A 57,671-nucleotide genomic window follows, 5' to 3' on the forward strand; every position below is an offset into this window, starting at 1 on the left:
GACGTATTTTTGCAGCTCAAGGTCAATATTTAACACGATATCTTTACCAGCTACTGGCGGCACGTACTCAATGGTTCGGACTATTCGCCCACGGCTGTTTACTTCGACTTCTTGATAACCTTTGGTGCCGTGCAGAATATCTTCGTAATAACGTTCAACACCCAGTTTTCCTATGATTGTTGTAGCTTGATAATTCGCTTCTATCCCTTGTTCTTCAAGCTTTCTGAGATCGCTATCATTGATGTGCGCCACGTAACCAAGAACATGGGTAAGCACCTCACCATTCGGGTAAAAACGCTTTAAGCTGGTATCGATAGATAAGCCGGGGAACTGGTACTGGTGCACGGAGAACTTGGCGATCTCTTCCTCCGTTAAGTTCTCTAGAATAGTCACAGATTTAAAACGGCGGGTGTTGTGATAGCGTTTTTTGAAACGAGCGATCTGCTCTGCATCACGGGGGACATATTTGTCTAGCTTGGTGAGCATTGCATCGACATCATCGGTTTGCTCAGGAATCATGGTTAGATCAAAGACAAGCTTGTTCTCTGCAAGCAACACGCCGTTACGGTCGTAAATAAGTCCACGAGTAGGGGCGATAGGTAATACTTTGATTCTGTTGCCATCGGCACGAGTTTGATAGCTTTTAAAATTTTCAACTTGAAGTCGGTATAGATTGCCGACTAAGACAAGAGTGAACATCAAGATCCCACAAAACGCGACGATTACGCGGTTTTTGAATAGGTTCACTTCGATTTTATGGTCACGCATCTTAACGCGTTTATGATTCATTGAAGCCTCAAGGGTCTGTTACATTTGGTTACACTTGTCGAATCGGGACTTTATCTGAATATCACTAGGGTTTTGTAAAAGCTGTGTCATGTTTTGAGGGATCGACAGCATTAGATGGCGGTAAACAGTGCCTTTAATTTTCTCATTACAAAAGATGATAAGTAATTGATGTAAAGATTGGTTTTATGAATTTATAAAGTTCAAGAGTTTTGACGACACTAGAGGTTAGGTCAAAAGAGGTTAGATAAATTTACGGCCCTCAGAATGAGAGCCGTAGAAGGTTAATTTGCTTATTTAGTGGCTTAGAAGCTTTAGTAAATTAGAAGATTAAAACTTCAAAAACCTAGAAGCACAATAAATCCGATATTTAACGAAATCAGTTCGAAGGCTTGAACTGAGATTTACGCATACGGTTCAGAGCAGCCATCACATCTAACGTTCTTGGTTTCGCTAGGTCACCGTAGTTAGGCATGTTAGCGTGCCATTCGTTTTCTAAAATAGCGTTAAACTCTTTAGCAGGGTTGTTTGACCAACCTGGAGTTTGTGCGAATTGGAACCAAGCCCAACCGATCGCATTCACTTCAGACGGTGATTCTAATTGCTCAAGCGCAGAAAGGTCTGCAAACTCTTTACCAAAACGCAGTGACTCTTTGCCTTTAGCATTAACACGGAATTTACCGTCAGTCAGAATGTTCATCAGTGAAGCACGGTTCAATGAACGCGGTACAAACGTTTCTAAAGCAGTTTCACATTCGTTAGTACGCTGAGTAGGGTGCTGAGCAATCACGTCTTTTGCTTTTTCAGTCACATCTACCGCTTGGTAGTCGTGCATTTGAATCACAGTGTTCGCGACATCGAGGTAATCACCAGAGCCACCCATTACAACAATGGTAGAGATATCCATCTCTTCACGAAGCTGACCAATGCGGTCGACAAGTGGTGTGATTGGCTCATCGCCTTTTGACACTAGCGCTTGCATACGCTCGTCACGAATCATGAAGTTAGTCGCTGACGTATCTTCATCGATAAGTAGAGTTTGAACGCCGGCTTCAATCGATTCTTGTAACCAAGCCGCTTGAGACGTAGAACCTGACGCATCTTGTGTGCTGAAGTCAGATGTGTCTTTCTGCATTGGTAAATGGTTGATGTAGTTTGACAGGTTCAAGCTGTGCACACATCGACCATCTTCAGCGCGGATCTTCATCGTATCAATCGCAGTTACAATGCCTTCGCGACCGTCACCAGGAATATGGTTGTAGATAGAACGTTCAACGGCGTTCAACAGTGTCGATTTACCATGGAAACCACCACCAACGATCAGCGTAATGCCTTTTGGAATGCCTAGGCCGGTCACGTCACCTTGGTTTGGAGTATTTAACGTAACACTCAATGATTCTGGAGCCGCGAAAGGTACCGCGTCTTTCATTGGAAGGTCGCAGTTACCCGCGATACGAGGTAACACACTGCCGTTTGCAACGAAAGCGGCTAGGTTGTTTTCATCCAATTGAGCACGCAGCGCTTCTTGGTCTTCAACGGCTTCACAATGTTTGATCATTGCATCGATGTTTAACTCACGCTCAAGCGTCGCGCGACGAATAAACTTCGGTAAGTAGAAAGTGATGATGTTGTTCGCTTTCTTAGCAAGAATGCTACGACCATCAGCTGGTAAATTAATACGGAAACGAATTTCGATGCCGTGGTCTGTAAATACAACAGCTGTGTTGTCTAATACGGTTTGACCCGTCAGCGCGATAGAAACGGTCGACTCTTGTTTCGCGAACTCAGAGAAGCTACGTGCGATAAAGTCACGAGCGGCTACTTGGTATTCGTAAGATTTTTCTTTCAGCCAATCTAACCCGGTCAAAGACCACGCGCGCGTTGCACGAAAACGAGAAGCTGACGCGTATGGGTCACCTTGGATGTGGTCGATGTGTAATTCAAAATCAGCAAAGTCGTATTGACCTTTAATTTGTTGATATGCACGGTAGTTTTGTTTTTCGAGCTTTTTAAGCTTTGCAGTCAACTGATCCATAACGAGGAATGCCTATATAAGGGGAAAGATAAAAACAGAAAGGCGGCGATTATAAAAATCACCACCTTTAGAGTAAAGAGAAAGTAGGCCTAAATCCAAAACTAACTGCTCTTTTTCGCTTTAAGCGTAACGAGTTGTCCCCAAATAGTTTTGATTGATTAAGCTGTGTTCGAATTCTTGGCTCGGCATTGGTCTTCCGTAAAGGTAACCTTGGCCCACATCGCAGCCTTCATTAATAATAAATTGCTCCTGAACCTCCGTTTCTATGCCTTCAATCGTCACTTTTAAGTCGAGCTTTTTGGCAATTTGGACAATAGAACGAACAATTTCCGAGTCTTCGTGTGAGTTGAGCATTTGGTCGATAAAGCTCTTATCAATCTTAATGGTGTCGAATGGGAACTTCTTCAGATAACTGAAGGAGGCGTAGCCCGTACCGAAGTCATCTAGTGACAATGTAACGCCAATATCGTGCAAAGATCCCAAGGTATTCTTGGCAACCACTTCATCTGCTATCAGTCCACTCTCCGTAACTTCAAGTTCTAAGAAACGAGGCTCTAAATGATAGGTTTCGAGTAGGTGAACCACTTGTTCCGCAAAGTGTACGTTCTTGAGTTGAATTGCAGACACATTCACAGCCATCTTGAAATCTTCAACGTATTCGGACCACTCTTTGGCTTTTTCAATCGCATTGCGTAAAACAAAGCTGCCCACTTCGAAAATCAAACCGTTTTGTTCAGCCATGTGGATCAGGGTTTCGTTAGAGATATCACCCAAAACAGGATGTCGCCAACGAAGCAAAGCTTCAGCACCGACCCAGCGATGCGTCAACGGGCTAACTTTGGGTTGAAAGTAGAGCATAAGGTCATCATTACGAACGGCTTGAAGCAAATAGCCTTCGATCTTATTAATGTGAGTTTGTTCTTCGGTATGGGATTGAGAGTAGTAAGCGAACTTTTGTCCTGAATCTTTGCAGGCTAACATCGCTTCAGAAGATTTCTGCAGAATGCTTTCCGCGTCATCTTCGTCGTTCGTAATTGCAATCCCAATAAACGCGTGCAAATGCACTTTGTCACTTTCGATGTCGAATTCTGAATGACCAACTTTAACGAGCGTCTGGCAAAGTTCTTCAAGGCGATGGTGTAAATCTTTAACGCTAAACGCCAATACGAGGTCAACCGAAGTAGGGCGTGCAGTTAATACATCGATATCAGAAATACAGTCGATGCGTTTTCGGTATTCAACAAGCACTTGGTCTAACGCGTTATAGCCGTAGCGTGCTTGTATGCGTCTACCGTTGGTAAAACCAATATGAACGACTGCAAATGAGCTGTCTGTCAGCCTTCTCTGTGACAGTAGCTTGTGGTTTAAGCGAGATTCAAATGCGTTTCGGTTTAAAAAGCCGGTGCCGAGGTCGTGATTCTTTTGGAAGTTAATCTTCTGTTCAGCCGCTTTTCGTTTATCAATTTCTTGATTCAACGAGTAATTAAGGCTCGCGAGATCTTTAGTGCGATTGTAAACGCGGTTTTTTAGGTCGCGATTCATTTGGGCAAGCTTGGCGTGTTGGAATAGGGTTTTAAGCTGAGATTCAATCGAAGTCCGAAAGCTCTCTAACAGTTTGATATAGGTAGGTGTGTAGTGATTCTCTTTCGAGTCCAAGATACAAATGGTGCCAAACAGTTCACCGTTAGGCCAAAGTAATGGAATACCACAATAGGAGACTAAGCCGAGTTTGATGTCTGGGTTGTTGTCCCACTTAGGATCGGCAAGCGCGTTAGGCACAAGAAGCTGTCGTTGAGTTTCCATCACTGTTTCGCAGTACAGCCCATTCCCCAGCGTTTCAGAATCACCTTTGTTGTATGGGTTGTTCTCGCTACGACTGGTTGAAAAAACTTCAATGTAATTGGCGTGAACACGCATGATTAGTGCTGCGGGCACTTGAGTAATTTGAGCTAAGAGGTCGACAATATTCTGCCAACCGTGCTCCATATCGTCTGGGATATCTAAATCGAGAGTTTTTATTTTCTTCATATGACTCCGAGTCAATTATGCTAAATGCATCAACACATCCTGTGTTAATTATGATGAACCAAAGAAAACTGTGAATCTTACGTTAACTAAGTATAAGAAATGTTGCACGAAAAAACCTCCGCAATTATGCAGAGGTTTTCAAATGTGAATCCGGGTCTCAGTAATGAGATAATTTTAGATTAAGGCTTTAACTTTATAAAATCTTCTGTATTAAGTTTCTGGCTATAATCTACCGATGGTTGAGCAAACCCATTTAATTGTAGAAATTCTTCTTTAAACCCTTGGTAATCCCCTAAGGTTTGGAAGTTATTTTCGTCCATCTTTTCTAGCAGTTCAGTTACGTGCGCTTGGGTTTCTGGGTCTAATTCCCAATCATCCATACGGATCAATCGCTCACCATCAAGTGGTACTTTGGATTGACCATAAAGTTTACTGCCAAACAGACGCTGCATTTGTTGGATACAACCTTCGTGGGTCTCTTTCTCTTTCATCACCTTATACAAAGCAAGTAAGTAAGGGCTTAATCCAGGGATGAAAACGCTCGCTTTAGTGACTAGGGCTTTACATACCGCCGCGTAAGCGTTGCCGTCGAAGTTAGCTAGTTCGAGGTTTAATGCATGACTGGTTTGGTGAAGGTCGATCTTAGCGCGTCCCAATGTACCGTCTAAATAGATAGGATGTGTGACTTCTGGACCCACATAAGAAAACGCGATTGTCTTACAACCCGGAGCAATAGATTCTGCGTTGATGAGCTCATCTATCCATTGTTCCCAATCTTCGCCTCCCATCACTTTGAGTGTGCTTTCGGCTTCTTCTTCCGTCGCGGCTTCAAGCGTGTTGGTGACCCAGTTGTCGTGTTCCAGAGAAATGGTTGCGCCAGTTACGCTTTCACCAATAGGTTTGATGGCAGAGCGCCAAAACTCATCGGAATCTGGTTTAGGACGAACGCCTGCAGCTAAGCTATAGATAATCAGATCCACTTCACCTTCGAAGTAGGTTTCAATGGCTTCGACAACTTGTGAGCGTGTTTCTTGCGAAAATGCGTCGCCAACGATGTTGATAGCAGTGCGTTGCTCTCGTTCGGCTTCTTTTTTGAAGTAGATGTTGTTGTACCAACCAGCACTACCTAGGGATTTTTCGTTTGGACCGCGCTCGAATGAGACGCCGATAGTGTCAGCTTTTGCGCCGCCAAAGGTAAGGGCAATACGAGCGGCAAGGCCAAAGCCTGAGGAAGCGCCGATAATCAGTACTCGTTTAGGGCCATCTTTGATTTGCGGCGCACTCTTAACAAACTTGATTTGTTGCTTTACGGCTTCTTGACAGCCAAGAGGGTGAGCGCTTTTGGCTACCACACCCTTGATAACAGGTTCGATCAGCATAAATAACCTTACAGTTAACGGTGATATGCACTCAGGCTAACGTAAAGCTGTGTAAAATTTATTGAGCTAGACCATTAAAACTTAAAGATACTGATATAATTCTTCGGCGACGAATTCAGCAATCCAAGGTTGAGCTTCTGGTTTTGGATGCAGTCCATCGTTCATCATCCACTCAGGTTTGAGGATGATATGCTCTAGGAAAAACGGCAAAAGTGGCACGTTTTGTTGATCAGCAAGCGCTGCAAAAACGTATTCAAACTGCTGGTTGTAACGCTTTCCGTAATTTGGTGGGATTTTAATCTGCATCATTATAGGTTTGGCGCCCGCAGCTTTTATCTGCTCAATGATCTGCTCAAGATTTGCAGACATCAGCTTAGGTGGGAAACCACGAAGTCCATCATTCGCACCAAGTTCGATAAGAACGGTGTCTGGAGCATGTTCTTCAAGCAATTGTGGTAGGCGGGCTAAACCATTGCCCGTTGTATCACCAGAAATACTCCCGTTAACCACGGTAACCGCTTTATCATGTTTTGCTAGCGCGTCTGGCAACAAACTTGGCCAACTCTGTTTGATATCCATGTTGTAACCAGCACTCAAACTATCGCCAAGTACCAATAACTTTGAATCTTGAGCTGACGCAGAGCCTTGAGCTAAAGAAGCGGTTGAAAATAAAATAAAAAATAAAAAGGAAATTAGTCGAGTCATGCATACATCCATCATTAAAGCAGAAGCTGTTTCCAAGACAGTGTCTACTAATCAAGAACATTTAACAATCCTAGAGCACGTTGATATCGATATTCGTGAAGGCGAAACGGTCGCGATCGTAGGCACGTCTGGTGCGGGTAAATCGACCCTAATGACGCTGTTAGCTGGTCTTGATGTACCAACGAAAGGCGAAATCAGTTTATTAGGACAGCCACTTTCACAGCTTGATGATGAGGCAAGGGCTAAGATTCGCAGTGAATCGGTTGGGTTTGTATTTCAAAGCTTCTTATTAATTCCAAGCCTTTCTGCGCTGCAAAATGTCACGTTACCTTGTTTGTTGAAGGGAGCAGACGAAGACATCGAACGCGCGACTGCTCTGCTTGAATCAGTAGGCTTGAAAGACAGGCTTGATCATTTGCCGTCGCAGCTATCGGGTGGTGAACAACAAAGGGTCGCGTTGGCGCGCGCATTTATGATTAAGCCAAAAATTCTTTTTGCCGATGAACCCACAGGCAACCTAGACCAACAAACTGCTGCCAAAATTGTCGAGTTGTTGTTTGAATTGAACTCATCCCACGGCACAACGTTAGTGTTGGTGACACACGATCCTAAGCTTGCACAACGTTGCCAAAGAACACTCAAGATGCATGTCGGTCAGATAGAGGAAGTCTAAATTGAATTCATCAAACGGACTGAATAAACGCCTGTTTTCATGGAGTATCGAAGAGATTCGACACGGTCAGCTTTGGCCAGTTTCAATCGCTTTAACGCTTATTATTGCTTGTGTATTTGCATTGTCGGCGTTGGCCGAACGTATGGAGCAGGTAATTGTTAAGCAGGGCAAAGATGCGCTTACTGCCGATATCGTGTTTATCTCAGCAAACCCAGTTCCACAATCCTTATTAGACCTCACTCAAGTTGAACAGTTAGAAAGCTCTCAGTTGACTCGTTTTTCAACCATGGCATTCAGTGACAACTCGATGCAGTTAGTGACGGTGAAAGCGGTTGAAAGTAATTATCCATTACGCGGTGAAATGATCTTAGTGGGTGCTGATAAAGCATCAAGTAACCATGTTGAGCCAGGGGAACTTTGGTTAGACGAGCGTATATTTGCACAGTTAGAGGTTGAGATTGGTGACGTTGTCACTATTGGCGATGCCGATTTAGCGATAACTGGACGAATCACTCAAGAACCAGGCTTAAGCTTTAACCCATTCCAACAGATGCCAGCCGTTCTGATTCATACAAGCGATATTGATGCCACGGGAGCGATTCAACCGGGCAGTCGTGTTAGTTTTAGGCTGTTTCTCAACGGTGATGATACAAAACTGCAAGCCGCGCAAGACAGCGTAGAATTAACACCAAGCGATCGCTGGCGTACTCAAGATTCTGCGAGCCGTACTAACGACATGTTCGAAAGCACGACTCAATATCTTTCGTTAACCGTTGCTATTGTTGTGATCATGGCTGCGACCACTTTGGTACTCACTTGCCAACATTATGTTGCGAGTCGCCGTAAAACCATCGCGATGCTTAAGAGTTTGGGTGCAAGCAAGCAGTGGATCGTTAAATGGTTGTCTGTACAGGTATCTTTATTAGTGGTTATCGGTGCAGTACTGGGAATAACTATCGGTATCGGATTAGAGTTTTTGCTTCGTATACCTCTGGGTGACTTATTACCAACGCCACTTCCTAGCTATGGTATTGAACCTGCAATCTTGGCGATTTTATCAAGCATCTTAATTGGTGTTCCTGCTCTTGGTATCCCGTTAATTGGCTTGGTCAATACCTCGGCAATCAGCGTTATCCAATCAAGTCACCAGTCCAATGAAAGCTACAAGAAATATTTGTTGTTACTGGTACCGATTATTCCAATGATGCTGATGTATGGCGACAATCTATTGGTATGGATAGTTCTAGCGGGTATCGCTTGCCTGTTCTTAGTACTTGCGGTCGTTAGTACGCTTGTTCTGCGTTTGGTTGGCAAGTTACCGACATCTACGTCTATGCGTTTAGCATTGAGCAGAATTAATCGCACACCTTTAGCAACGGGGATTCAATTTGGCTCTTTAGCGCTTTCACTGATGTTGCTGTCTATCATCTGGTTGGTAAGAAGTGATTTACTGTCAGATTGGCAGCAAACCTTACCCGAGAACGCACCAAATGCGTTTGCACTTAACATTGCAAGCTATGAAAAAGACAGTTATCTCGAGACGATTGATGCAAACGAAGTAGAGCGTACTCAAGCGTTTCCAATTATCCGAGGACGACTGACGACGATAAACGGTGTTGAAGCGTCGGAATACAGCGATACCTCAGGCGAAACAGACGCACTAAGTCGAGAGATCAACTTCACTTGGGGAGATAGCTTACCCGAGTACAATGAAGTGTTAGAAGGTAACTGGACGCAAGAGCATGGCGTATCTGTGGAATCGGATGTCGCGGAGCAACTGGATCTAAAGATTGGCGATGAGCTGTCATTCACAATCAACAGCCAGAATGTTTCTGCCAAGGTGAATAGCATCCGCAAAGTCGAGTGGCGAGAAATGAAGCCGAACTTCTACTTCATTTTTACTCCAGATGTCTTGAGTTCAATCCCTTCTACTTGGCTAGTGAGCTTCAGATTAGAAGAACAACACAATCAGATGCTCAACGAACTCTCTCGAAATCATCCAACCGTGAGTTTGATGGATATTCGTAAGATGGGTAGCAAGATCCAAGAGTTGCTTAAGCAGATTGTTTGGTCGATTACCGTACTTGCGGCGTTAGGTGTGGTGGCGGGGCTGTTGCTTATCTTCACTCTATTGCGATTGAGCTTATCTCAAAGACAACAAGAGATACGCTTGTATCGAACATTAGGCGCGAGTAAGAAGCGAATTCTCAATACTATTTGGTGTGAGTACGGTTTAATGGCTTTAGTCGCAGGCTCAATTGCAGCCCTTGGTTCTGAGCTCAGCGTGGCAGGAGTGATGAACTTTGGTTTTGAGTTACAACCTTCACTTCACCCGATGTTGTGGATAGCGCTACCGGTGCTAACGTTCATCACATTAGCCGCGGTAGTGAATAGCTTAATCAAACGTTTGTTGGCACCAGTAAACAAGGATTTTGGCTAGTCGTTAGCGAGATCTAGCCAAGCGCTTAAAACGGTCTAAAAGTGAGATTATTTGTACTTAGTCATGCACTATTTATAATACGTCGCTTTAGACCGTTTTTTATTTAACCAACCGGTAGCATAAGTAAAAAATATCGCACCTTAGATTCCACTGTTTTTAGCATTTTTTAAAACTAATTACCCAATAATGCCGATTTAATGAACAGCGGTTAGTCCCTGTAAACAAAGGGTTTGCGCAACTTAGCAAGAACGTTATCAACAGTTATCCACAAAAACGGTGGATAACTTTAGGGATAAGTTAACCGCTATGTTTTAAGAGTACTGAGGCAGCCTTTATGTGGCGTCACTTAGGACAAATTTGACTGTTAGAATAACCTTTAAAACCCTATCTGGAGTTATTGAGTCAAGAGATTATTTATGTTTTTTACATAGATATTAAATCCCGCCTATCTAAGACCTTGATAAAAATGTGTTTTAATTCATCGCAGAACAAAAGTAGAATAGAGGCAGTTAATCTTATTCTACAGAACACGATGAACCACAACAAAACGGATACAAATCAACCTTCTATTGCCATTGTTGGTGGTGGTATTGCCGGAACAACGAGCGCGATTCACTTTGGTGAGTTGGGTTTTAAGGTCACTATCTTAGAAAAAGGGCCGAGTTTGGTTAATGGTCCACCAATTTGCCACCTGCACGCTGGCGGCAATTTGTATCGAGATATTTCTGTAGAGCAGTGTCTTCAATTGCTCACACAGTCAATTGATACCGTCCGCTTATTCCCTCATACGATCAATATTCGTCCGACAATCATCGCCGTTCCGCACAGTGATGGTGGAGAGCCGTTGGATCTGCTTCCTCGTCTCAAGATAATCAAAAGCGCTTATGCCGATCTTGTTAAACAAGATAAAAGCAACCAAGTGCTCGGTGATCCGGAAGAGTATTATAAGCTGTACAGCAAAGAAGATTTATTAGCACTTTCTGCGAAAACACAGCCTCTGAAACCAACATCGCTTGATGATTGGTGTATTCCTTTCGCCAAGCATACGGATTTAGAGACCCTAAAGTATCCTGTTGCGATGGTCCAAGAGTATGGCTGGAGCGTATTCCGACTTTCTGCGACCGCTCAACTCTCTTTGGGGCAACAAGCTAACTGTACTGTGTTAACCAACAGCCGATTACAATCTGTTGAGTCGACAGGTCAAGGTTGGTCTTTGACTTATACCGATGCCGAAAACCAAAGCTGCCAACTAACGACCGATTACTTGATTAATGCGAGTGGGTTTGAAACGGGTATCGTAGATGACTTTGTTGGCTCTAAGCAGCAAAGACTTGTTGAGTTTAAAGCTGCATACGTTACAGAGTGGCCATATTCGCAAGAATGTAAGGAAGAGTGGCCAGAAGTTATCTTCCATGGCCCGAGAGGCACACCGCAAGGCATGGCGCAATTAACGCCGTATGCTGATGGTGTGTTCCAACTTCACGGCATGACAGAAGGGATTACTCTGTTTGAGGGTGGGCTTGTTTCATCGTCAACAGACTCGTCACAGCCACAGTTGCCTTCGAAGCTGCTTAAGAAAATCGTATCGGGTTGGAGTGAAGATCAGCTTGAATTAAGAACTCGCGCGGCAATAACGCATATGTCTCAGTTCATCCCAAGTTTCAGTTCTGCATTGGTCGGTGGTAAACCTTTGTTTGGTGCACAACAGATTCCGGGAACCGATCCAAGCTTAAGAGCTTCAGACGTTTCATTCTGTGGGGATCGCTATGCTCGACTTGAAGTAGTAAAAGCTTCTTCAACATTAGAAGCGGCACAAAAGGTCGCTGAGCAATGGTTTGATGTATCAGAGGCGGCATCTATTGAAGACACACACTCAGTGACAATGTCACTTAATCTAAATGATATTGAAAACAGAGCGATAGATTTGACACAAGAACGTGGATACCCAGAAGCGCTTGCCAAGGTGTCAGGTCAAGATCACGCTTAATAGCCTATAATTAGTCTATCATCATCGACTGCGTTTAATTTCTTCAATTCGGCTTACTGTAATAGGTAAGCCGAATCTTCATTTCAACATCTGCTTAGATACCGAACCTCATCTAAATGACATCTTCCTAGTTGATTATTCTCAGCTACATAGCATTTAGCACATAACACATCGCAAAAACTAATAGCCGAAAAACTGAGCCCATTGGCACCAAACATCTTGTAAGCCCAAGCGATCGCCCTTGCTGAACGATATCGCATGTCCAGGTTTTGCTTGCGCCAAGCGTGGTAAATCAATTCTGGCGACACATCCTATCTTCGGATAACCACCTATGGTCTGTCTATCATTAAGCAGCACGATAGGCTGTCCATCTTGTGGAATTTGAATCGCACCTAGGGCAATGCCTTCTGACAATAGCGAAATGTCAGGCGAGTCTACGGGCTCGCCACTGAGTCGATAACCCATCCGATTAGAGTTTTGGTCAACGTGATACTGCGCGTTATACAAAATCTCTCTTGCTGACTCGGAGAATAGCTCGCTTTGATAGCCTTCAATCACTCGTAGGTTCACGGGTAGATTGTAATCAGGCGTGTATCGGAAGGTAACACTCAACGCTTTAAATGGATGAGAGAGTTGGTGTTGGGTAAAAGCGATTTGTTGCCCTTGCTGGCATGGCTCGCCATCTTGCGTTAATCCACCAATCTTTTCACGAGTGACTGTAGAGCAGCTATCAAGAGTTGATGGAACATCGAAACCGCCCTTAATGGCTAAATACGCCCTTAGACCATTTTTAGGCAAACCAAATGAGAGAACTTGCCCCTTAAAAGCTTGAAAAGTGCTCCAGTTAGCCTGTGGTTTACCATCGAGTTTCGCTTGTAAATCACCCCCGCATAGTGCCATCTCGCAATCAAAATCGATTCTCAACGCACATTGCCCAAGCGTGATTTCCAACGCCGCTTGGTTGACTGGGTTGCCCAATAGATGGTTAGCCCAGCTATAAGAGTAGTCATCAACCGGTCCACCTTGCGTTAATCCAAGATGAGCAACACCAAATCGCCCAAAGTCTTGAATCAAACTCAACGGGCCGGGCTTAATCACTGTCAGTGTTGGTTTAGTTTTTGTCTTAGCCATTTACGATGCCTCCACCCAACTCTACAAATTCTTTTTTTGAAATCGCTATGAAACGGACGGTATCACCAACATTAAGCAGAGACAGTGGTCTTTGCGTGATATCGGCGTTCTTCAACTGGCTATGATCGAACAACGGAAGTGGGCAATTGCCAATAATATTCCAACCGCCCGGTGAATCCGAAGGGTACACAGCTGTTTTCGTATCCGCGATGGCGATACTGCCTTTGGGCACAATTAAGCGGGGTGTGGAGTGACGGGGCAAGGCAAGCTCATTAACCACATCCGACATAAAGGCAAAGCCAGGCGTAAACCCAATCGCACTGACGCTGTATGTCTGTGAGGTGTGATGTTGAATTATCTGGTCGAGCGACAGGCCTTTGTTTTGATATCGGTCTAAATCGAGCGCCGTTTCTGGTGAGTAATAGGCAGGAAGCTCAATCGTATCGCGAGTTTTACTAACACTAAAAAAGGACGACAGAGCATGACTCAACAAATTATTGAGCTGTTCAATGAGTTGCTGTTCTGATATTCGATAAGGGAGGTAATCGACCAATATTGTTTGGTAAGCCGGTGTCACATTCATCAACACCGATGCTAAGTTTTGGCGAATGGCATCGGAAAAGTGAGCTATGTATTGCGCATATTCGGCGCTAGATTGATTATTTGAAGGCGATAGCGTCAAGGTCACCAAAACGCTGCATTCCGCGACTGGCGCTATATTGAATTCAATCTGATTCGTCGTCATTTCGTTTCCATACGTTTGTTATCTTGCCTTTTTTAGCTTACTTGGCGTGTCTCACTTCCGTGTCCAAGCCAATACAAATCAATTAGATCTCACGAGCGATTAGACCATGCGTCATACCAATCACACGCTTCATACTAATTAAAAGCGTTGAGGTCTTGTCTGATTTTTCTAATTAATGCGATGGATTGAGGGTTATCACCATGAACACAGATAGTATCAGCTTCAATAGGCAGTCTTTCGCCCTCTAAAGTCGTAACCGAGCCATAGTTAATGATTTGCATAACTTGGTTATAGATATCGTCTTGATTGACGTAAACCGAGCCTTTTTGAGTACGTGGCGCTAATTGTCCGTTATTTAAATAAGCACGGTCGGCAAACGCTTCAAACAAGAGAGGCAAGTCATGGTCGTCAGCAATATCCAAATACTGTTGATTGTCTGATGAAGAGAGAATCATCAACGGGATGTTAAACTCAGCGACGGCTTGGGCTACCGCATTGAACACATCAATGTTTGCCATCATATCGTTATAAAGAGCGCCATGAGGTTTCACATAGCCAACAGTGGTATGGTGATAGCGGCAAAGGGCTTGTAATGCACCGACTTGATAACAAACCAGCTCACTGATTTCGTCCATGGTGTGTGGAATAGAACGGCGACCAAAACCAACGAGATCTTGATAACCGGGATGAGCACCAATTTGGGTGTGATAGTGCTGCGCCAGTTTTATCGTCTTGGACATAACGTGCGGATCAGACGCGTGGAAGCCACAAGCGATGTTTGCCATATCGACCCATTCCATGACCGACTCGTCATCGCCCATCTTCCAATTGCCGAAACTTTCTCCCATGTCGCAATTAAACAAAATCTTCGTTGTCACGTGGTGCTAATCCTTTACGTTGAGGTAAGTAATGACGGTCTTATAAATACCATAAATAAACAGTGACCTAACTCAAACTTTCGACACCGTAGATTTACCAGTATGGCATTTCATATATAGTTGAACTATTGATTAAAGGATTAATATCTATCTGTATATTAGGTGAGCACATGATATCCCGCCAGGTTTGCTTAGGACTAGCATTAACGATACCTGTTTTTGTCTCTGCTCAAGAAAACTCTCTAGACCAGCTCATGTCGATGAGCCTTGAAGAGTTGTCTATGTTAGATGTCGAAATGGAAACGGCTTCGAAAGTGACACAAAAACTTACCGAGATTTGTGTCAACCAAGAGTCTGTATATGTGAGGGTCTCTCATGAATTCTAAGTGGCTCAAGCACCGTATTAAGCTTGGTTTTACTAAACTCAGCCTTGCCACGTTAGCTATGTTTATTATGCCTTTGAATACATCGGCGGCTAGTTTCAAGCCTTATGAAGTGAAAGCGGTGTACCTTTTTAGAATTGCGAATTTTATACGTTGGAATGATGAAAGCTCAATGAACGCTGTGAACTTTTGTGTGATTGGCGATGAAAAGGTAAGCCAAGTGCTAACGTCAATTACCGAGGGGAAATCTATTCGTTCGCTCGCTATCCGAGTTCAACAGTCGATTACTTCTAAGTGTGATATTACGTATTTGTCTGACCGTAAAAATGACCAATTTCTTAGTCAAGAGCACTCGCCACATACTGTGACAATCAGTGATATCCCTAACTTTACGGACTTAGGTGGAATCATTGAACTCACGCACATCGATAATAAGCTCAAACCTAAGATCAATCTAGAGAACGCAAGGCGCGGTGACTACGTCATTGGCTCGAACCTGTTACGAATCGCTATAGTGGAGGGCCAATAATGTTGTCTTTCATTAATAACATATCGATTAAAAACAAGCTGATATTACCCATTATCATCTTCATCGCAGTCACTTTTGTCACGATTCAATCAGTAAATTACACTGTCACTTTTGAGAGAGAGAAAGAGAGTCTTATTCAGCGTGTTAAAGTGCTAGCACAAGGTGTTGCTTATAACTTGCAAGCCGCGATTTTATTTGAAGACAAGTCATCGGCTCAGGAAATATTGTCAGCTTTCGTCGCAGATAAAGATATTGTTAGAGTGAAGCTCTATGACATCAACGAACAGCTTTTTGCCAGCTATCAGGTGAGCAACACTCTGGTTCCAAGGCCAAACGCAGAAGAATTAGACGATATCGCCGATCATCAATTTGCCATCTCTGAGCATTTCATCTTCTTGCTCGTTCCAGTGACACTGGATGGCGCAGTGATCGCGAACTTGAGAGTAACAATATCGAAAGAGACGTTTAATTCGATCTTAACGAATATTTTCAAGGTTGCGGTCGTCTACCTGTTGTTTCTGGTGATGTTAGGCGGAGTAGTGGTCAAATTGGTGCAACGCTTGATTATCGAACCGATGTTTGACCTCAATGAGGCGATGCAAGCCTTTGTTGAGCGTCGTTCGAAGCAGCCTAAATTAGTCGTAACGAACCGCGATGAAATCGGCGATCTGGTTCGAGCTTTCAATACCATGTTAGAAAGGCTTCAACATCGCGATAACCAAATCAATTTTACGTTAGACAAGTTACAAGAAGAAAAATCATTCGCAAATGAGGTCATTGAAACCGTTCAGCACTCTTTGTTGGTGGTGGATGAAAAAGGGCTCATTCTTCATGCGAACGCAGCTACTCGGGATATTTTTAAATGCTCGGAAGCCTTTCTTGAGAATTTGTTGATCCAAGAGTTGATCGCGACCAAGCAAACGGGTTACTTACAAGATGTTATTGATGCCAATATTGAACTTAATGACGAATTGCTGGAAACCACCGATCTCTTTCAATCAAAACGTTGGCTTCGTGTGAGCAGTCGTTCTTTGACAAAACATGGTCGTATTCTTTATGCAATCCAAGATGTCACCGACATAGAAACGGCCATGAGTCGCCAACGTATTGCTGCGGGTGTTTTCGAAAACAGTAAAGACGGCTTGATCGTGCTCAACTCATCCAATGTGATAACCATGGTTAACCCGGCGATCACACAACTTCTCGGTTATCACTCTGATCTGCTGGTGGGCAAAACACCATTTGAAGTATTTTCGTGGCAGCAATTTTCATCATTGATGCCGACAATTCGCAGTTCGTTAGACAACTATGGTCAATGGCAAGGCGAAGTGTGGGAGAAAAGCGCGTCCGGCACGTTAGTTCCAATGTTTGTCAAAGTGAATCGAATTGCCTCAGACAACGAGAAAGACGAGTTTGATATGGTATTAACGCTGTCTGATTTATCCAACGTTAAAGAGATGGAAAGACTCGAACACTTGGCTCATCACGATGCATTAACCGGGTTAGCGAATAGAGCGCAGCTGTATAAGGTTATGGATGATGTTGTCACGTCGAGCCACTATTCAAATCAGCATTTTGCGGTTATTTACTTGGATTTGGATGGCTTCAAAGAAGTGAATGACAACTATGGTCACGATGCGGGTGACGAAATCCTTAAAGAAGTGTCAAACCGGTTATTATCTCAGGTAAGAGCGGGGGATTTGGTTGCACGTTTGTCGGGTGATGAATTTGTTCTTATTATTAAACAGACAAACAAAGTCTTATTAGCGAAGTTAGCCGAGCGATTGTTGGATCTGATCGGGCAAGAAGTGAATTATAAACAGCGTTCACTTCATGTTGGGGCGAGCTTAGGTATCAATTTAGTTGATGGCTCAGAGCGTGATATTGACGTGATTCTAAAGGTTGCTGATGAGGCTATGTACCAAGCGAAACGCAAAGGAAAAGGTCAGTTTGTGTTCGCTCGTGAGGGTAAATAGGCACCGGTGTTTGTGAGCTCACCCTAAGTTGTTGTATCATAAGTGATAGGTTGAATATTTTTAATTAAAAGGTCTGCTAAGCATGAATGTTTTAGTTACAGGTGGCATGGGTTACATTGGTAGCCATACAAGTATCCAGATGATCAACGCAGGTATGACACCTGTACTTTTTGATAGCTTGTACAACAGCAAACCAAGCGTTCTAGAGCGCATCGAAAAAGTCTCGGGCGTTCGTCCCAACTTCATTGAAGGTGACGTTCGTGATAAAGCGCTTTTGACTGAAACTATGAAGCAACACAACATCGAAGCGGTTATCCATTTTGCTGGTCTGAAAGCCGTCGGAGAGTCTGTGGAAAAGCCTCTTGAATACTACGACAACAACGTAAACGGCACTTTAGTTCTTGTTGATGCAATGCGTGATGCGGGTGTAAAAACCTTGGTATTTAGCTCTTCAGCAACGGTATACGGTGATCCTGCAAGTGTGCCAATTACTGAAGACTTCCCAACAAGCGCTACCAACCCATATGGTCGTAGTAAACTAATGGTTGAAGAGTGTTTAACCGATTTCCAAAAAGCCAATCCTGATTGGAGCATTACACTGCTGCGTTACTTTAACCCTGTAGGTTCACATCCAAGTGGTGAGCTAGGTGAAGACCCGCAAGGTATCCCAAATAACCTAATGCCATTTGTCTCTCAAGTAGCAGTGGGCCGCCGTGAATTCCTATCTGTATTTGGTAGCGATTATCCAACAAAAGACGGGACTGGCGTTCGCGATTACATCCACGTAATGGATCTGTCTGATGGCCACATCGCAGCGCTTGAGAAAGTAGGGTGCAAAGACGGTCTTCATATCTACAACCTTGGTACGGGTAACGGTTCAAGTGTGTTAGACATGGTTAAAGCATTCGAACAAGCAAGCGGTAAAGAGATCCCTTACAAGCTAGTTGAACGCCGTCCTGGTGACATCGCAGAGTGTTGGGCAGATCCAGCTAAAGCTCAGAAAGAACTGGGCTGGAATGCAAGCCGCACATTGGCTGAAATGACCGAAGATACATGGCGCTGGCAGTCAACAAACCCGAATGGATTCCCTGGTTAACCTAGTGGTTTCGTGAATGATTCAAAAATTAAAAGATGCTTTCGGGCATCTTTTTTGATCTTAATCGAATAAAAAGTAAATTAGTGGTTAAAAAGTATCATTCTGTATCCGCTGTGTTATTATGCTCGCGAATTATATGTTTAATGTTAATTTTCTTTGGAGTTAATCATGGAACTAGGCCTAATCATCACTTTCATCGTTGCTGCTGCAGTAATGGTTAAAAAAGAGATGGCAGAGAAGTAATTTCACTTATTACCTTTTTTATACAATTTTTTAGTGAAATAATAAAAGCCAGCATTTAGCTGGCTTTTTAGTATCTGCAATTCAGTTTTTTAACGAATTAGAATTCGTATTTAGCTGTAATTGACCAGTTACGACCTGCTTGCGTGTAATCTTTATCTTCTTGTGAGAATCCACGAACGTCATTCCACGAGTAGTACTCTTCATCCGTAACGTTGAAGAGACCTGCTCTAAGCGTAAGATCCTTCATCGGCAAGTAGTATGCTGTTAGGTCAACTACAGTTGCTGAATCAATTGGTAGAATTTCATCATTCAAACCATCGCTGTTGATATCACTAGACTTCTTACCTGCTGTGTAGCTTATGTTAAGTGATGTACCCCATAGTGCTGAAGGAGCATCATAGTTAAAACCAACGACAGCGTTCCAAGGGTTTACACTGTTAAGAGGATTACCTTCGCCATCTTCACCTTCAGTATACGTTGCAGAAACACGAGTACTAACACCTTTCACTGGCATGAAGCTATTCCAAGACTGTGTATTTGACGCTTCGATACCTTTAATTACGGCTTCATCAATGTTTACATTCTGATATATTGTTGGATCGGCCGGAGTGGCTGAGCCACTAACTGCTACGTTATCAATAAAGTTATCATAATCGCTGTAGAAGATAGCGATTTCGCTTGATGAATAATTTGTGTTATGACGCCAACCTAACTCGTATGAAATACTTTCTTCAGCTTCTAAGTCAGGGTTAGGGGCATTCAAATAACCGTGAGCAGGATTACCAAATGAGTAGTAAAGCTCTTGGAAATCAGGAGCTCTAAAGCCTTGGCTGATTTGACCGAAGATCTTATTTTCATCATTAAGCGTGTAAGTTGTACCCAAACGTCCGGTAACAGCTGAGTCTGAATATTTTGCATAAGACTCTTCTGGGTTACCACTTGGGTTTTGACTTGTATCACCTGGATCAGTTTCAAAACCATCAAAACGAACACCCGGAGTAATCATCCAATTTCCGATCGTCATTTCATTTTGAGCAAAGAATCCATATTTTCTTTCAGATGCGGCAGGGATGTAGAAAATAACTTGGTCTGCGCTGATGGAGTTATATTCGTTATTAACGTTTTGAATGTCTTTGTCCGAATATGAAGCGCCATAGATAAAGTAGTTTTCTACATTACCCGTCATGAAGAACTTATCGAATTGCACATCAAATTGATAACCTTCATCCTCGTAGATATAGTCCTTTTTCTGAACATTACCTGCCGGAGGTAGGAACATACCGCCATTAGAAGTACGATTAGTTACGCCATTCTCTTCTTTGCTCAGCCAGTCAGCTTGCCAAGTAATAGTATCTGCAAACGCTAGGTCAGCATCCCAAATATGTTTGATACCGATTTGCTGTTGGCTAGTTGTGTCTTCGCCAGTGTAGTCGGTGTAACTTGCACTATTTAAATCGGTATCACCAGAATTCTCAATGAAGTTACCAGAAAACTCTAAACGGTGTTGTTCGTTTAATTGGTACTGAAGCTTAACCAACAAGTTGTTGTTCTGAGTATCTTGCTCATCAGGTGTACCAAAGTTATCAGTTTGCTCACCGTCTCTGCGAGTATAAGCAACTAACGTTTCTAGGTCGCCAATACGATTTGCTAAAGCAACCGATTCGCTAAAGGTATTATCAGATGAAGAGTAGTTGAACTTCGCGTGGCCACCGAAGTCTTTGTCTTTTAAAAAGTCACTCGGGTCTTTTGTTTCGAACGCAGCAATACCACCAATCGCGTCAGAACCATACAGAGAAGAAGCCGCACCTTTAACAATCTCGACAGACTTCAACATATCCGTATCGACATCAATGCGTGAAGAGTTAATGAAGTTATATGACTGAGTACCACTTGGAGTAAATTGGCTAGTTTGTGATACTCCATCAACGATAACCTTTACTCGGTTACCTTCCATACCACGAATGTTAATACCTTGAATCCCTTGGCGAGAATTCGTCGTCACCGTGACACCTGGTGTGTACTTAAATAAGTCTTCTACATCCGTAACCATGTTTTTTTCGATATCTTTATCGTTAATCACAGTTACCGACGCAGCAACATCTTCAAGTTGTTGATTAGTACGAGTCGAAGATACAACAACCTCGTCAAATAGGGCATAATCTTCAGCAAAGGCTGATGTTGATGAAAGCGCTAAAACGATTGAAGCAGAGAGCAGGGATTGCTTATACATCTGATAGTTACCTTAGTTCCATAGTATTATCTTGATTTGCGAAATATAATATTGGATCTAAATGATAATTACTATTATTTGCATTTAAATAATTTTCAATTTTATCAACTAACTCATAATTAATACTCTTAAATATCTGTATTAAAAAGACTTTTACAGTTCCATTCACAGTCTGAATGCTTCTGTTTTTGTGATTCAAGTCTCATTTATAAAGTAGGAAAGCTATGCATAGTCCAATAACACTTGAAGCGTTACACATCCTAGACGCCATCGACCGACGTGGAAGTTTCGCCGCCGCGGCCAATGAAATGGACAGAGCGCCTTCATCACTCAGCTATCAAATACAGAAGCTTGAACAAGATCTAGACATCATGATTTTTGACCGCTCAGGCCACCGTGCAAATTTCACGGAAGCGGGTCAGTTGATACTTGAGCAAGGTAGAATCATTCTTGGAGCTACAGAACGTCTTGTTAACGAGGCAAGCATTCTAGCCAATGGTTGGGAGCTCGATTTGACCATCGCCTTTGATGGCATTATCCCGATTGCTAACTTTTTCCCACTGGTAGATGAACTAGGAAAAATCAGTAAAACACGCGTTCGTTTGCAAGAGGAAATCTTAGCGGGTTGTTGGGAATCTCTCACAGATGGTCGTGCTGACTTATTGGTATGCCCTAAGCTCGATACAATTCCAAACGATATGAAAAGTGACGCAATTGGTAAAATGGAGATGGTGTGGGTCGCGGCATCAAGCCACTATGTTCACAAGCGTTCTGGTGAATTCGATCAGAAGGCGAGAGAAAGTTACAGGGTTATTGCCATTGCAGACACCGCACGCGATCAGCCAGCACTAAGCATCAATATTCTAGAGAAACAGCCACGTTTAACCGTGACAAGCTTTCCTGCGAAAGTAGAGGCTTTGACATCAGGACTAGGGATTGGCACCTTACCGAATAGTGTCGCTAAACCTTTGATTGAATCTGGCGTACTACAGCAGATCTCCGGTACAGAACCACAACCGATCGATATTGTTATGGCTTGGCGACGCAACAAAATGGGCGACGCCAAGTCTTGGTGTATCCAACATCTTAAAAAGACATGGGCGTTAAAGTAACGGTAACACCATATCTGCAGTACCATCTTCAAAACTGATATCTAGCTTAAAACCGAGCTTTTGAGCTAGTGTCAGCATCCCTCTATTGGTTGGCATCGTCATACCCGACATCTGCTTGGTCTGCTTCGCACGGCAGTAATCGATAACCTTGGTCATAAGAATGCGACCTAGACCAACACCTTTAAGGTCAGAACGAATCAATATTGCGAATTCGGCGTCTGTGTTCTCAGGGTTAATCAGCGCACGGGACACGCCGATGATCGCTGGAACGCCTTGTTCCTCGCGAACGACCACAAAGGCGATTTCTCTATCGAAATCAATCTGAGTGAAATTCGCCAACGCCTCATGATTGAATTCACCGACATCACTAAAGAAACGCTTATAGAGATCTTCCTTAGACACACGGTTAATGAAGTCAGCATGAAGCGGTTCATCTTCGGGAAGAATAGGGCGTAACAACACTTCGGTTCCATCTTTTAGCTGGATACGTTCTTCAAGCTCGACCGGATAAGGGCGAATCGCAAGACGTTCCTGTGGATCGCCTTCGTACGCTTTCAAGATGATATCGGCATCTAATATCGTGAACTTGTCACCATTGGCCAGTACTGGATGGATATCCAAATCATGTATTTCAGGGCAATCCACTACCATTTGCGATATACGTACCAATAACTCAGACAAACCTTCTATATCGATGGGGTTAGGGAGTTTTTGTAGACGAATCTTGCCGCTTTTTATCGCTCGAATAATCAAGTAACGCGCCAGTGTCATGTTGAGCGGTGGAAAAGCAGCTGCGGCATCAATCGACTCATCCCACTCCGAACCACCTTGTCCAAGTAATATGATTGGGCCGAAGGTTTCGTCTGTTGTAACCTTAATACGCAACTCTTGGCCGCCCGCGAGCTTAGCCATACCTTGAATTAACAAGCCGTGGATGTTTGCTGTAGGGAAGGATAATTGAGAACGATCGAGAATTGCCTGAGCCGCATTGGCAACTTCACTGCTGTTTCGCAAATTGAGCATCACGCCTTGTACGTCTGACTTATGTGCAATATCCGGCGAACGTAATTTTACTGCGACGGGATAACCGATCGTTTCAGCGATGTGTACCGCTTCACTTGGGTCAGAAGCGATCCAAGTTGGTAACACATCGAGGTTGAAGCTCTTGAAAAACTGACTGTTTTGGTGAGTATCAAGGCTAACTGTATCTTTATCCAGTAGTTTTCTTTCTATCCAACCTTTCGCATCTGCTAGATCTTCAATGTGTACTTTTTCTGCAGTGGTCGGCGTTTCCATTAACTGACGTTGGTTACGTCTGTACTCGACTAAGTGCATGAATGCGACCACAGAGCTTTCAGGGGTCCGATAAGTTGGGAAACCCGCTTCGGTAAACAGCTTTCGTGCGGGCCTTGCTGTTAGCTCACCAGACCAATTCGTCAGGATGTTAAAGCGCTTGTGGCGAGGGTGCTTCTTAATCGCTTCAATAATTCGTTCTGCCGTTTTAGCGGAATGTGCGACCGCTGAAGGGCTGTGCATGATAAGAATCGCGTCTGCTTCATCGCCATCGAGTAAGATGTTTATAGTGTCGATATAACGTTGATCACCAGCGTCGCCGACAATATCGATAGGATTGCTATGAGACCAACTCGATGGCAAAACCTTGTTCAACTTATCAAGTGTCTCTTCTGAAAACTCTGCGAGCTTACCACCGCGGTCAAATAGGGTGTCCACAGCCATAATCGCAGGGCCGCCACCATTAGTAACAATAGCCAAGCGCTCGCCTCGCAATGGTACTGAATGAGTCAGTGTTTCTACCGCAGCAAACAGTTCATGTAAGTTCTTAACTCGTAGCATGCCGCTGCGTCGGATTGCGGAATCATAAATAATATCTAATGTGTCGGCACCGCCAGTGTGAGCCATTGCTGCGGCTCTGCCTTTCGCCGTTCGACCGCCTTTCAACACCAAAATTCGTCGGTTACGCGAAGCCGCACGCGCTGCAGAAATAAAGCGCCTCGCATCAGTAATGCTGTCTACATAAAGCAATATCGCTTCGGTGTGAGAGTCGGTACTGAGATAATCCAATAACTCCGAGAATTCAATATCGCTACCATTGCCTATAGAGATAAACGCCGAAAAACCGATCTCTTTGTCATTAGCCCAATCGAGAATAGTGGTACACACAGCTGCCGACTGAGAAACAAAGGCGATCTTACCGGGTAATGCTGTCACTGGAGAGAATGAGGCGTTCAAATTTAACCAAGGAACAATCACCCCCAAACTATTGGAACCCAACACTCGAATGTTGTGCTTTTTGGCAATCGCTAGGCATCGTTCATCATACGTCTCACCATTATCGCTTTCTTGCTGCATGTCTGAAGAAAGCACAATGACAGAGGCTATACCTTTCTCAGCCAGTTCTTCAAAAATAGCGACATTACGGGTCGCATTGGTACACAAGATTGCGAGGTCAGGAACAATCGGTAACGACAAAATGTTCTTGTAAGAAAGCACACCGGCCACTGAATCATATTTCGGCGTAACCGGCATCACCGCACCTTTAAAATCCCCATGCAACAAATTGTTCATAACAATATATCCTGCGCGTGTTTCTCGTTGAGAAGCACCAACAACAGCGATTGAACGGGGTTTAAGTAGGGGATCAAGATGATTCATAGACATATCCTAGCAATGCACGTAACTTCATCGTAACTTACTTTGCACTCACAGGTTGATGGCAAATTCACCGAATTCAGATGAATAAGCAAACACTGCATAAAGTTTGTGAAATAGGTCACCCACTAATGGTGTATAATCCCAAAGTTAACTTGATTCTAAACCGACGTATCGGCATGATTTATAGTAATTATTATTAAGGATATAGAGCTTTCCATGAAAAAATTTGCAATTGTGACTTTGCCACTGCTCTTGGCTGCGTGTGTATCTGACGACTACGTTACCAATGTCACTTCAGATAGTTATCAAGAAGAGTACAAAACGGCAAAAGTTGAAGCTCCAGTTGTATCTCAATCTGAGCAAACAAGCGTTGTTGAAGAAAATGTTGTCAACGTTATCAGAACCGAACCTGTTGAACAGAAAGTCGCTCAAACGACTCAAGCTAAGCCAGTTGCAGTAGTGACAGGCCCAACCAAGAAACAACAAGACATGAACCAACGTTTTGGTTACACAGTTCAAGTTGTTGCTGTTGGCAGCCAAAGTAAAGTCGATTCTTTCGTGAAAATGCTACCTACGACTTCTCAACCAGTTTGGGAAAACTACAAAATGGTTAACGGCACTAAGTGGTTCACGGTACTTTATGGTGACTACGCAACACGCTTAGAAGCTAAAAAGGCAATCTCAACACTGCCGAACACTTTCCAAAACTTGAAGCCGTTCGTTAAGAGCATTGATGACATCAAGAACTCTGAATACCCAACGCTTAACAAGTTGAACTAAGTTTTGATTCATAAAGAAGGGGCAAATGCTCCTTCTTTTGTTTTAAGACTCGCTGTTTTGTTTGATAGTTAATCGCTCGATCTTTCGAACGCAATTTTAACAATCAAAACACTGTACCTATCTCGACTTTTGTTTATCATTGAAGTCAGTACTCCTAGTTTCAAGGACCGAATTTACCCATGAACACCACAAACATCCTTCTACTTTGCGGCGGTGGATCTTCAGAGCATGAAGTATCTTTAGTTTCAGCCAATTACCTTTTTGAACAACTTAATAGCGTTGCAGATTTTAACGTTGTAAGAGTTGAAATTAAGAACGAAGGCTGGTGTCTTGATTCAGGTGAATTGGTTTATCTTGATATTAACGACCAAACCTTACGCGGTGACAATTTAGCATCTAAAGTCGATTTCATTGTGCCTTGCATACACGGTTTCCCAGGTGAAACAGGTGACATTCAATCACTGTTTGAAATGGCTAAAATTCCATACCTAGGTTGTGGTCCAGAAGCAAGCAACAACAGCTTTAACAAAATCACGTCAAAGCTTTGGTACGACGCACTTGGTATTCCAAACACGCCGTACCTGTTCTTATCAGACAACAATGATCAAGCTCACTCACAAGCAACTCAAGCATTTGAAAAGTGGGGTAAAGTGTTTGTGAAAGCGGCTCGTCAAGGTTCTTCTGTAGGTTGTTACCAAGTTAACCAAGTAGAAGATTTAAGCGAGGCTATCAACAAGGCGTTCACTTTCTCGGACCAAGTATTGGTTGAGAAATCAGTGGTGCCTAGAGAGCTAGAAATTGCTGCTTATGAAATCGATGGCGAGCTACACATCAGCAAGCCGGGTGAGGTGATTGCACCGAATGGCGCATTTTACTCTTACGAAGAGAAGTACAGTGCAGACAGCCACTCGATCACTGAAGTTGAAGCAAGTAATTTAACTGACGAACAGCGTGAATTGATTGCAGACAGCGCACGAAAAGTCTTCACCCAGATGAAGCTTCGTCACTTGTCTCGTATCGACTTCTTTTTAACGCAAGACAACGAAATCTACCTGAACGAAGTCAACACCTTCCCAGGTATGACGCCAATCTCCATGTTCCCTAAAATGGTTGAGCATGACGGCCACAAATTCAGCCAGTTCTTAGAAAACTGCGTGAGAACAAGCCTTTCTTAGGTTTCTAACTCGTTTTCGTTCACTTAGAGCTGAACCAACAAGTGCCTTGAGCTTTCGCCAAGGCGCTTTTTGTTTTTAACGCTAACCGTTTTTACAAATATCGTTTTAACCATAACTTATATCAAAATAGTAATATCCAAGTAATCTGCGACCCGTCATTGCCAAGGTATTAACGCCTTAAACTTCATCTTCTCACTATCAGCCGTTCCCGTGAAACCGACATATTGAGCTGGCATTGCCGGGCTAAGCCAACGACCAAAGTCCTGAATATCTCTCACCTTAAGACCTTGTTTCGACAACTCTTGTGCAGCACCAACACGAATCGAATTTCCAGAGAAATGGTGATTTTCTGGCAGTTGAAGTAAGTCGCTAGCTCTTCTCAATATCCTATAGATGGACGAATCATCTAAAGGCTGCAAACCAATATTCTCATGCTTGTCTATCGCACGAAATACTGGCAAGTCATCTTGTATACCAGTAAACGAAAGCCAACGTTGAAGTGCAACATTGGCTATTTGTGACAACTGATAAGCCGAATCTTTGACTGTTACTTGGTAATGATCTTCAACGTACTCAACATCACTCATCGATAACAACTTAAGCTCTGAGCGCTTTAAAGCACACTCGAACATCACGTTATAAATAGCAATGTCTCTGATCTCTTTCAGGTTTGCTTTCTCATGGGAGAGTAACGTATTCAAATCAGTGAGATGCACAGATGTCATAGCATTGGTTTGTTTAGCGTCACCGGCCATTTGAGATTGTAAGTGGAGTAGGGTAAAGCGAACTTGCCTGTGCTTGATCGGGTTAGCAAAGCTCAACACAGTATGCAACATGCTAAGCGTTGCAGTGTAACGTTTTAGCGATGCGTATTTTCTATCGTTAGACTCCGTTTCAAGAAAACGACGAACAGCGGTTATAGATGCGGGAAGTGTGTTAATACGATGTTTGGTACAGAACGCATGATAGCGATTCCAATCACTGTAAATGCCCAACAGTGAATTGCGAGAGTATTGAAATCCTGTCAACTCATCTATAATTTCTATTGTCGCGTTGCTGTTTAATTTTTCAACAAATGAATTAATTATCACAGAGTCAGTTAAAATAGGGACTTTTTTTCTCAAATTACCATACCTCGACAGGTGTTTTTACCATATTATGCTTGATATCATTATTAGTATACTTATGATTAATGCAGTGAAAACAGAAAGATGATTAATAGATATGGCTAATTCAATTTACCGAAGCGTCCATCTTCAATCGATAGATGCTAACAACACAGTTTGGCGTGCTAAGTTAAAAAACAACGTTATTCAGGGCAACCTAGCTGCCGTGAAAAAGAGTATTGATTGGTGGATTGATACCGCATCTATTATTGATCCAAAAGAATTCATGTCATTAAATAAGTCGAGAGGAACTGGTGGCTCGACTGAAAACTTCAACGGCTACCAAATCAAGAATGATACCGGTGAGCCTAATGCGTGGTATTGCATGTTTAACGGTCGCTTAATCAAAGGCGGCAAGGTTGCAATCCAACGCCATATAGAAGCTTACTTACTCGCAAAACAAAAAGCAGAGCAACAAAAGAAGTAAATTATGAGCCTAGTATATTCAACAGAAACAGGTCGCATTAAGCCTGAAGAAGAGAAAGTCCAACGTCCTAAAGGCGATGGTATCGTTCGAATCCAAAAAGAAACCAAAGGCCGTAAAGGCAAAGGCGTTTCTGTCGTAACTGGCTTAGACCTAGATGACGCACCATTAAAACTAATGGCAGCAGAACTCAAGAAAGTTTGCGGCTGCGGTGGCTCAGTAAAAGATGGCAACATCGAAATTCAAGGTGACGCGCGCGACAAGATCAAAGCGCACCTTGAAAAGAAAGGCTACAAAGTTAAATTTGCTGGCGGTTAATCTCTAACTAATACCAGGGTTAAAATCGAAGATTATTATCACTGGTTATTAGGTATTTTATGGTAAATAGCCAGTTTGGTTAAATACACAGTATAAATTAGAGAATATCGGCACAATACAAAGGCAGGGCATCACACAAAGATACCTGCCTTATAAACATCAAAATCCATTTAACATAACGTACATAATACGCAGTTAATAATACGTGTAGTTAATTCTAAAGGTAGTATTCTCATCTTTTGTCCTTAAAATCCTTGTTCCAACTGACTCTCACGCTTCTTGCGCCGTTCAGGGTTTTCTTAGCGCATTTGAAATCAAATAATTATATGTGCGGCCAACATCTACACAATCCAACCTTCATTCAGCAAATCTAATTGACGAGAAACTTTGTCCATCTGATTTAACTTATCTTGCCACTTCTCTGTTTGCACTAACGAACCGCCGCGTTGTGTGTGATTCTTGTGAGCATTGCTGTTGTTTCTTTTTCAGATTTCACACACGCGACCAATGTTTTTTATCAACTGCACATGCTGAGCTTTCGTTCAAATCCATCAGCTAATAAAGTTCGTCTGTCTTACGTAGATTCGCACACACATTTTTCAAACCTTCTTAACGATTCTCTCTAGAGTTAGTACTTTGTGTTCAGTTTGCATAGATTCATTACACTTATTGCTGGTACACAACACCGATACTTGGCAGATCCATAATCACGGTTTGCCCTGAAATTACGTTCAATTGGACTTAGGTAGCTTTGGTAATAAACCTAAGAGTTACTTTAAACCCATTGCGCTTAGTTTTTCTTTACTTGTTTTCTCTAACTGATATGCCTGCTTTGAAGTCGCAATGGTGTTACCGCCTGAGATTAGAAAGCTTATAATGTTTATCGACACATGTAATCAATAAGTAAAGTGACACTGTAGCTAGCTGTACAGGTAAAGCTTGGTCCTATGGAACACAAAATAAAGAACCCAAACAATAACTGTATATTTACACAGTTAAATTATTATCCCCTTAAAAACGTTACCTTTCGTATAAATACCGAACAAAAACAACGCTATTTAGGCATATATCTGTCGCTGGGCGCGTATTTTTGCCTAGCAATCACGCTAGTGTCGTTGATCTCTTTTAATACGCTCATGGATAAGAACTACATCATCACACCTGACAGATAGCCTACGCGCGTAAATACGGACAGAGACCACGATGGTGGCACCGTAGGCTCATTACATAAGTCAGAAGATGGAATTAAGTTACAGCGTGACTTTGAACAAACCTATAGCTTACCCTTCTGTGAAATTGAGTACGTTAAGAGATCGACCCAAAATAAAGGGCTCGATCTCTCAACGTTCGATTCGGTCACCATCAATATAGAATATGAAGGTCAAGAGGAGCCAAGGTTTCGATTCTACATACGTAACCACGACGACAACTACAGCGCTCAAAGCGACCCTATTTCTAACAAGTTCTATCGCTTAGACTTATCATTCCCCAATAGAAAACACATCGATTTAGCATTCTCAAATTGATACGCGCCGCATTCCTTAATCGACTTCTACACAACACCTTACGCCTCGTAAGCTTTTTAAATACTTATTCTGTAAAGCACATATGTGGCAACGAAGCTTGCTCTAAGCGGTGGTAAGCCATTCGCGATATCGGTTTTGAACATTACCGCTGTGGATTGTTTCACTCTGTTCTTAGATAAAATCCTCATTTGTCTGCTTCTGATCATTCATGGATTCTCATCCGTTCAAAATACAAGTCACAACGTCACTAGCCGTAAAAACACCATATATTTAGCCATTTAGACATGGTGACACAAATACTGACACCTAAAGTGGCGATTGTTTTACTTTCAGATCTTGCTGTAATTTAATTACAACTCAAAGCCAAGTAAAGCCTGAGAAGTTAATTACTCTGACGTAACTTGTTGAATAAAAAGTATTTAAGAGTTTAGGACAGGTCGGGATTTAGAGAAACTAAAGAGTAGGTATGTACGAGATAATATACTAGAGGGTAATATATTTAGTTATAGTGCACTATCGTACTAAAAAAGAAGGGCTGATGCCCTACTCTTCTTTATTACTCATTTCTTCACGGATTTGCTCAGCAACGATTTTGATAGCTTGTGCTGTGCTGATGCCTTGGGTCATCATTTCTTGAATTCGTTCAACAGCTTTCTGTTGTTCTTCGTGAGAAAGGGTTGGTAAGTCGTTTAGCATGCTCTGCTCCTTTATTTAGGAGCAGAACTATATAAGGACTGTTAGTAACTAGCAAGGAAATTGATGGATGCACCCATTGCATTTTCATTCGTGTAGTTAGCACTTAGATCTAGCTGAAACAAGTTCAATGGCGAGATACCAACACCAGCTGTCACTGTTCCTTCTGAATCAGAGTAAGCCAGGTTCTTGTAATACCCTCCCCTTAGCTTAAGCTGACGTAACAGGTCGACTTCAGTACCAACACGAATCATCTGTTCGTTGTCTTCGAACGAAGTAAACTTCTCTGCTTCATTCAAATCATAATCAACACTCAACGTAAAGTAATCAGAAACGATCCCCGCACCAACAGTGTAGACAGGCCCCAGGTTATAAGAATGACTCGATGTTACTGTTCTTGTAGCCCCTGTGCTGCTTGTTAGCTGTTGGCTAACGGATTTAGTTTCAATCTCACGGTCTATAATATTCGTTGCAGAAAAACCCACTCTAAATGGGCCGTAAAACCAAAGCGCACCTGCATCAATATTAAATGTAGTTTCCGCGGTGTCGTTTTCTCGAACATCACTTAGATCGTAGTTTTGTGCCGAGGCAATGTAGTTATACGTATAGATTCTTTGGAGTTTTGGAGAAATACCAAACGACAAATGTTGTCCCATGAACGTTTGATATTTTGCTAATGATATACCAGCTTCCATAATGCCAATAGAAACAGCTTTAACAGCAGTTAACTCAGCATTAACCAAGTCACTATTAGCAGCGTCACTAGATGTATCAGGGGTTACAAATGATTCAGTGTATGCTTTTGCAAATACGTTTGCTGCAATATACTGATTTGGTAGAGCGAATGCTACAACACCACCTAAATCAACATTCAGGCTATCACCATTAAGAGCATCTAGATCAGAACCAGTCACAGTACCTGACTCAATGCTGTCAACTAAATTATCGATATCATCAACTAAGTTATTAGGGTCATTATAATTACCGCCAAAACTTGGCGTGATCATTCCCATGTCATCATTACGACGATAAATCGCAACAAGTGCTGGGTTATAGAATGGAGCAGTTAGGAAGTTTGCTGAAACAACACCAACACCACCCATCGCATCACCACGCGCTTCAATGGCGTAGTTTGCTGCTGAAAGAGGAAGACTGGCGAATGCAATTGATGCTGCGAGTAGTTTTGTGGTTTTTTTCATGCCGTTTATCTTTGTTAGATCCCTTACATAGTTAACGGCTCAATTCTAAATTACTTTAACTCTTCTTCGCTAGAAATATCATAAGTTTTACTGATAGTTTGTGCTTGTTCTATCGCTATGTCACCTTGCCAGCGTGAATGCACCATTGAAACCGCCAAAACGTAGCGATCATTGGGAAGTTCTTCGCCAGTTAGGTTCATTGGATAATCAGATTCATAGCTCTTGCCCCACACCTGCTCATAGTGTTCATCGATGTAATCGTACAAACCAATTTCGAGCTTAGGAAGCGGACAATAAGGGTTCAGCAGTTCTTTTTTATCGATGCGCCACGTGTCTTTTGATGCCCAACGAACTTGCTGACGAAAAGCAACGTCACCAAGAATAATCCAAGTACTCCATGAATTACCGCCATCGCCTTTCACACTTAAACGATACAGGCCTGACTCAAGTTGAGATGCTAAATTGTAACGCTTGCGGTATAGGCTCACCGATGCGTTGTTTACCACTTCACTGTCTTTGGTTAGCTCACTGTCCGATGAAACAATCTTATCGACCCATTTCTCGAAGGTAATATCTTGAATGTTGTTTTCGGATTCAACATCAATCGATACGCGAAAAGTATCTCGGCCAGGGCTTTGAATGATGTGTCTTTTAACGACGACTGAACTGATCCAATCTGGGAGTGTTTTTCTGGTGAGGGTTTTACCACAATCTTTGTTCAATGCTTGATCGAACAGCTCATTGAGGTGATCTTCTCGTGATTGAGAAGAGTTGATTTGCCAAACTTCCACTAGTGAATCAAACATCTGAGGTAAGTCATTATCCAACAGGTGTTTATGAACTTGAGTTAGAGTATCACTACTCTTAAACCAATCCGCAGCTTGCGCGGTATTCACCACGCAAGACAACATTAATAGTGGAAGTAAGGCTTTTTTCATTACGCTTTCATCTTGTAACCAACGCCACGCAGCGTTTCGATTTCTAGACCCGGCAGTTTCTGTCTTAGTTGCAGAACGTGCGTGTCTACCGTACGTGTTGTTGGGAAATGGTTGTAACCCCATACATGGTCAAGCAGCTCATCACGAGTGAATACACGGCCAAGGTTGCTTGCCAAAAATAGCAGTAGGTCAAACTCAGTACGCGTTAGGGTGACTTCCAGTTCATTGAAAAACACTTCACGTGTCGCTTTATCGATAACTAGATTTTGAGCCATCACTTTTGATGCATCTTGATCTTCAGCATCAGGCAGGCGTAACTGCGCGCGAATTCGAGCAAACAATTCAGCTTCAGCGAAAGGCTTAGTTAGATAGTCGTTTGCACCTGAGTCTAGGCCCGCAACTTTGTCTTTTACTGTGACGAGAGCCGTTAGCAAAATAACTGGGATGTCTTTCTTTTTCTTCCAACCTGGAAGTGAATCTACTGAGTCACCATCAGGAAGTTGACGGTCTAGAATCACTAGGTCCGCTTGTTCCCAGTAGCCTTCAACTTCAGAGATCAGTTCTGCATGCAAACATTCATATCCAGCTTGCTCAAGGCTAACTAATAAACCGTCAGCTAAATTTTTATCATCTTCAACGAGAAGCAATGTCTGTTTCACAAGGTATCTCCAAAATAAATGTTGTTGGGGGGCCGATAAGCGTCATGTGACCGCCCATTTTTCCGACCATAGATTCCACTATCGTCAGACCTAAACCGAGTCCACTCTTACTTACGAATGGCTTTCTTAGTTGCCCCCAATCTTTGCGGGACAAGTCTCCATTATCTATAACTTTGAATGTCAGCTTCTTGTCAGAAGTATTCAGTTCTAGTATCACTGGTGCGACACCGTATTTCACGGCGTTTCTGATCAGGTTGTCGATGCACGTTCCTAACCAATATACGTTTATTTTTGCAGCAATATCTTTGTTTACACGGAGTTCAATACCCGGTGCAAATTCTTCTTCAACTTTGTATTGAAGCCACTCTTCAACGCTTGGTACCCACTCTGTTGCGAGCGGTTGGTTGTCTGATTGCAAATAGTCTTTACTTGCTTCTGCCAACTGTCTTAAACGGCGTGTATCTTCACACAGCCTACGAAACTCATCATATACTGATTCTGGTAAGTGTTCGAACTCGCGTCTGAACCCTTCAACCGTCAATGACAAACTTGCAATCGGCGTTCTTAATTCGTGCGTTAGGATTTGAAGCACCAGCATGCGGCTCTTCATCTCTTGTTTCTTACTGTTCCAACGGTAAACCGCCCAACCTAAGACAAGCATGATGTTGGCAATAACCAAGATAAACATGGCGACTTGCAGAAGCTCTGAATGATCTTCTATTTCCCAACACACATTACCACGCTGGACAAAACAGCTTTTACCTTCTGAAGACAAGCTAAACGATAACCCAGCAAGCGTGGCATTTTCGTTCCAGACTGATTTTTTATACAGGTAATATCTGTAGCCGCGTTTTACCCACATCTCATCAAGCTCAACAAACATACTCGCACCCGCTAACAGCGCGGTGATTGCTTCGCTATCCATTTGTTGCAAGCGAGACAGTAGTTCATCGTGTTCGGTGTTTGGTCGCTCTTGAATATGCATAAAGCGCTTCAGAGAGTCGAATTTTTCTGGGTACTTCTCAACGTATCGTGCCGCATAAGAACCGCCGCCAGGGTGAATCAAACCACTACGGCTAAACCAACGGTCAGAAAGCTTGGTGCCTTTACACATTGCACGAGTAAAAACTAAAGGCTCAGTAATCAAAGGGCTTAACGGCAGTTTACCACTACAGGTTTTTGATAACTGGTACAAGCGCTGAATGTCTTTTAACGGGTACTCTGCTGTTTGTGGCAGCATAGAAGACGGCATGATCAAACGTGTTGGATAATCAGCCTGTAGCACTCGAATATCGTAAGATTCGATTGCCGTTTCATGATCAAAGAGTTTGGTGAAATTATCGATACGCTCAGGTAAAGAGTCGGCAAATGCGTTTGCAGACACAGACAACGTAGCGATAAGAAGAGTAAATGTTCTTTTGATGATCACAAACCAACGCAAATTCATATAGATCAACCAAATATATACCATTCGCTATCAAAGATAAATTTTTAACCGCATGAAAAACATTGAGAATGGCGAGCTACAGAGATAAAGGCCAATATATTACGGCCACATTGTACATACGTACTAGTAGGCTGATTGGCAAGCCAAACCTCAATTGCGACAAGTTTTGCATCAGGCTTCGTCAACTTCGTATCAACTGAGATCACACATAGAGTCGCTTTCGTAAGATAAAAAAAGGAGCTCAAATGAGCTCCTTATCGAGTTGTTACATATTGTTTAGAGGTGATCTCTATAGATGTTCTAAGATACTTAGACAACTCTTTTTAGCATCGCCAAACAGCATCTGCGTGTTCTCTTTGAAGAACAGTGGGTTTTGCACACCGGCGTAACCTGTGTTCATCGAACGCTTGAATACGATAACATTCTGAGCGTTCCAAACTTCAAGTACTGGCATACCAGCAATTGGGCTGTTTGGATCTTCAAGTGCTGCAGGGTTTACGGTGTCATTCGCACCAATTACCAATACAGTATCTGTCTCATCGAAGTCATCGTTGATTTCGTCCATTTCTAGAACGATATCGTAAGGCACTTTCGCTTCAGCAAGCAGTACGTTCATGTGACCCGGTAACCTACCAGCAACTGGGTGGATACCAAATCGAACATTAATGCCCTGCGCTCGTAGCTTGTCAGTGATTTCATGCACTGGGTATTGTGCTTGAGCTACTGCCATGCCGTATCCAGGAGTGATGATTACTGACTTAGAGTTTTTCAGCATATCAGCCACATCTTCAGCTGATGTTTCGCGGTGTTCACCTTGCTCTTCATCGCCATCAGACACAACCACTTCTTGGCCGAATCCACCAGCAATAACGCTGATGAAAGAGCGGTTCATCGCCTTACACATAATGTAAGACAGAATCGCACCCGACGAACCAACCAATGCACCAGTTACGATAAGCAGATCGTTTGCAAGCATGAAACCTGCCGCTGCTGCTGCCCAACCAGAGTACGAGTTCAGCATAGAGACAACTACTGGCATATCTGCACCGCCAATCGATGCCACTAGGTGGTAACCGAATGCGAATGCGATAAGTGTCATCACCATTAGTGCGAACATGCTGCCGTCTGCTTTAACGAACATGATCATCAGCAGTGTAGAAACTACGATAGCCGCTAGATTCCACTTGTGCTTATGAGGGATGTTCAATGCAGACGAAGAGATAACGCCACGAAGCTTACCAAACGCAACAATAGAACCCGTGAACGTCACCGCACCGATAAACACGCCAAGGAACACTTCCACTAGATGGATAACGTGCTCTGCATGAATATCTGCAGGGTTGATAGAAACAGCAGCAGGTGGATCGATGTAGCTGTTGTAACCTACAAGTACTGCAGCCATACCTACGAAGCTGTGCAGAATTGCAACCAGCTCTGGCATTTCAGTCATTTCTACTTTTCTTGCGTAGTGGATACCAATACCACCACCGATCACCATAGCGATGATGATCCACACAATACCAGCAGAGTGAGGGCCAAAGATCGTTGCGATCAACGCGATTGCCATACCCGTGATACCGTAATAGTTACCTGCACGCGCAGATTCCTGTTTCGATAACCCAGCCAAACTCATAATAAAAAATACAGCAGCAACAATATAAGCTGCTTGTACTAATCCTTCAGACATCTGTTACTCCTTAGTCTTTACGGAACATTTCAAGCATACGTTTGGTCACGGTAAAGCCACCAAAGATATTGATACTTGCAATTAATACGGCAATAAATGATAAGAACGTGACGACGCCACTTCCTTGTCCGATCTGTAACAGTGCACCTACTACAATGATGCCTGAAATCGCGTTAGTCACAGACATCAAAGGCGTATGCAGAGAATGGCTTACATTCCAAACTACGTAATAACCCACCACACAAGCGAGAACAAAAACGGTAAAGTGAGATAAGAACGCAGCTGGAGCAACCGAAGCTACCCAAGCGAATGCACCAACAGCTACCGCCATACCCGCCACTTTCTTAATTGGAGAAACAGGTTCTTCAACTTTAGGCTCTGGTTTGGCCGCTTTTGGCTTAGTTTGTTGTGGTTGAGCTGAAACTTGAATTGGTGGAGCTGGCCAAGTGACCTCGCCCTCTTTAACGACAGTAACACCACGCAGAACAACATCTTCAAAGTCGATATTGATGTTGCCATCTTTCTCTTTGCAAAGCAGTTTCAAAAGGTTAACTAGGTTCGTTGCATACAGTTGAGATGATTGAGTCGGCAGTCGACCAACCATATCAGTGTAACCAACCACCTTCACGCCATTAGCCGTTGTAATGACTTGATCCGCAACCGTGTATTCACAGTTACCGCCATTGGCCGCCGCAAGGTCTACAATCACACTACCTGCACTCATGCTGTCTACCATCTCTTTGGTAATCAGCTTCGGAGCCGGGCGACCTGGAATCAGCGCCGTAGTAATGATGATATCAACGTCTTTTGCTTGAGCTGCATAAAGCTCTTCCGCTTTCTTATTGAATGCTTCAGACATCTCTTTTGCGTAGCCGTCACCAGCACTGGTATCTTCCTTGAAATCCACTTCCAAGAATTCAGCACCCATCGACTCAACTTGTTCTTTAACTTCAGGACGAACATCGAATGAACGAACGATCGCACCTAAGCTACCCGCAGCGCCGATTGCCGCTAGTCCAGCAACACCAGCACCTGCAACCAGTACTTTTGCTGGTGGAACTTTACCCGCAGCCGTAATCTGGCCCGTGAAGAATCGACCAAACTCATGCGCCGCTTCAACAACAGCACGATAACCCGCGATGTTTGCCATAGAACTCAATGCATCTAACGCCTGAGCTCTTGAAATTCGTGGTACAGAATCCATCGCCATCACGTTGATGTTACGACTGGACAATTGTTCCATTAACTCTGGATTTTGAGCAGGCCAAATAAAGCTGACCAATGTTGCGCCATCTTTAAGAAGATCGATTTCATTTTTAGACTCGTCAACGATCGGAGCGTTAACTTTAAAGATAATATCGGATTTCCAAGCTTCATCTGCGGTGACAACTTTTGCTCCAGCTTGTTCATAAGCTGCATCTTCAAAACTTGCTAACGCACCTGCTTGTGATTCAACACAAACTTCAAATCCTAATTTTAGAAGCTGTTCTACCGATTTCGGCGAAGCAGCGACTCGCGTTTCACCTGCGAGCGTTTCTCTTGGTACACCAATTTGCATAGCTATTCCTTGACTATTGGCACGAATGACTTATTCGTTTGTATCTAACGACAACTAATACTTCAAGCGTTTTGTTCAAAGAACAGGAAAAGTTATTACTTATAACGATTTGGACGGAATTTAAGCGCTTCATTCGGATAAATGACGACCGTCTCGAACCAAGAGGTCAAACCACTTGCAAATAATCCTTTTAATAACAACTCACTAGCTGTTCTTTATCCATAAAACTAAAAAGAGCTTTCAGCATATACACTGAAAGCTCTCCAAATTATGACCAACATCAATTCTAACCCTAATTGGTTAGCTAAATATATTGTCGCCCATTTGGTCGATGAACATCTGCGATTTTTTGAGCATCAATTCATCGGCATCTTGTTTGTTTGAAACAACATCTGAACGAATAAAACGGTGAGTTTTGATTTCACCATCGAATTCTTTCTCGATTCGCCCAGCAACACGGTATTGACCAGATTCTGCAATGGCATCTTGATAGATATTGAAACCCTTATATTCGACTGGCTCAATCTCTACTTTTTGTTCGGTTTTTTCTTTGCCACCAAATAATCTAGAAAAGAATCCCACGTTTTTTTACTCCTTAAATGACCGTATTCACCCTAAACTATCATGACTGTTTACGGTTCAACAACGGCTTTTCATACCATTGCAATTCTACGTCATCGTCAAAATTGTGTTGACTAAATATAACAGGCACATTGTCGTCACGTTCACGTCTTCGATCGTCAATAATCATACTTTCTGCATTTTTGACCGCGATCTCACTATTGCGTTTATAGAGCACCAATTTGTCTTCTGGCAATGCTGACAGAAAATCGATATCAAAACGAATATAGATAGGTTTTAGCTGGCCCAAAGCCAAGCACGCGAGATCGGCCAACTGTTCGTTGGTATAACTAGACACATATTCCTCGGTAGCCAATACATGACCGACCAGAGTTTCCATATAGTTATGTACATCAACACTAATTTGCATACCACACCTCCATTTGTAGCGGTTTTTCTAGTCGCAGTCGTTTCTAAAGTCACTTGAAACCATGCAATTCCTAATAGCTTTCTATAACTCAGTTATAGGTTTTACTGTCCATAGTTGAAACTTAGGTATTATTTAATCTTACTCTGACTTCATTACAGATCTTCGTCGCTTAATGAAAAGGTCACTCAATGATAACTGATCATCAAGCCCTTTAAGTGACAGCGCCAACGTAAGAGCAGCAGAGCAGATTTTGTTAAGTATCTATAACGACTAATTAATTTCTCATATATACTGTGTAGTTCGTTCTAAGGTTAATAGCAACTCAAAATACATATAAAAATGATTGCACCAATAGCGACCTATGACTATGTTTTTGCTCTAATTTAGGTAAAAAGCTTGGCAATCGCTTGTTTAACCGTATCCTACGCATAGTATTAAATAATAAGATCATCAATATAGTTAGGCTCACCACATAAATGGCATCATCTTTTGTAACGTCGAGCATGTTTCGATTTTGCTTCCCTTTAGTCCTGTTAACAATTTTGCTCGTTGGTATGGACAACGTCATTCTCGTGACGGACTCAAATTTAGGGTTTGCTAGCAACCTCCCTTACATTTTATTGAGCGTTGCGGTTCTGCTATGCCATACGTTCAGACAAGGTCGAATGGCGATGGTATCGGTGACCATGCTTGTCGCTTATCTGATCATCCAAGTTCGCTTACAAACGCCTCTCAATACTGGCACAACGCTATTAGAGCTCTCGTTACTTGCGGCATTAGTACCTGTCACTTGCTTACTTGTTTATGCCTTCCCTGATAACGGCGTAAACTCAAAGTCGATGCTGTTCTACGCCATCGTTCTTGTTCTGTTTATGGTGTGGGCACAATTGATCGTCTCTCACTTCCATGCCGGCGGTTTTGAATCATGGAGTGATGGTCTTCTATTTATTGTCAGAGACTTCTCCAAACTGCCTTTTGTTTTAGTGCTGTATAGCCTTTGCTTGCTTGGCCTTACTGCCATTCTCGTGTTGGTGTATAACCGCTCTATCGATGTTGTGGTTTATAGCGCTATCCTGCTTTCTTCTTGTACGTTCATCTTCTTCGATATTCAGTACATCTCGAGCACCATGTTCTCGCTGTCAGGCACGTTGATCATCGTCTATGTGATGTCTGCTAGTCATGATATGGCCTTTAATGACCAACTGACTAACATTCCAGGTCGACACGCCTTAGAAGTCGATATGAAGCACTTGGGGCGTAAGTATTCGATGGCGATGGTCGATATCGATCACTTTAAGCAATTCAACGACACCTACGGACATGACATTGGGGACGATGTGTTAAAACTGGTGGCACGCATTCTGAGAGAAACCACAGGCGGCGCTAAAGCTTATCGCTATGGTGGTGAAGAGTTCACGATTATCTTCAAAGGCAAACATTCGGAACAAGTTAAAGAGCACCTTCAAGCTCTGATTTCCGAGGTTCAAAACTACGACATGACGATTCGCAATAGTCACGAGCGCCCTGACGATCATGAAGTGGGGATGAAAAAGCGTGGTAAGAACGGCAAACCATCGGAAGTGGTGAATGTGACGGTGAGTATTGGATTGTCTGACAGTACAACCACCAGACATCCTGAAGAGGTGTTGAAGCTTGCTGACCAAGCGCTGTATAAAGCGAAAGAAACCGGTCGAAACAAACTGTGTATTGACCGTTAACAATAGTTGATAGCGAAAGATATTGAGTGCTAGAGATCTAAATAGCTTAAGCCATTAATAGCGATCTGCTTCAATAACTATCACTTCCAAGTTCAACGAGCCTCATTGATTTGAGGCCGTATGGGCTTAACTGGAAAAAAGAGCTTAATCTTGGTTGAAGAATATAACCAAGCTGCCACCTTTTAAGCTACTTCCGTAGTTAATCGTAAAACCTATTCCCACGTTATCGACCCACTCATTAAACAGGTTTGGGTTAAGCAACCAACCAACACTGCCCTCGTAGTAAGATGTGGTGCCCATAGATGCCACGGTGTCACCACCAATATCAATTCGTCTTATACTCGAGTACATCGAAGTGATGTTCTTATCCCAACGCACGAGATCATAGAAAACCTTGGCTTCATTGGCGATATACCACCCTTCAGGATGACCGACATTGCCATTATTCGCCTCGCCCCAGCCGATGCCATTAAAGTAATGCCAACTGGTGCTCAATTTATACTTTCCCCAGTCATTCTTATCTTCGTACATCAGCTTGATTTTAGGCTCGATGATGTAAGCCCAAGCATCAGTATTGAGATATACGCCATCCAGTTGGTCTTGAATAGGCTTTAGCAACGAAGCGCGATATTCATAATCATTGCGGTAGTAAGAGATGTGGTTACCGATTGCAGAGCTGAAGCTCCAATATTCGTCTAGCTGGGACACATTCGCGAATTCGACGTAGCCAGACACTACCGACTCTTTTTGAAAATCGTTTCTGTTTGCTGCCGCGTACTCGACATCGTTCTCGATTCGCAATGCAGACAAGCGTAGCGTCACCTCTTGATGGTTGTCTTCGATGTAACTTGGTAATTCAAATGTGTAAGGCAAACTCAGGGAGGTGATGTTTTGGCGACGACTTACCGAATCATTCGAACCGATGTCTTCATTGTCCAAACTAAACACTTTATTGGGGTCAAAGTTATTGATACCAAAAGTGAAAACATCGGTGTCGTTGAGCAATACACTGGTGGCAAAGCTCTGCTCTAGATCCTTTCGAAAAAGATCAGATAGCGTATTGGCATTAACAGTGGTCGCCAAAGCGGTAAAAAATAGAGGAACCGCAAGCGTCCAAGATGTGTTAGTCATAGAAAATGACTTCGAATGTGGCATTTCTTTTATCACTTAAAGCACTTCCTAGCTCAAACGCTATTAGAAGTATAAATTCAAATATCGAAAAGAGCTCGCCAACTAACGCGCAAGCTCCAAAATGTTACGTTGTACAAAGGTATTTCTACCACTTTGCTTCGCTTGATAAAGCGCTTGATCGACCTTTTCGTAAATAGACGCAATAGATTCGCCACCTTCTGGCACAAATGACAACACACCTTGTGACGCTGTCACTCTATCCGATACCGTTGAGTGTTCATGAGCGTAGTTCATCTCATGCAATGCCTCTTTAACTCGAGTCGCGTGTACCTTAGCGCCTTCACTGTCTGTATCGCTAAGAATCAAAACAAACTCTTCACCGCCATAACGACCTACAAATTCTCCCGCACGAACAAACAGCTGTTTCAAGGTATTAGCAAGCCCTTGTAAGCACTTATCCCCTTGAATATGACCATAATTATCGTTGTAAGGCTTAAAGAAGTCTACATCTAGAAGTATGACTGTCATGGATATATTACGTCTTCCGTGCCACGCTATGCTCTCTTCAAGCTTAGTATCCATATATCGACGGTTATACAATTTGGTCAGGCCATCTTCGTTGGCTTGTTGCTGCAGAAGGATGTTCAGTTCTTCGAGTTTGGCTGTGCTTTGTTTTAGCTCTCGTCTCATGTGCGCGATACGTTGCATCGCAATCAGCTTAGAATTCAAAACAACCTTGTTTACTGGCTTGATCAGGTAATCATCGCCACCAGCGTCAATCGCTTTTGCGATCATCTCAGGTTCTTCGTGACCACTAAGAAAGATGATGGGAACCCATTCTGGGAATCGGCTTCGAACCTCATTCGCCACTTCAAAACCATCCATATCAGGCATGTTGATATCAAGTAACACGAGTTCAGGATCAAAATCAGAATAAACACTCAGGGCTTCTTTTCCGCTACCGACAGCTTCTACAATATGACCCAGTTGCTTGAGTCGGATAGCAAGTTGCATCCTGTCTAGTTGAACGTCATCAACCAGCAATATGCGCATTGAAGATCCCTTTTCTATCATCACATCACCTTTATCTAGTGTTGAATATTCAAAGTAGCTCAAATTTGGGCTTAAATCATGCCCTAATCTCTATATTATATTGACTTTTTTACAGATCTTTTTAGCATTGTTTCTTTTTAAAGAGAAATACTATGTCAGACGCTACAAACAACGAACAACAAGAAATCGATTTAACCACCATCTCACCAGAACTTCGTCAAGTTATCGAATTTGATGGCGTACCAAAAGAGATGCACTTTATGGTTACTTCTATTCACGAAGTGTCTGAAGAAGCAGTACGCGAAGCTTGGGATAGTCTTCCAGCAAGCGCACAAAATGTTTTAGACAACTTCGAGCAGTTCCACGCTCTAATCTCAGTTAGCCAAGCTTTCGCTGGTGTTAACGTGATGGAAGAGTTCCCTACTCTTAAACTTCCAGAAGACATGTCTGACGAAGAAAAAGAAGAGTACCGTGCTCAACTGCTAGACCAAGTTCTACACAACTGTGTAAAAGACATGGTTAAACAAATCAAGAAAGCTCGTCGTGATGCAATCTTGAAGCGTGATTTCAAAGAAGTTTTTACTAAGTAAGTCGCTAGTCGCCTAAACTAGGCTAAGCGCTAACAGTACTACTTAGAATTAAGCCGCATGTTTCTTTAAACACGCGGCTTTTTTATATCCGCTATTTTCTGTTCGTCGATCGTTACGTCTGTATGTTCTTGTTGCTAATGTTCATATGATTCGACAAATCATATGCTTTAACACTCATATAGCGTGGCGCAAAACTGGCAGTTATACCGTATAAAAATGACGCATGTATCCATTCATGGAATCAAGACCGAATTTTCAGAACCTATAACAGGCAGTATCGCGGCAATATCGAAAAACTGACCTTGTCAGGTTTAATGCGTTACCGCGATATCTCTTTGAGCGACACTCACACCTTTAATTTGAGCGTAAACACGCTGCCCGATTTCTAGATTTAACTCATCCAGCGCCCACAATGTAATGGTTGCCCATAGGTAGCACCCAGACTCTAACTCTAGCTCGACCTCGACACTCTGCTTATTTGTGCCTTGTTGGTGCGTCTCTACGCTTTTAATGGTGACAGGAAGGATGTTACGTATAGAAGTCCCTTTCGGCCGTTCTAGCGTGATAGAGACATCATTTGCCCTAACTTGCAGCCTCACTGTCGTACCAAGCTCACTCGATACTTTCTGAACCCATAACGACGTCGACTTTCCTAGCATCAGGCGAGACAGCGCATAATCGTCATTGTGTTCCGCTAATGTCGCTTCAAACAAAGAGCTTTGCTCTGAGAAAGATTGCCAAGGTTGCATGGCTCTCGATGCCCAAACCTCTTCCGTCACACCCGACGAAATCACTTTGCCTTGGTCAATAATCACAAGGTGATTTGCCAAGCGTAAAATTTCATTGAGGCTATGAGTGACATAGATGATCGGTATTTGGACGGTTTCGGATAAGTTTTCCAGAAATGGCATCACTTCGCGCTTACGAGGCAAGTCGAGAGACGCTAAAGGCTCATCCATCAACAAAATGCTCGGCTTTGATAACAAAGCGCGGCCAATCGCCACACGTTGCTTCTCACCGCCAGACAAACGAGCTGGGTATCGGTCAAGCAATGAACCCAAAGACAACAGCGAGACTATTTGCTCAAAGTGCGCTTGATCGACGCTTTTCATACCGTATTTAAGGTTCGCTGCCACCTTCATATGTGGAAACAATCGCGACTCTTGGAACACATAACCGACGTTGCGTTTGTGAGTCGGCAAATTAATGCCATTTTCACTATCGAACAGTGTGGTTCCAGATACGCTGATCAGACCTTTATCGGGCTGTTTAAGGCCACTGATTGCATTGATAAGTGAGGTTTTACCCGCGCCAGAACGACCAAAAATTGCCGTAATGCCGCTACTTGGTAATTCCAAGTCGATATCAAAGAACGTTTCACCAAGTTGTTGTTGATATTGGAGGATCAAAGCACTCATGCATTGCCTCCCAAGCGTTGTGCTGACTTTTTGTTGAGCCACTCAGATAGCATCAATGAACCCAGCGCTATCACAATAGAAATGACACACAAACGCGCGGCTTCCATTTCAGCGCCAGGGGTTTCAATAAAGGTATACATAGCCAAAGGAATGGTTTGAGTTTCACCGGGAATATTTGAAACGAAGCTGATGGTCGCGCCAAACTCCCCTAGGCTTCTTGCGAATGAAAGCATGGTGCCGGTAATGACCCCTGGGATCATCAAGGGTAAAGTGATCGTGAAAAACACACGAAGAGGTGAAGCGCCTAATGTAGCAGCCGCCTCTTCAAGCTTACTGTCTACGGTTTCTAGGCTCAATCTAATAGAGCGAACCATCAGCGGCAACGCCACAACCACACAAGCGAGTGCCGCGCCCTTCCAGCTAAAGCTGAATACAATACCAAACACGTCATTGAGCCACGAACCTATGATACCTTGCCTGCCCATCATCACTAGCAGTAAATAGCCAATAACTACAGGTGGAAGTACCAAAGGTAAATGGACAATACTCTCAACAATGCTCTTACCTACAAATTGTTTCTTAGCAAGTAGCCATGCTAAGCCAATACCGATAGGGATAAGCCATAAGATTGCAAACCCAGCGACTTTTAAGCTCAGCATTAAGGCTTGGTATTCGTATTCCGATAAATACATCATTTAACGCACTTCAAATCCAAAACTGTTCAAGGTGTCTTTCGCTTTTTCGCTCTTTAGGAAAGTATAGAACTCTTCTGCCACAACTTTATCACTCAACTTCGCTACAGGGTAACGTATTGGTGTGTGCAGATCTGATGGGAAGGTCGACACTAGGTTTACTTCTTTAGAAAGCAACGCATCCGTTTTGTAGACAATGCCAAGCTTAGCTTCACTGCGCTCGACTAAGGCTAAGGCCATACGAACATTGTTACTTGGTGCCAATCGAGTTTTCACATCGTCCCATACACCTAACGTTTCTAACGCTTCTTTTGCATAGATACCAGCAGGAACCGACATGGTGTTACCCACTGCGAGCCTTTCATTAGTAAGCAGTTTAGCCCATTGTTCACCTTTTGATAGGTCTAACGTTACCGATGTCTCTTTAGGAGCAATCAGCACCAGTTCGTTTTCACATAGGTTTGTGACATTGTCACTATAAACCAATTTACGATCGACTAAATGCGTCATCCATTTCTCATTTGCCGAGATAAAAATGTCTGCTGGTGCTCCTCTTTCGATTTGTCGCACCAAAGACGACGTACTCGCGTACACAGGAATCACATCGACAGAATGGTCTTTCTCAAACTCTTCAACCAACAGATTAACCGCATTGGTCATCGACGATGCAGCGTAAACTCGTAGCTTTTCCGCAGCAAAAAGATGACTAGAACTCAATGCCGAAGTTAAAGCCATGGTTAAAAGGAAGACTCGCTTTTTCATTGTTATCACTTATCTATTGTTCGTTTAAGTTCTTTAGCTAACTTCTAAATGGCGGCTTAAGCTGTTAACTCTGGCCAAAGCAGATCAAGATTTAAGTACTCTTCGATGGCATCAGCGATTCGATTAATACCCAGCTCTTTAAGCTGTTCGTGGTCAATCGCGGTCACATCGTTGGCTCCTGCCCATTCGCAAATAAGCGACAACGCATCACTGTTGTCGAATACGCCATGCAAGTAAGTACCAAAAATCGAGTTATCTTGATTCACAGCGCCATCTAGGCTGCCAGATTCTAACTGAACCGGTAAGGCTGTTTCTTTGACATCAGTCCTACCTACGTGGATTTCATACCCTTTTACTTGTGCTGTTTTGCCATCCAGCGTCATGGTGCCGCGTACGTTGGTTAAGGTTTTCTGCTGTGTAAGGGTCGTTTCAGTATCCAGATACCCTAACCCTTCGCTGCTGCCGGGTTCCCCTTCAACGCCATCAGGATCGTGGATGATGTTACCTAACATTTGGTAGCCACCGCAGATACCCATCACTTTGCCGCCTAAGCGCAGGTGGCGTTGAATATCTTTATCCCAGCCTTGTTCTTTTAGGTAATCCAAATCTGCTCTTACCGACTTTGTACCCGGCAAGATAATTAAATCAGCATTGTTTACACGTTCGCCTTTACCGACATAACGTAAATCAATCGAAGGATTCAATCTTAACGCGTCAAAGTCTGTATGGTTGCTGATTCGGGTTAGCACTGGCACCGCCACCTTAAGCTTAGCTTCTCCGTCAGACTCTTGAGCAGAGGTAATGGCATCTTCCGCTTCTAAGTTAAAACCATGCAGATATGGCAAAACACCAATGACTGGCTTGCCGGTTTTTTCCTCTAGCCAATCTAGGCCAGATTGAAGCAGTGCGATATCGCCTCTAAAACGATTTATCACAAAGCCTTTTACACGAGCTTGTTCAGATTCAGACAATAGAGCTAATGTCCCGTAGAGATGCGCAAAAACGCCACCACGGTCAATATCAGCAACGATGAGCACAGGGATGTCCGCTTTCTCAGCAAATCCCATGTTAGCGATATCATTTTCACGAAGATTGATTTCGGCTGGGCTCCCCGCACCTTCAATCATCACGCTTTCATATTCTTCAGAAAGTCGGTCAAACGAATCGATAACTGTATCCATCGCCACTTTCTTGTAATCATGATAACCCGTCGCTTCCATGTTGCTCAGCGCTCGGCCTTGCAAAATCACTTGCGCGCCGGTATCTGAGTTGGGCTTTAGCAATACAGGGTTCATGTGAACGGTTGGCTCTATATTACAAGCTTGCGCCTGAACCGCTTGAGCACGGCCAATTTCGCCACCATCTTTTGTCACAGCACTGTTCAACGCCATATTTTGTGGCTTAAAAGGTGCCACTTTGATTCCTTTCCTTGCCAAAACACGGCATAAACCTGCCACCAAAACACTTTTTCCGGCATCTGACGTTGTCCCTTGAACCATAAGGGCACTTAATGGTGCTCGCATTTGTACTTAAATCCTTAATTTCTTAATTTTCAATTTATAGCTGTGGGCAATATTTCTCTGCGACCATCTTAACGTCATTGCCGAGTAGATGCTCAATAAAATGAATGGAAAATGAATGTGTTACTCACTCTGGATTCAACCCCAGTGTTGTTTAATAGCTCCATCGAAACGAAGCTTGTGAACGATAACAGGCGCTTCAACAAAAAACGTACTAACGAAAAGAAACGTTTCAAATTCAGAAAAACGTTTCTACTAAAAACAACATTAAGGGATTCACCATGAAAAAAACTGTATTAGCTATCGCATCTACTATTATCCTTGCTCCTACTTTCGCAATGGCTAGTGACCACAACAGCAATAATAATGTCAACAGCAAGCACGAAAGCGCTATTGCTTATACTGGCCCAATTGAAACCGTTTCTGTTGCGACACTACTTGCCGACACAAGCATGTTCGCAGAGCAAGAAGCAATTGTGGATGGCAAGATCGTTCGTCAACTTAAGAATGACACGTTTGTCTTCTCTGATGGCCAGAGTGAAATTCAAATCGAACTTGATGATGATATCCGCCTAGCACAACCACTGACCGCTGATACAAAAGTTCGTATCTTCGGTGAATATGAAGGTGGTAAGACACCTGAAATCGAAGTGGACCACATCCAGGTTCTATAAGCGATTAATATAAAAATACCGACTTCAAATAATTGGCCTGCATATTGCAGGCTTTTTTGTATTATACTGCCGCAAAATACAATTTATATGGAGTCACCATGCTAAGTTGCACGAATAAGACTGTCCTTTTAGGACTCGCTGCACTGTGTTCATTCTCTGCGTCTGCAAACAACTTTAACTACAACACATTCGAGCTGCGCATGGGTACTAGCCCAAGTACTTTCGGTGGTGAAGTCACAACAATGTTCACTCAAAACTCTCACTTTGTTGCTCGGATCGATTCAGAATTTGAAAGTGATTGGGATGCAGCGGTAGGTATGGGATTCAACGGCCCAATCAGTCAATTTGCTGACGTTACTGGCCAAATGTTACTGCACAACATTGAACGTAATGACGATAACCATATCAAAACAGAAATTAACCTTGGCTTGAGAGCTTGGTTAATGGCAAACGTTGAAGTTAACGCACGCCTTGGTCAACTGATCGACAACGATGACACTCGTTCAATTTTGGGTATCGGTGCTCGTTTCCATTCAACTGATCAACTGTCTGTTGGTCTTGATATGCGCAATAACGGCACATATGGCCACCAAATCTTAATGTCGGCTCGATTCGGATTCTAATCTAGATTTCAATTACTGAGTAATAAATAGCTAAACGTATACATAGAAAAGCCCCGAACATATTAATGTTCGGGGCTTTTTTGTTTGTTAGTTTCGCTGGCTTTTAGTCGTTCACGACCTGAGCCAACGACTTGCTTTATAAGCTAACCATCAGCATCTTTTTCTGGTGATCTAAGTACTCTTCATAAGTACCTTGGAAGCTCACTAGCTGTTGATCTTTTACATCGATGATGTGTGTTGCTAATGAAGAAACGAACTCTCGGTCATGGCTTACGAAGATAAGCGTGCCAGTGTAAACCTTCAACGCGTCGTTCAGGGCTTGGATTGCTTCCATGTCCATGTGGTTGGTTGGTTCGTCCATTACAAGCACGTTGATGTCTTGCATCATTAGCTTGCCGAATAACAGACGGTTCTTCTCACCACCAGAACAGTTACGCGCTTTTTTGTTCGCATCGTCAGCAGTAAACAATAGGCGACCTAGAATGCCACGTACCATAAGGTCATCGTGCTTCACTGTGCGCCATTGTGAGATCCAATCGAAGATGCTCAGGTCGTTATCAAAGTCAGACGTACTATCTTGTGGGCAGTAGCCTACAGATGCGTTTTCAGACCATTTTACGATACCTTCTTTTTGCTCTAGCTCTTGAACTAGGCAACGTAGCAGCGTGGTTTTACCTACACCGTTCTCACCGATAACCGCAAGACGAGTACCCGCTTCAAGCAGCAAGTTACCACCGGCAAACAATGTTTCGCCATCGAAGCCGTGACCAAGGTCTTGAAGTTCAAGCGCTTGACGGTGTAGTTTCTTACCTTCGCCAAAATCAATAGATGGGCTCATACGGCTCGATGATTTCACTTCATCAAGCGTGATCTTATCCATTTTCTTGGCACGAGAGCTTGCTTGTTTTGCTTTAGATGCGTTAGCACCAAAACGGTTTACGAAATCTTGAAGCTCGCTGATTTCAGCCGCTTTCTTAGCGTTGCTTGCTAAAAGCTGTTCACGAATCAAGCCAGATGCTTCTAGGAAGTACTCGTAGTTACCAGGGTAGACACGTAGCTCACCGTAGTCGATGTCTGCCATGTGTGTACACACAGAGTTCAGGAAGTGTCTATCGTGCGAAATGATGATCATTGTACATTTACGCTGGTTTAGCTCTTCAGCAAGCCAGTTGATCGTGTGAATGTCCAAGTTGTTGGTTGGTTCATCAAGAAGCAGGATATCTGGGTTTGCAAACAGAGCTTGTGCCAATAGCACACGCAGTTTCCAACCTGGAGCTACTTGCTGCATCAAGCCGAAATGGAACTCTTCTTCAATACCCGCTTGAATTAGGATGTCGCCAGCACGGCTTTCTGCTGTGTAGCCATCCATTTCCGCGAATTCACTTTCAAGTTCTGCGACTTTCATGCCGTCGTCTTCGCTCATTTCTGGCAAAGAGTAAATGCGGTCACGTTCTTGTTTTACTTCCCAAAGTTTTCTGTCGCCCATGATCACAACGTCGATAACGCTGTACTGTTCGAAAGCGAACTGATCTTGGCTTAGCACACCCAGTTTTTCTCCTGGAGTGATAGAAACGTTGCCCGAGCTTGGCGTTAATGCGCCACTTAGGATTTTCATGAACGTTGATTTGCCGCAACCATTAGCGCCGATCAAACCATAACGGTTGCCGTTACCAAATTTAGCAGAGATGTTTTCAAACAGCGGCTCTGCGCCAAATTGCATTGTGATGTTCGCGGTAGATATCAAAGAACTAATTCCTAAGCGTGTACTGACAGATAATTATTAGGCTATTTCAAGAACCTAAATAAGAAGTACGAAAGTATGGATTAAACAAAAATCGAAGCGCGGATTATATAGAGATCTCGATCACGTTGTCGAGGCTAAACAGTAAACGAATAGTAAACATAGACCATTTAGATGCTTTTCATACGTTATGGGGTGTAAATAAAAAAATCCCCACCAGCAGAACTGGTAGGGATTTCATTTATCAACACTAAAAGTCTTTTAAGCTCGTCACCTTTGAAACTATAGCTCTTCAAACGAAAAGCTTTGATGACGAGCAGAACTTGTTATTTAGTAATTTTCTTCTGAACGTATTTTTTGCTCACGTCGACAACCGCAACATCTCTAAAGAAGCTTCTACCCAACAGAAGTGGGAAAGAAAGATGCGTTCGGTCGGCTAGCGTAAATTCAGTTTTGTCTTTTAGATCGCCAATTTGAATCGAAGCTACAACCACAGCGCGTCGTTGTGTGCCTTCTGCGCTTGATTGCTTGATCTTAACCCAGCGTTCTACTGGTAAGCTGATCTCTTCAGTTGTAATTCCGTCGTGTTCAATCTTGAACTTAACCCAGTCTTTGCCGTCACGTTCAAAATCAACAATATCAACTGCACTGATTGAAGAGGTTGTTGCACCGGTATCGACACGTGCTTTAAACGCTTCTTTTAAACCAGGAACAAACACCCACTCTTCTTCACCAAGAATCAGTTTGCCGTCACTTGTTTTTCTAACCTTCTCTACTGGTTTTTCAACAGGTGCAGGTTTTACTTCCGGCTCAGTTGGTTTTACTTCTTCAGGCTTCTCAGTAGGTTCCGTTACTTTCTCGCCTTCTGTTGCGTCAGTTTTTGAAGAGTCATCCACAACAGGTTGTTCGATTTGAGGCTTTTGCTCTGGCTCAACAGGAGCTTGAGTTGTAGCCGAACAAGCAAACAGGCCACCACTTAGCATTAAAACTACAATCGCTTTCCAATTATACATTCAGTCACCTTCTATTTTGAAACGTTTGCTATCGCTTTTGCTACATAAGGAATATGAGATTCGGAAAGGCCTGCGATATTGATGCGTCCATCACCAACACCATAGACTCCATATTCTTCACGTAATTGATTCATTTGAGTTTCTTTAAAGCCTAGTACACTAAACATGCCTTTATGGCTTTCAATGAAGTCAAATTGTGACGTGTTATAAGTATTTCGCAATTCATCACATAAACTTTGGCGCAGATTTAACAAACGTTGCTGCATTTCACTCAATTCTTGCTCCCAAATCGAGGTTAGCTCTTGATTCTGAAGAATTGTTTTCACCAAAGCTGCACCATGATCTGGCGGCATTGTGTAAGTTGAACGAGCAAGCGTTAGAAGCTTACCTTTAGCATTGCCAACGTGTTCGCTGTTTTTGCCAATCACGATAGCGGCACCCGTTCTTTCACGGTATAAACCGAAGTTCTTCGAGCAAGATGTCGTAATCAACATCTCTTCGACGTTGTTAGCCATGTGTTGAAGACCTTTTGCGTCTTCTTCTAAGCCATCACCAAAGCCTTGGTAGGCAATATCAACGAACGGTAAGAAACCATTCTTCTGAGATAATTTGGTGATTTCCTGCCACGCTTCAAAGTTGATATCCGCACCCGTTGGGTTATGACAGCAACCGTGCAGTAGTACCACGTCTGATGGACCCGCTTTTGAAAGATCATCCAACATTCTTGCAGTATCAACTTGCTTCGTTTCAGGACTGAAGTAATTGTAATATCGAACTTTTAAGCCTGCCGCTTCCATCACAGGTTTGTGGTTAACGTAGCTTGGGTTTGAAATCCAAACCGTGGTGTCTGGTTGAGAAACTTTCATTAAGTCACCCAACATGCGAAGTGCACCACTTGCACCCGGTGTTTGAATCGCAGCTACGCGATCCATTGCAGAAGTCCCTTTAAGCAGCAGATCAACCATGCTCTGGTTAAACTCTTCACAGCCTGCTAGGCCAACGTAAGCTTTGGTTTTCTGAGTCTCAACAACGATATCTTGAGCCTTAGAAACGGCTTTCATGATCGGAGTTTCGCCTTGGTCGTTTTTGTAAACGCCAATGCCTAAATCGACTTTATCAGTACGAGTATCGCCGCGGTAAGCAACAGAAAGAGATAGAATTGGATCTAAAGTTGGTTTTGGTAGATGTGAAAACATGAAAGTCACAACCCTTTGAAATTCAAGTAATGGCCTCCAAGTTATCATTTTATTTACAATTTAAGAAACAGAAATTCATCAAAGTTTTGATTTTTAGGAGATAACTCTAGTTGAGACTGGTGCAATCTAATATTCCCTATTCCATATAGTTCAATATTCAATCAATTTACAAATTTAGAACGTCATAAAATAAAAAAGCCTCAACAGAGAAGCTGAGGCTACTAATTTGCACTAATGTAGGTTGACGTTAACTAACGAAAGTCTACTAGAGTCGGAACCGATGAATAATTTGGTTTGAACTACCACGCCAATCCAACATTGGATCCGCTTTATCTTGCTCAAAACGACCATCAATCAAAGTATCAACATATTCAAGTACTTGCCTCTGCTTTTCGTCGAGTTCGTCGAGCTCGTAGCCCGTCCACATCCAGATGTCTTTGCCTTCACATTCTGCTTTTACACGCTGAACAAGCTTAAGCACTTCAGATACATTTGCAGGATGAAGAGGATCACCACCTGAAAGCGACAAGCCACGACGCTTGATTCGTGGATCATTGAGATCAGCGATAATGTGGTCTTGCAGCTCTTGAGTAAACAAATGCCCGGAGTCCAACCTTTGCGTCGATTGGTTATAACACCCGCGACACTGGTGTACACAACCCGACACAAACAAAGTGCAGCGTGTTCCAGGGCCATTTACAACGTCGATTGGGTGATATTGGTGATAATTCATAAGGCAGTATTGAAAACTCGTGATTACTTAATAGTTTGAGAAGATGTGTTGTAAAAGCTGAAACGAAAGAATTGGTATCGACATAACGCCGATACCAATCATATTTCTTGAAACGTAGCTCTTCTAAATAAGCTAGCTAATAATCTTAGAGCTTACTAAAGATGCTTCACTCGGCGTTTAACTTCTTCTTGCTTACCGAAGTTAAATGGTCGTGCATCTGGGCTACCAAGGTAACCACAAACACGGCGTGTTACCGATACTTTGGTTGAGTCGTGGTTGCCACACTTAGGACACGTAAAGCCCTTACTAGTACAGTCAAATTCACCGTTGTAACCACATTCGTAGCACTCATCAATCGGCGTATTTGTACCGTAGTAAGGAACACGTGTGTAGCTGTAGTCCCATACGTTTTCTAGTGCTTCGATGTTCTTCTGCATGTTCGGGAACTCACCGTAACAGATGAAACCACCACTAGAGATTTCAGGATAAGGCATCTCAAAATCGATCTTGTCGTATGGGTTCACTTTCTTCTGCACGTCTAAGTGAAAGCTGTTGGTGTAATAACCACGGTCTGTTACGCCATCAATCACACCAAACTCTTTGGTGTCGATGCTGCAGAAACGACTACATAGGTTTTCACTTGGTGTGCCGTATAGGCTGAATGCATAACCTGTCTCTTTGGTCCAAGATTCTACTTCACGCTTCATGTACTCCACTAGCTCAAGCGCTTTAGCACGCATTTCGCCGTCGTCGTACAAGTGAACGTCTGTGCCGTAAAGCGCAGTCATTGCTTCGTGGATACCGATGTAACCAAGAGAAACAGACGCACGGCCGTTCTTGAAGATGTCTGCAATAGAGTCGTCTGCTTTCAAGCGAACGCCACACGCACCTTCCATGTATAGGATTGGAGCAACACGCGCTTTCACGTTTTCTAGACGAGAAATACGAGTTTCTAATGCACGACGAGCCAGCTTGAGTTTATCATCAAGCAGTTCGTAGAACTGAGCCATATCTTGTTTTGCGTTAATCGCAATACGTGGCAAGTTCAAGCTAACAACACCTAAGTTGTTACGGCCTTCGTGAATCAACTCACCATTTTCTTCGTAAGTATTCAAGAAGCTACGACAACCCATAGGAGTTTTAAATGACCCTGTCACTTCTACTACTTTGTCGTAGTTAAGAATGTCTGGGTACATACGCTTAGACGCACACTCTAGCGCTAATTGCTTGATGTCGTAGTTTGGATCTTGCTTCTGGTGGTTCAAACCATCTTTGATCGCAAATACCAGTTTAGGGAACACGGCTGTTTTACGGTTCTTACCCAAACCTGCAATGCGGTTTTTCAAGATTGATTGCTGAATCAATTTCGAGCCCCAGCTTTCACCTAAACCAAAACCAAACGTCACGAATGGTGTTTGTCCATTAGCGGTGTGCAGCGTGTTTACTTCGTACTCCAGAGATTGGAACGCGTCGTAACACTCTTTCTCTGTGCGAGAGATAGCAAAAGCTTCTGGGCTATGAATGTCCCACTCTTTCGCTAGCGATAAGTGCTTCTCGTAGCTCGCCATAACGTAAGGTTCAAGAACCTCATCGATGCGGTTAATCGTTGTGCCGCCGTAGATGTGACTCGCCACTTGCGCGATGATCTGCGCGGTTACCGCTGTCGCCGTAGAAATAGACTTAGGTGTGTCGATTTCCGCGTTACCCATCTTGAAGCCATGCGTTAACATGCCTTTCAGATCGATAAGCATGCAGTTAAACATTGGGAAGAACGGTGCGTAGTCTAGATCGTGGTAGTGAATATCACCACATTCGTGAGCATGTACGATATCACGTGGCAAAATGTGAGTTTTCGCATAGTGTTTAGCCACGATACCCGCCAGCAGGTCACGCTGAGTTGGGATTACTTTGCCATCTTTGTTCGCGTTTTCATTGATTAGATCAACGTTGCTTTCTTCGATCAAACCTTCGATCTCACGCGTTAAAGCGCTTTGCTTCTCACGGGCGATGTCGCGGTCATGACGATATTCAATGTAGGCACGAGCCAGAGACTTGTATGGTCCCTGCATTAGCTCGTTCTCGACCATGGTTTGAATTTCAGAGATATGAACTTCATCGTAGTCTTCGAGCTTCAACTCAACTGCTAATGCCACATTCAGTGCATAAATAGCAATTTCCTTATCGGCTTTGTCTGATGCTGCTTCCACTGCAGCTTGGATGCGATCTCTACTGAATGGAGCTCTTGAGCCATCACGCTTGATTACGATTGATTTCACCACTTCTCCTTACTCTTGAGGTATTCACAGACTTATCCACAAACACACTATATAGAGCGATTTATCGTTTAACTAACACTAGATATTGTGGCGTATTTAACGAGAACCACCAACTTTGAGTATTGATTTGGATCAATAAAAAGAGAACGCTGACTAAGATCAATTCAATATTATTACGCTAGTTCTCAAGTCGAAAAGAAACAATGTAACAATAAAAAAACTCCTAAAAAGAGTTGAATTTTTGGTAAGTGTTGTAGGATAACGGCTCATCAATATTGGCAGACAAAATTAGGGATATTTGGCATGAAACGACTTCAAAACTGGATAATGTTAGGCTGCTTACTCAGTAGCCAGACATTTGCTGAACCTTTGACCATATCCAGTTGGAATATCGAATGGTTATCAACCAACGAGGCTGTGAATAAGTTTTCTGACAAACGTGATCAAGCTGATTTCGACAAACTCGCAACTTATTTTCAATCCTTAGACGCAGACGTGGTTGCGTTTCAAGAAGTCGATAACGTAAATGCCATTCAGCGTGTGGCTGGTGATCAATACAAGATATTGATGTCTGACCGGGCGCTATCTAAGAACAGCAACCGCCAATTTAAAGAAGTGAACCAATACACGGGATTTGCAGTTCGTAAAGGAGTAGCCCTCACCGACTACGCTGACTTTCCGCTTGAAACCACATCCAACAGTAAACTTAGGTTTGCCAGCTATATCGTTGTAGAAACAAACTTTAAACCCATTCACATGTTGTCTGTGCATTTAAAGGCAGGTTGTAGCGGAGCGTATAAGTCCAACCGCGATTGCTCTCGTTTAAAAGAGCAAGGTCAGCAACTGAACAAGTGGATAAAGCAAAGAGAGCGCAATAACGAAGACTACGCCATTCTTGGCGACTTTAACCATAACCTCGCTTACTCACGAGATTGGATGTG

The 57,671-nt window shown here is 43.1% G+C and carries 48 protein-coding genes and 1 pseudogene (2 of these 49 cut by a window edge); 18 read left to right on the forward strand and 31 right to left on the reverse strand.

Features of this window, described 5'->3' with window-relative positions:
* The 5 genes from mrdA to AB4185_RS13980 form a co-directional block, all read right to left on the reverse strand.
* Positions 1–789, reverse strand: the 5' end (the start) of a protein-coding gene (gene mrdA, locus AB4185_RS13960) for a penicillin-binding protein 2 (RefSeq protein ID WP_017060075.1). 1,110 nt of this gene lie to the left of the window's left edge; only the first 789 of its 1,899 coding nucleotides appear in the window; its start codon is at positions 787–789; its stop codon lies beyond the left edge, outside the window.
* A gap of 376 nt (positions 790–1,165) precedes the next feature.
* On the reverse strand, positions 1,166–2,821 hold the full coding sequence (locus AB4185_RS13965) for an ABC-ATPase domain-containing protein (RefSeq protein WP_017064599.1): 1,656 nt from the start codon (positions 2,819–2,821) through the stop codon (positions 1,166–1,168).
* A gap of 120 nt (positions 2,822–2,941) precedes the next feature.
* Positions 2,942–4,849: an EAL domain-containing protein gene (locus AB4185_RS13970; protein WP_372135569.1), complete on the reverse strand. Its 1,908-nt coding sequence runs from the start codon at positions 4,847–4,849 to the stop codon at positions 2,942–2,944.
* Positions 4,850–5,028: 179 nt separating this feature from the next.
* Entirely contained in the window at positions 5,029–6,228 is a 1,200-nt protein-coding gene (fabV, locus tag AB4185_RS13975; protein WP_017067782.1) for an enoyl-ACP reductase FabV, read from the reverse strand.
* 81 nt (positions 6,229–6,309) lie between these two features.
* On the reverse strand, positions 6,310–6,933 hold the full coding sequence (locus tag AB4185_RS13980) for an arylesterase (RefSeq protein WP_017069908.1): 624 nt from the start codon (positions 6,931–6,933) through the stop codon (positions 6,310–6,312).
* On the opposite strand from AB4185_RS13980, the gene AB4185_RS13985 reads away from it, so the two are divergent.
* The 3 genes from AB4185_RS13985 (at position 6,932) to AB4185_RS13995 (ending at position 12,033) form a co-directional block, all read left to right on the forward strand.
* Positions 6,932–7,606, forward strand: a complete 675-nt coding sequence (locus tag AB4185_RS13985) for an ABC transporter ATP-binding protein (protein WP_017067780.1) — start codon at positions 6,932–6,934, stop codon at positions 7,604–7,606. The genes AB4185_RS13980 and AB4185_RS13985 overlap by 2 nt on opposite strands.
* Before the next feature lies 1 nt (position 7,607).
* Positions 7,608–10,046 carry an ABC transporter permease gene (locus AB4185_RS13990; RefSeq protein WP_372135570.1) on the forward strand — a complete coding sequence of 813 codons (2,439 nt, stop codon included), beginning with the start codon at positions 7,608–7,610 and terminating at the stop codon, positions 10,044–10,046.
* A gap of 532 nt (positions 10,047–10,578) precedes the next feature.
* Positions 10,579–12,033 (forward strand): FAD-dependent oxidoreductase, encoded by a 1,455-nt coding sequence (locus AB4185_RS13995; RefSeq protein WP_372135571.1) that lies wholly within the window; start codon positions 10,579–10,581, stop codon positions 12,031–12,033.
* A gap of 180 nt (positions 12,034–12,213) precedes the next feature.
* Here AB4185_RS13995 and AB4185_RS14000 read toward each other — a convergent pair whose 3' ends face one another.
* The 3 genes from AB4185_RS14000 to AB4185_RS14010 all read right to left on the reverse strand — a co-directional run bounded on the left by AB4185_RS14000 (position 12,214) and on the right by AB4185_RS14010 (position 14,787).
* On the reverse strand, positions 12,214–13,164 hold the full coding sequence (locus AB4185_RS14000) for a biotin-dependent carboxyltransferase family protein (protein WP_171732626.1): 951 nt from the start codon (positions 13,162–13,164) through the stop codon (positions 12,214–12,216).
* The gene (locus tag AB4185_RS14005; protein WP_372135572.1) at positions 13,157–13,909 is read right to left on the reverse strand and encodes an allophanate hydrolase subunit 1; all 753 of its coding nucleotides are present in this window, start codon (positions 13,907–13,909) and stop codon (positions 13,157–13,159) included. The genes AB4185_RS14000 and AB4185_RS14005 overlap by 8 nt, the downstream gene beginning before the upstream one ends.
* Before the next feature lie 134 nt (positions 13,910–14,043).
* Positions 14,044–14,787, reverse strand: a complete 744-nt coding sequence (locus AB4185_RS14010; protein WP_372135573.1) for a 5-oxoprolinase subunit PxpA — start codon at positions 14,785–14,787, stop codon at positions 14,044–14,046.
* Positions 14,788–14,957: 170 nt separating this feature from the next.
* Here AB4185_RS14010 and AB4185_RS14015 point away from each other — a divergent pair, with 170 nt between their 5' ends.
* From AB4185_RS14015 to galE, 4 genes are all read left to right on the forward strand, one after another.
* On the forward strand, positions 14,958–15,173 hold the full coding sequence (locus AB4185_RS14015) for a hypothetical protein (RefSeq protein WP_017064590.1): 216 nt from the start codon (positions 14,958–14,960) through the stop codon (positions 15,171–15,173).
* Positions 15,163–15,699 (forward strand): YfiR family protein, encoded by a 537-nt coding sequence (locus AB4185_RS14020; protein ID WP_372135574.1) that lies wholly within the window; start codon positions 15,163–15,165, stop codon positions 15,697–15,699. The genes AB4185_RS14015 and AB4185_RS14020 overlap by 11 nt, the downstream gene beginning before the upstream one ends.
* Entirely contained in the window at positions 15,699–17,675 is a 1,977-nt protein-coding gene (locus AB4185_RS14025; protein WP_065584959.1) for a diguanylate cyclase domain-containing protein, read from the forward strand. Before AB4185_RS14020 ends, AB4185_RS14025 begins: the two co-directional genes overlap by 1 nt.
* Positions 17,676–17,757: 82 nt before the next feature.
* Positions 17,758–18,771 (forward strand): UDP-glucose 4-epimerase GalE, encoded by a 1,014-nt coding sequence (gene galE / locus AB4185_RS14030; RefSeq protein WP_017060088.1) that lies wholly within the window; start codon positions 17,758–17,760, stop codon positions 18,769–18,771.
* A gap of 340 nt (positions 18,772–19,111) precedes the next feature.
* Here the strand turns inward: galE and AB4185_RS14035 are convergent, their stop codons facing one another.
* The gene (locus AB4185_RS14035; protein WP_065584958.1) at positions 19,112–21,244 is read right to left on the reverse strand and encodes a TonB-dependent hemoglobin/transferrin/lactoferrin family receptor; all 2,133 of its coding nucleotides are present in this window, start codon (positions 21,242–21,244) and stop codon (positions 19,112–19,114) included.
* Between the two features lie 224 nt (positions 21,245–21,468).
* Between AB4185_RS14035 and AB4185_RS14040 the strand changes: the two genes are divergently transcribed.
* Entirely contained in the window at positions 21,469–22,356 is an 888-nt protein-coding gene (locus tag AB4185_RS14040; protein ID WP_372117178.1) for a LysR family transcriptional regulator, read from the forward strand.
* On the opposite strand, the gene AB4185_RS14045 is transcribed toward AB4185_RS14040, so the two are convergent.
* Entirely contained in the window at positions 22,348–25,029 is a 2,682-nt protein-coding gene (locus AB4185_RS14045) for a bifunctional acetate--CoA ligase family protein/GNAT family N-acetyltransferase (protein ID WP_017069918.1), read from the reverse strand. The two genes, AB4185_RS14040 and AB4185_RS14045, sit on opposite strands and share 9 nt — an antisense overlap.
* A 216-nt stretch (positions 25,030–25,245) precedes the next feature.
* On the opposite strand from AB4185_RS14045, the gene AB4185_RS14050 reads away from it, so the two are divergent.
* Together AB4185_RS14050 and AB4185_RS14055 are read left to right on the forward strand one after the other, a co-directional pair.
* The gene (locus tag AB4185_RS14050) at positions 25,246–25,809 is read left to right on the forward strand and encodes an SPOR domain-containing protein (protein WP_017069919.1); all 564 of its coding nucleotides are present in this window, start codon (positions 25,246–25,248) and stop codon (positions 25,807–25,809) included.
* 179 nt (positions 25,810–25,988) lie between these two features.
* Positions 25,989–26,984 carry a D-alanine--D-alanine ligase gene (locus AB4185_RS14055; RefSeq protein ID WP_017064584.1) on the forward strand — a complete coding sequence of 332 codons (996 nt, stop codon included), beginning with the start codon at positions 25,989–25,991 and terminating at the stop codon, positions 26,982–26,984.
* Positions 26,985–27,139: 155 nt separating this feature from the next.
* On the opposite strand, the gene AB4185_RS14060 is transcribed toward AB4185_RS14055, so the two are convergent.
* Positions 27,140–28,108, reverse strand: a complete 969-nt coding sequence (locus tag AB4185_RS14060) for a tyrosine-type recombinase/integrase (protein WP_102333618.1) — start codon at positions 28,106–28,108, stop codon at positions 27,140–27,142.
* Positions 28,109–28,208: 100 nt separating this feature from the next.
* On the opposite strand from AB4185_RS14060, the gene AB4185_RS14065 reads away from it, so the two are divergent.
* The 3 genes and pseudogenes from AB4185_RS14065 to AB4185_RS14075 form a co-directional block, all read left to right on the forward strand.
* Positions 28,209–28,577 (forward strand): DUF3319 domain-containing protein, encoded by a 369-nt coding sequence (locus tag AB4185_RS14065; RefSeq protein ID WP_017060095.1) that lies wholly within the window; start codon positions 28,209–28,211, stop codon positions 28,575–28,577.
* A 3-nt stretch (positions 28,578–28,580) separates the two neighbouring features.
* Positions 28,581–28,892, forward strand: coding sequence for a stress response translation initiation inhibitor YciH (gene yciH, locus AB4185_RS14070; RefSeq protein ID WP_008221404.1), 312 nt, complete (start codon positions 28,581–28,583; stop codon positions 28,890–28,892).
* Positions 28,893–29,923: 1,031 nt separating this feature from the next.
* A pseudogene (locus AB4185_RS14075) lies at positions 29,924–30,415 on the forward strand (GGDEF domain-containing protein); the annotation flags it as partial.
* Between the two features lie 546 nt (positions 30,416–30,961).
* Here AB4185_RS14075 and AB4185_RS14080 read toward each other — a convergent pair.
* The 9 genes from AB4185_RS14080 to AB4185_RS14120 all read right to left on the reverse strand — a co-directional run bounded on the left by AB4185_RS14080 (position 30,962) and on the right by AB4185_RS14120 (position 39,590).
* Positions 30,962–31,114, reverse strand: a complete 153-nt coding sequence (locus tag AB4185_RS14080; protein WP_004731009.1) for a YoaH family protein — start codon at positions 31,112–31,114, stop codon at positions 30,962–30,964.
* Between the two features lie 41 nt (positions 31,115–31,155).
* Entirely contained in the window at positions 31,156–32,310 is a 1,155-nt protein-coding gene (locus AB4185_RS14085; protein WP_017069084.1) for a conjugal transfer protein TraF, read from the reverse strand.
* Between the two features lie 50 nt (positions 32,311–32,360).
* Positions 32,361–33,248 carry a DUF2861 family protein gene (locus AB4185_RS14090; RefSeq protein ID WP_065584952.1) on the reverse strand — a complete coding sequence of 296 codons (888 nt, stop codon included), beginning with the start codon at positions 33,246–33,248 and terminating at the stop codon, positions 32,361–32,363.
* Positions 33,248–33,907, reverse strand: a complete 660-nt coding sequence (gene vxrB, locus AB4185_RS14095; RefSeq protein WP_009845363.1) for a response regulator transcription factor VxrB — start codon at positions 33,905–33,907, stop codon at positions 33,248–33,250. Before vxrB ends, AB4185_RS14090 begins: the two co-directional genes overlap by 1 nt.
* Positions 33,882–35,354, reverse strand: coding sequence for a sensor histidine kinase VxrA (gene vxrA, locus AB4185_RS14100; RefSeq protein WP_065584951.1), 1,473 nt, complete (start codon positions 35,352–35,354; stop codon positions 33,882–33,884). The genes vxrB and vxrA overlap by 26 nt, the downstream gene beginning before the upstream one ends.
* A 289-nt stretch (positions 35,355–35,643) precedes the next feature.
* Complete coding sequence (gene pntB, locus AB4185_RS14105) at positions 35,644–37,041, reverse strand: Re/Si-specific NAD(P)(+) transhydrogenase subunit beta (RefSeq protein ID WP_065584950.1); 1,398 nt, start codon at positions 37,039–37,041, stop codon at positions 35,644–35,646.
* 10 nt (positions 37,042–37,051) lie between these two features.
* The gene (gene pntA, locus AB4185_RS14110; RefSeq protein ID WP_017069088.1) at positions 37,052–38,599 is read right to left on the reverse strand and encodes a Re/Si-specific NAD(P)(+) transhydrogenase subunit alpha; all 1,548 of its coding nucleotides are present in this window, start codon (positions 38,597–38,599) and stop codon (positions 37,052–37,054) included.
* Positions 38,600–38,899: 300 nt separating this feature from the next.
* The gene (locus AB4185_RS14115; protein WP_004731023.1) at positions 38,900–39,181 is read right to left on the reverse strand and encodes an HlyU family transcriptional regulator; all 282 of its coding nucleotides are present in this window, start codon (positions 39,179–39,181) and stop codon (positions 38,900–38,902) included.
* Between the two features lie 40 nt (positions 39,182–39,221).
* The gene (locus AB4185_RS14120; RefSeq protein ID WP_017060104.1) at positions 39,222–39,590 is read right to left on the reverse strand and encodes a late competence development ComFB family protein; all 369 of its coding nucleotides are present in this window, start codon (positions 39,588–39,590) and stop codon (positions 39,222–39,224) included.
* 476 nt (positions 39,591–40,066) lie between these two features.
* On the opposite strand from AB4185_RS14120, the gene AB4185_RS14125 reads away from it, so the two are divergent.
* Positions 40,067–41,308 (forward strand): GGDEF domain-containing protein, encoded by a 1,242-nt coding sequence (locus tag AB4185_RS14125; RefSeq protein ID WP_372135575.1) that lies wholly within the window; start codon positions 40,067–40,069, stop codon positions 41,306–41,308.
* Between the two features lie 144 nt (positions 41,309–41,452).
* Here the strand turns inward: AB4185_RS14125 and AB4185_RS14130 are convergent, their stop codons facing one another.
* A complete protein-coding gene (locus AB4185_RS14130; RefSeq protein ID WP_029235232.1) occupies positions 41,453–42,463 on the reverse strand; it encodes a Solitary outer membrane autotransporter beta-barrel domain in 1,011 nt (336 codons plus the stop codon).
* A 78-nt stretch (positions 42,464–42,541) separates the two neighbouring features.
* Positions 42,542–43,513, reverse strand: coding sequence for a diguanylate cyclase (locus AB4185_RS14135; RefSeq protein WP_372135576.1), 972 nt, complete (start codon positions 43,511–43,513; stop codon positions 42,542–42,544).
* 131 nt (positions 43,514–43,644) lie between these two features.
* Here AB4185_RS14135 and AB4185_RS14140 point away from each other — a divergent pair, with 131 nt between their 5' ends.
* Complete coding sequence (locus AB4185_RS14140; protein ID WP_017060108.1) at positions 43,645–44,082, forward strand: DUF3069 domain-containing protein; 438 nt, start codon at positions 43,645–43,647, stop codon at positions 44,080–44,082.
* 311 nt (positions 44,083–44,393) lie between these two features.
* On the opposite strand, the gene modC is transcribed toward AB4185_RS14140, so the two are convergent.
* Genes modC through AB4185_RS14160 form a run of 4 tightly spaced genes read right to left on the reverse strand, consistent with a single transcriptional unit; the run spans position 44,394 to position 48,477 of the window.
* On the reverse strand, positions 44,394–45,500 hold the full coding sequence (modC, locus tag AB4185_RS14145; RefSeq protein WP_017060109.1) for a molybdenum ABC transporter ATP-binding protein ModC: 1,107 nt from the start codon (positions 45,498–45,500) through the stop codon (positions 44,394–44,396).
* A complete protein-coding gene (gene modB / locus AB4185_RS14150) occupies positions 45,497–46,195 on the reverse strand; it encodes a molybdate ABC transporter permease subunit (RefSeq protein ID WP_017060110.1) in 699 nt (232 codons plus the stop codon). Before modB ends, modC begins: the two co-directional genes overlap by 4 nt.
* Positions 46,196–46,954 (reverse strand): molybdate ABC transporter substrate-binding protein, encoded by a 759-nt coding sequence (modA, locus tag AB4185_RS14155; RefSeq protein ID WP_017060111.1) that lies wholly within the window; start codon positions 46,952–46,954, stop codon positions 46,196–46,198.
* Between the two features lie 56 nt (positions 46,955–47,010).
* A complete protein-coding gene (locus tag AB4185_RS14160; RefSeq protein ID WP_171733216.1) occupies positions 47,011–48,477 on the reverse strand; it encodes a cobyric acid synthase in 1,467 nt (488 codons plus the stop codon).
* 278 nt (positions 48,478–48,755) lie between these two features.
* Between AB4185_RS14160 and AB4185_RS14165 the strand changes: the two genes are divergently transcribed.
* Complete coding sequence (locus AB4185_RS14165) at positions 48,756–49,148, forward strand: YgiW/YdeI family stress tolerance OB fold protein (RefSeq protein ID WP_017064574.1); 393 nt, start codon at positions 48,756–48,758, stop codon at positions 49,146–49,148.
* 98 nt (positions 49,149–49,246) lie between these two features.
* The gene (locus tag AB4185_RS14170; protein ID WP_017069094.1) at positions 49,247–49,771 is read left to right on the forward strand and encodes a hypothetical protein; all 525 of its coding nucleotides are present in this window, start codon (positions 49,247–49,249) and stop codon (positions 49,769–49,771) included.
* 136 nt (positions 49,772–49,907) lie between these two features.
* Here AB4185_RS14170 and AB4185_RS14175 read toward each other — a convergent pair whose 3' ends face one another.
* The 5 genes from AB4185_RS14175 to nrdD form a co-directional block, all read right to left on the reverse strand.
* Positions 49,908–51,515 carry an ABC-F family ATPase gene (locus tag AB4185_RS14175; RefSeq protein ID WP_372135577.1) on the reverse strand — a complete coding sequence of 536 codons (1,608 nt, stop codon included), beginning with the start codon at positions 51,513–51,515 and terminating at the stop codon, positions 49,908–49,910.
* Between the two features lie 323 nt (positions 51,516–51,838).
* Complete coding sequence (locus AB4185_RS14180) at positions 51,839–52,525, reverse strand: ATP-dependent zinc protease (RefSeq protein ID WP_017069095.1); 687 nt, start codon at positions 52,523–52,525, stop codon at positions 51,839–51,841.
* Between the two features lie 11 nt (positions 52,526–52,536).
* Entirely contained in the window at positions 52,537–53,721 is a 1,185-nt protein-coding gene (locus AB4185_RS14185) for an amino acid aminotransferase (RefSeq protein WP_372135578.1), read from the reverse strand.
* Positions 53,722–53,986: 265 nt separating this feature from the next.
* Positions 53,987–54,454, reverse strand: a complete 468-nt coding sequence (gene nrdG / locus AB4185_RS14190) for an anaerobic ribonucleoside-triphosphate reductase-activating protein (protein ID WP_017064571.1) — start codon at positions 54,452–54,454, stop codon at positions 53,987–53,989.
* 155 nt (positions 54,455–54,609) lie between these two features.
* Positions 54,610–56,730 carry an anaerobic ribonucleoside-triphosphate reductase gene (gene nrdD, locus AB4185_RS14195; protein WP_372110297.1) on the reverse strand — a complete coding sequence of 707 codons (2,121 nt, stop codon included), beginning with the start codon at positions 56,728–56,730 and terminating at the stop codon, positions 54,610–54,612.
* A gap of 303 nt (positions 56,731–57,033) precedes the next feature.
* On the opposite strand from nrdD, the gene AB4185_RS14200 reads away from it, so the two are divergent.
* Positions 57,034–57,671: the 5' portion of an endonuclease/exonuclease/phosphatase family protein gene (locus tag AB4185_RS14200; RefSeq protein WP_102333616.1), read on the forward strand. 238 nt of this gene lie beyond the right edge of the window; 638 of the gene's 876 nt are visible here — the first part of the coding sequence; its start codon is at positions 57,034–57,036; its stop codon lies off the right edge, out of view.

It is taken from the genome of Vibrio sp. 10N.286.48.F5 (genome assembly GCF_041469785.1).
GTDB lineage: Bacteria > Pseudomonadota > Gammaproteobacteria > Enterobacterales > Vibrionaceae > Vibrio > Vibrio crassostreae_C.

Coding starts and splice junctions, on each gene's coding strand:
- AB4185_RS13965 (WP_017064599.1), bottom strand. CDS start 2,821: ATGGATCAGTTGACTGCAAAGCTTAAAAAGCTCGAAAAACAAAACTAC.
- AB4185_RS13970 (WP_372135569.1), bottom strand. CDS start 4,849: ATGAAGAAAATAAAAACTCTCGATTTAGATATCCCAGACGATATGGAG.
- fabV (WP_017067782.1), bottom strand. CDS start 6,228: ATGCTGATCGAACCTGTTATCAAGGGTGTGGTAGCCAAAAGCGCTCAC.
- AB4185_RS13985 (WP_017067780.1), top strand. CDS start 6,932: ATGCATACATCCATCATTAAAGCAGAAGCTGTTTCCAAGACAGTGTCT.
- AB4185_RS13980 (WP_017069908.1), bottom strand. CDS start 6,933: ATGACTCGACTAATTTCCTTTTTATTTTTTATTTTATTTTCAACCGCT.
- AB4185_RS13995 (WP_372135571.1), top strand. CDS start 10,579: ATGAACCACAACAAAACGGATACAAATCAACCTTCTATTGCCATTGTT.
- AB4185_RS14000 (WP_171732626.1), bottom strand. CDS start 13,164: ATGGCTAAGACAAAAACTAAACCAACACTGACAGTGATTAAGCCCGGC.
- AB4185_RS14005 (WP_372135572.1), bottom strand. CDS start 13,909: ATGACGACGAATCAGATTGAATTCAATATAGCGCCAGTCGCGGAATGC.
- AB4185_RS14015 (WP_017064590.1), top strand. CDS start 14,958: ATGATATCCCGCCAGGTTTGCTTAGGACTAGCATTAACGATACCTGTT.
- AB4185_RS14020 (WP_372135574.1), top strand. CDS start 15,163: ATGAATTCTAAGTGGCTCAAGCACCGTATTAAGCTTGGTTTTACTAAA.
- AB4185_RS14025 (WP_065584959.1), top strand. CDS start 15,699: ATGTTGTCTTTCATTAATAACATATCGATTAAAAACAAGCTGATATTA.
- galE (WP_017060088.1), top strand. CDS start 17,758: ATGAATGTTTTAGTTACAGGTGGCATGGGTTACATTGGTAGCCATACA.
- AB4185_RS14035 (WP_065584958.1), bottom strand. CDS start 21,244: ATGTATAAGCAATCCCTGCTCTCTGCTTCAATCGTTTTAGCGCTTTCA.
- AB4185_RS14040 (WP_372117178.1), top strand. CDS start 21,469: ATGCATAGTCCAATAACACTTGAAGCGTTACACATCCTAGACGCCATC.
- AB4185_RS14045 (WP_017069918.1), bottom strand. CDS start 25,029: ATGAATCATCTTGATCCCCTACTTAAACCCCGTTCAATCGCTGTTGTT.
- AB4185_RS14050 (WP_017069919.1), top strand. CDS start 25,246: ATGAAAAAATTTGCAATTGTGACTTTGCCACTGCTCTTGGCTGCGTGT.
- AB4185_RS14055 (WP_017064584.1), top strand. CDS start 25,989: ATGAACACCACAAACATCCTTCTACTTTGCGGCGGTGGATCTTCAGAG.
- AB4185_RS14065 (WP_017060095.1), top strand. CDS start 28,209: ATGGCTAATTCAATTTACCGAAGCGTCCATCTTCAATCGATAGATGCT.
- yciH (WP_008221404.1), top strand. CDS start 28,581: ATGAGCCTAGTATATTCAACAGAAACAGGTCGCATTAAGCCTGAAGAA.
- AB4185_RS14080 (WP_004731009.1), bottom strand. CDS start 31,114: ATGCTAAACGACTTACCAACCCTTTCTCACGAAGAACAACAGAAAGCT.
- AB4185_RS14085 (WP_017069084.1), bottom strand. CDS start 32,310: ATGAAAAAAACCACAAAACTACTCGCAGCATCAATTGCATTCGCCAGT.
- AB4185_RS14090 (WP_065584952.1), bottom strand. CDS start 33,248: ATGAAAAAAGCCTTACTTCCACTATTAATGTTGTCTTGCGTGGTGAAT.
- vxrA (WP_065584951.1), bottom strand. CDS start 35,354: ATGAATTTGCGTTGGTTTGTGATCATCAAAAGAACATTTACTCTTCTT.
- pntB (WP_065584950.1), bottom strand. CDS start 37,041: ATGTCTGAAGGATTAGTACAAGCAGCTTATATTGTTGCTGCTGTATTT.
- pntA (WP_017069088.1), bottom strand. CDS start 38,599: ATGCAAATTGGTGTACCAAGAGAAACGCTCGCAGGTGAAACGCGAGTC.
- AB4185_RS14120 (WP_017060104.1), bottom strand. CDS start 39,590: ATGCAAATTAGTGTTGATGTACATAACTATATGGAAACTCTGGTCGGT.
- AB4185_RS14125 (WP_372135575.1), top strand. CDS start 40,067: ATGGCATCATCTTTTGTAACGTCGAGCATGTTTCGATTTTGCTTCCCT.
- AB4185_RS14130 (WP_029235232.1), bottom strand. CDS start 42,463: ATGCCACATTCGAAGTCATTTTCTATGACTAACACATCTTGGACGCTT.
- AB4185_RS14135 (WP_372135576.1), bottom strand. CDS start 43,513: ATGATAGAAAAGGGATCTTCAATGCGCATATTGCTGGTTGATGACGTT.
- AB4185_RS14140 (WP_017060108.1), top strand. CDS start 43,645: ATGTCAGACGCTACAAACAACGAACAACAAGAAATCGATTTAACCACC.
- modC (WP_017060109.1), bottom strand. CDS start 45,500: ATGAGTGCTTTGATCCTCCAATATCAACAACAACTTGGTGAAACGTTC.
- modB (WP_017060110.1), bottom strand. CDS start 46,195: ATGATGTATTTATCGGAATACGAATACCAAGCCTTAATGCTGAGCTTA.
- modA (WP_017060111.1), bottom strand. CDS start 46,954: ATGAAAAAGCGAGTCTTCCTTTTAACCATGGCTTTAACTTCGGCATTG.
- AB4185_RS14160 (WP_171733216.1), bottom strand. CDS start 48,477: ATGCGAGCACCATTAAGTGCCCTTATGGTTCAAGGGACAACGTCAGAT.
- AB4185_RS14165 (WP_017064574.1), top strand. CDS start 48,756: ATGAAAAAAACTGTATTAGCTATCGCATCTACTATTATCCTTGCTCCT.
- AB4185_RS14170 (WP_017069094.1), top strand. CDS start 49,247: ATGCTAAGTTGCACGAATAAGACTGTCCTTTTAGGACTCGCTGCACTG.
- AB4185_RS14180 (WP_017069095.1), bottom strand. CDS start 52,525: ATGTATAATTGGAAAGCGATTGTAGTTTTAATGCTAAGTGGTGGCCTG.
- AB4185_RS14185 (WP_372135578.1), bottom strand. CDS start 53,721: ATGTTTTCACATCTACCAAAACCAACTTTAGATCCAATTCTATCTCTT.
- nrdG (WP_017064571.1), bottom strand. CDS start 54,454: ATGAATTATCACCAATATCACCCAATCGACGTTGTAAATGGCCCTGGA.